Annotated in this window: 55 protein-coding genes; 31 read left to right on the forward strand and 24 right to left on the reverse strand. The window is 56.2% G+C overall.

Features of this window, described 5'->3' with window-relative positions; genetic code table 11:
* From VHE58_10685 to VHE58_10700, 4 genes are all read left to right on the forward strand, one after another.
* The coding region (locus tag VHE58_10685) for an IS3 family transposase (GenBank protein HVS27736.1) at positions 1–111 on the forward strand (111 nt) is incomplete at its 5' end.
* A 155-nt stretch (positions 112–266) separates the two neighbouring features.
* The gene (locus VHE58_10690; protein ID HVS27737.1) at positions 267–1553 is read left to right on the forward strand and encodes a cation:proton antiporter; all 1287 of its coding nucleotides are present in this window, start codon (positions 267–269) and stop codon (positions 1551–1553) included.
* 26 nt (positions 1554–1579) lie between these two features.
* A complete protein-coding gene (locus VHE58_10695; protein ID HVS27738.1) occupies positions 1580–1810 on the forward strand; it encodes a hypothetical protein in 231 nt (76 codons plus the stop codon).
* 65 nt (positions 1811–1875) lie between these two features.
* A complete protein-coding gene (locus VHE58_10700; GenBank protein ID HVS27739.1) occupies positions 1876–2148 on the forward strand; it encodes a hypothetical protein in 273 nt (90 codons plus the stop codon).
* A 51-nt stretch (positions 2149–2199) separates the two neighbouring features.
* On the opposite strand, the gene VHE58_10705 is transcribed toward VHE58_10700, so the two are convergent.
* Both VHE58_10705 and VHE58_10710 read right to left on the reverse strand, forming a co-directional pair.
* Positions 2200–3066, reverse strand: coding sequence for a secretin N-terminal domain-containing protein (locus tag VHE58_10705; protein ID HVS27740.1), 867 nt, complete (start codon positions 3064–3066; stop codon positions 2200–2202).
* 19 nt (positions 3067–3085) lie between these two features.
* Positions 3086–3976 (reverse strand): patatin-like phospholipase family protein, encoded by an 891-nt coding sequence (locus VHE58_10710; GenBank protein ID HVS27741.1) that lies wholly within the window; start codon positions 3974–3976, stop codon positions 3086–3088.
* 240 nt (positions 3977–4216) lie between these two features.
* Here VHE58_10710 and VHE58_10715 point away from each other — a divergent pair, with 240 nt between their 5' ends.
* Positions 4217–6133 (forward strand): cytochrome c/FTR1 family iron permease, encoded by a 1917-nt coding sequence (locus VHE58_10715; protein ID HVS27742.1) that lies wholly within the window; start codon positions 4217–4219, stop codon positions 6131–6133.
* An 8-nt stretch (positions 6134–6141) separates the two neighbouring features.
* On the opposite strand, the gene VHE58_10720 is transcribed toward VHE58_10715, so the two are convergent.
* The 3 genes from VHE58_10720 to VHE58_10730 form a co-directional block, all read right to left on the reverse strand.
* A complete protein-coding gene (locus VHE58_10720) occupies positions 6142–6681 on the reverse strand; it encodes a cytochrome b (protein HVS27743.1) in 540 nt (179 codons plus the stop codon).
* Between the two features lie 44 nt (positions 6682–6725).
* A complete protein-coding gene (locus VHE58_10725; GenBank protein HVS27744.1) occupies positions 6726–7751 on the reverse strand; it encodes a beta-propeller fold lactonase family protein in 1026 nt (341 codons plus the stop codon).
* A gap of 385 nt (positions 7752–8136) precedes the next feature.
* On the reverse strand, positions 8137–9405 hold the full coding sequence (locus VHE58_10730) for a hypothetical protein (protein HVS27745.1): 1269 nt from the start codon (positions 9403–9405) through the stop codon (positions 8137–8139).
* 775 nt (positions 9406–10180) lie between these two features.
* Between VHE58_10730 and VHE58_10735 the strand changes: the two genes are divergently transcribed.
* The 3 genes from VHE58_10735 (at position 10181) to VHE58_10745 (ending at position 15921) form a co-directional block, all read left to right on the forward strand.
* A complete protein-coding gene (locus tag VHE58_10735) occupies positions 10181–11635 on the forward strand; it encodes an ATP-binding protein (GenBank protein HVS27746.1) in 1455 nt (484 codons plus the stop codon).
* Positions 11635–13065, forward strand: a complete 1431-nt coding sequence (locus VHE58_10740; protein HVS27747.1) for a sigma-54 dependent transcriptional regulator — start codon at positions 11635–11637, stop codon at positions 13063–13065. The genes VHE58_10735 and VHE58_10740 overlap by 1 nt, the downstream gene beginning before the upstream one ends.
* Before the next feature lie 564 nt (positions 13066–13629).
* A complete protein-coding gene (locus tag VHE58_10745) occupies positions 13630–15921 on the forward strand; it encodes a TonB-dependent receptor (protein HVS27748.1) in 2292 nt (763 codons plus the stop codon).
* Between the two features lie 282 nt (positions 15922–16203).
* Here the strand turns inward: VHE58_10745 and VHE58_10750 are convergent, their stop codons facing one another.
* Genes VHE58_10750 through VHE58_10770 form a run of 5 tightly spaced genes read right to left on the reverse strand, consistent with a single transcriptional unit; the run spans position 16204 to position 21184 of the window.
* Positions 16204–16851 carry a response regulator transcription factor gene (locus VHE58_10750; GenBank protein HVS27749.1) on the reverse strand — a complete coding sequence of 216 codons (648 nt, stop codon included), beginning with the start codon at positions 16849–16851 and terminating at the stop codon, positions 16204–16206.
* Complete coding sequence (locus VHE58_10755; protein ID HVS27750.1) at positions 16848–18569, reverse strand: PAS domain S-box protein; 1722 nt, start codon at positions 18567–18569, stop codon at positions 16848–16850. The genes VHE58_10750 and VHE58_10755 overlap by 4 nt, the downstream gene beginning before the upstream one ends.
* Complete coding sequence (pip, locus tag VHE58_10760) at positions 18566–19531, reverse strand: prolyl aminopeptidase (GenBank protein HVS27751.1); 966 nt, start codon at positions 19529–19531, stop codon at positions 18566–18568. The genes VHE58_10755 and pip overlap by 4 nt, the downstream gene beginning before the upstream one ends.
* Positions 19528–20433 carry an MBL fold metallo-hydrolase gene (locus VHE58_10765; protein HVS27752.1) on the reverse strand — a complete coding sequence of 302 codons (906 nt, stop codon included), beginning with the start codon at positions 20431–20433 and terminating at the stop codon, positions 19528–19530. Before VHE58_10765 ends, pip begins: the two co-directional genes overlap by 4 nt.
* Positions 20434–20479: 46 nt before the next feature.
* On the reverse strand, positions 20480–21184 hold the full coding sequence (locus tag VHE58_10770) for an energy transducer TonB (GenBank protein HVS27753.1): 705 nt from the start codon (positions 21182–21184) through the stop codon (positions 20480–20482).
* 938 nt (positions 21185–22122) lie between these two features.
* Here VHE58_10770 and pqqB point away from each other — a divergent pair.
* The 7 genes from pqqB to VHE58_10805 are packed head-to-tail and all read left to right on the forward strand — an operon-like array spanning position 22123 to position 27224.
* Positions 22123–23037 (forward strand): pyrroloquinoline quinone biosynthesis protein PqqB, encoded by a 915-nt coding sequence (pqqB, locus tag VHE58_10775; protein ID HVS27754.1) that lies wholly within the window; start codon positions 22123–22125, stop codon positions 23035–23037.
* 8 nt (positions 23038–23045) lie between these two features.
* Entirely contained in the window at positions 23046–23762 is a 717-nt protein-coding gene (gene pqqC / locus VHE58_10780; GenBank protein HVS27755.1) for a pyrroloquinoline-quinone synthase PqqC, read from the forward strand.
* Entirely contained in the window at positions 23759–24052 is a 294-nt protein-coding gene (gene pqqD / locus VHE58_10785) for a pyrroloquinoline quinone biosynthesis peptide chaperone PqqD (GenBank protein ID HVS27756.1), read from the forward strand. Before pqqC ends, pqqD begins: the two co-directional genes overlap by 4 nt.
* A complete protein-coding gene (pqqE, locus tag VHE58_10790; protein HVS27757.1) occupies positions 24015–25175 on the forward strand; it encodes a pyrroloquinoline quinone biosynthesis protein PqqE in 1161 nt (386 codons plus the stop codon). The genes pqqD and pqqE overlap by 38 nt, the downstream gene beginning before the upstream one ends.
* Positions 25176–25182: 7 nt before the next feature.
* The gene (locus tag VHE58_10795; protein ID HVS27758.1) at positions 25183–26130 is read left to right on the forward strand and encodes an ABC transporter ATP-binding protein; all 948 of its coding nucleotides are present in this window, start codon (positions 25183–25185) and stop codon (positions 26128–26130) included.
* Complete coding sequence (locus VHE58_10800; protein ID HVS27759.1) at positions 26127–26936, forward strand: ABC transporter permease; 810 nt, start codon at positions 26127–26129, stop codon at positions 26934–26936. The genes VHE58_10795 and VHE58_10800 overlap by 4 nt, the downstream gene beginning before the upstream one ends.
* A gap of 27 nt (positions 26937–26963) precedes the next feature.
* Positions 26964–27224 (forward strand): hypothetical protein, encoded by a 261-nt coding sequence (locus VHE58_10805; protein HVS27760.1) that lies wholly within the window; start codon positions 26964–26966, stop codon positions 27222–27224.
* A 208-nt stretch (positions 27225–27432) separates the two neighbouring features.
* On the opposite strand, the gene mltB is transcribed toward VHE58_10805, so the two are convergent.
* From mltB to VHE58_10850, 9 genes are all read right to left on the reverse strand, one after another.
* Complete coding sequence (mltB, locus tag VHE58_10810) at positions 27433–28431, reverse strand: lytic murein transglycosylase B (GenBank protein ID HVS27761.1); 999 nt, start codon at positions 28429–28431, stop codon at positions 27433–27435.
* Positions 28428–29270, reverse strand: a complete 843-nt coding sequence (locus VHE58_10815; protein ID HVS27762.1) for a carbohydrate ABC transporter permease — start codon at positions 29268–29270, stop codon at positions 28428–28430. The genes mltB and VHE58_10815 overlap by 4 nt, the downstream gene beginning before the upstream one ends.
* Positions 29271–30182 carry a sugar ABC transporter permease gene (locus VHE58_10820; protein HVS27763.1) on the reverse strand — a complete coding sequence of 304 codons (912 nt, stop codon included), beginning with the start codon at positions 30180–30182 and terminating at the stop codon, positions 29271–29273.
* A gap of 7 nt (positions 30183–30189) precedes the next feature.
* Entirely contained in the window at positions 30190–31215 is a 1026-nt protein-coding gene (locus VHE58_10825; GenBank protein HVS27764.1) for an ABC transporter ATP-binding protein, read from the reverse strand.
* 70 nt (positions 31216–31285) lie between these two features.
* Positions 31286–32659 carry an extracellular solute-binding protein gene (locus VHE58_10830; protein ID HVS27765.1) on the reverse strand — a complete coding sequence of 458 codons (1374 nt, stop codon included), beginning with the start codon at positions 32657–32659 and terminating at the stop codon, positions 31286–31288.
* A 771-nt stretch (positions 32660–33430) separates the two neighbouring features.
* Entirely contained in the window at positions 33431–33874 is a 444-nt protein-coding gene (locus VHE58_10835) for a universal stress protein (protein HVS27766.1), read from the reverse strand.
* 733 nt (positions 33875–34607) lie between these two features.
* Entirely contained in the window at positions 34608–35087 is a 480-nt protein-coding gene (locus tag VHE58_10840) for a CHRD domain-containing protein (protein ID HVS27767.1), read from the reverse strand.
* Positions 35088–35616: 529 nt separating this feature from the next.
* Positions 35617–36258: a poly-gamma-glutamate hydrolase family protein gene (locus VHE58_10845; GenBank protein HVS27768.1), complete on the reverse strand. Its 642-nt coding sequence runs from the start codon at positions 36256–36258 to the stop codon at positions 35617–35619.
* 33 nt (positions 36259–36291) lie between these two features.
* Entirely contained in the window at positions 36292–36504 is a 213-nt protein-coding gene (locus tag VHE58_10850) for a hypothetical protein (protein ID HVS27769.1), read from the reverse strand.
* A gap of 211 nt (positions 36505–36715) precedes the next feature.
* Between VHE58_10850 and arfB the strand changes: the two genes are divergently transcribed.
* The 4 genes from arfB (at position 36716) to VHE58_10870 (ending at position 39706) form a co-directional block, all read left to right on the forward strand.
* Positions 36716–37138 (forward strand): alternative ribosome rescue aminoacyl-tRNA hydrolase ArfB, encoded by a 423-nt coding sequence (gene arfB, locus VHE58_10855; protein ID HVS27770.1) that lies wholly within the window; start codon positions 36716–36718, stop codon positions 37136–37138.
* Positions 37139–37464: 326 nt separating this feature from the next.
* Complete coding sequence (locus VHE58_10860) at positions 37465–37797, forward strand: DUF3301 domain-containing protein (GenBank protein ID HVS27771.1); 333 nt, start codon at positions 37465–37467, stop codon at positions 37795–37797.
* Positions 37798–38128: 331 nt separating this feature from the next.
* Positions 38129–39145: an AI-2E family transporter gene (locus tag VHE58_10865; protein HVS27772.1), complete on the forward strand. Its 1017-nt coding sequence runs from the start codon at positions 38129–38131 to the stop codon at positions 39143–39145.
* Between the two features lie 102 nt (positions 39146–39247).
* Entirely contained in the window at positions 39248–39706 is a 459-nt protein-coding gene (locus VHE58_10870) for a hypothetical protein (protein HVS27773.1), read from the forward strand.
* Between the two features lie 161 nt (positions 39707–39867).
* Here the strand turns inward: VHE58_10870 and VHE58_10875 are convergent, their stop codons facing one another.
* Positions 39868–40041, reverse strand: coding sequence for a hypothetical protein (locus VHE58_10875; protein ID HVS27774.1), 174 nt, complete (start codon positions 40039–40041; stop codon positions 39868–39870).
* Between the two features lie 260 nt (positions 40042–40301).
* Between VHE58_10875 and VHE58_10880 the strand changes: the two genes are divergently transcribed.
* The 7 genes from VHE58_10880 (at position 40302) to VHE58_10910 (ending at position 48030) form a co-directional block, all read left to right on the forward strand.
* Complete coding sequence (locus VHE58_10880) at positions 40302–40808, forward strand: DUF1993 family protein (protein ID HVS27775.1); 507 nt, start codon at positions 40302–40304, stop codon at positions 40806–40808.
* 685 nt (positions 40809–41493) lie between these two features.
* Positions 41494–41685 carry an SHOCT domain-containing protein gene (locus VHE58_10885; GenBank protein ID HVS27776.1) on the forward strand — a complete coding sequence of 64 codons (192 nt, stop codon included), beginning with the start codon at positions 41494–41496 and terminating at the stop codon, positions 41683–41685.
* Positions 41686–41693: 8 nt separating this feature from the next.
* A complete protein-coding gene (locus VHE58_10890; GenBank protein HVS27777.1) occupies positions 41694–42323 on the forward strand; it encodes a methyltransferase domain-containing protein in 630 nt (209 codons plus the stop codon).
* A gap of 180 nt (positions 42324–42503) precedes the next feature.
* Positions 42504–43544 (forward strand): hypothetical protein, encoded by a 1041-nt coding sequence (locus VHE58_10895; GenBank protein ID HVS27778.1) that lies wholly within the window; start codon positions 42504–42506, stop codon positions 43542–43544.
* A 373-nt stretch (positions 43545–43917) separates the two neighbouring features.
* The gene (locus VHE58_10900) at positions 43918–44352 is read left to right on the forward strand and encodes a hypothetical protein (GenBank protein HVS27779.1); all 435 of its coding nucleotides are present in this window, start codon (positions 43918–43920) and stop codon (positions 44350–44352) included.
* A 250-nt stretch (positions 44353–44602) separates the two neighbouring features.
* Positions 44603–45064, forward strand: coding sequence for a hypothetical protein (locus tag VHE58_10905; GenBank protein HVS27780.1), 462 nt, complete (start codon positions 44603–44605; stop codon positions 45062–45064).
* A gap of 128 nt (positions 45065–45192) precedes the next feature.
* A complete protein-coding gene (locus VHE58_10910; protein HVS27781.1) occupies positions 45193–48030 on the forward strand; it encodes an adenosylcobalamin-dependent ribonucleoside-diphosphate reductase in 2838 nt (945 codons plus the stop codon).
* 409 nt (positions 48031–48439) lie between these two features.
* Here VHE58_10910 and VHE58_10915 read toward each other — a convergent pair whose 3' ends face one another.
* From VHE58_10915 to VHE58_10925, 3 genes are all read right to left on the reverse strand, one after another.
* The gene (locus tag VHE58_10915) at positions 48440–48814 is read right to left on the reverse strand and encodes a hypothetical protein (protein HVS27782.1); all 375 of its coding nucleotides are present in this window, start codon (positions 48812–48814) and stop codon (positions 48440–48442) included.
* A 254-nt stretch (positions 48815–49068) separates the two neighbouring features.
* Entirely contained in the window at positions 49069–49428 is a 360-nt protein-coding gene (locus VHE58_10920; GenBank protein ID HVS27783.1) for a c-type cytochrome, read from the reverse strand.
* Between the two features lie 196 nt (positions 49429–49624).
* Complete coding sequence (locus VHE58_10925) at positions 49625–49780, reverse strand: hypothetical protein (protein ID HVS27784.1); 156 nt, start codon at positions 49778–49780, stop codon at positions 49625–49627.
* 167 nt (positions 49781–49947) lie between these two features.
* Between VHE58_10925 and VHE58_10930 the strand changes: the two genes are divergently transcribed.
* The 5 genes from VHE58_10930 (at position 49948) to VHE58_10950 (ending at position 55945) form a co-directional block, all read left to right on the forward strand.
* On the forward strand, positions 49948–51195 hold the full coding sequence (locus VHE58_10930) for a hypothetical protein (GenBank protein HVS27785.1): 1248 nt from the start codon (positions 49948–49950) through the stop codon (positions 51193–51195).
* 11 nt (positions 51196–51206) lie between these two features.
* The gene (locus tag VHE58_10935; GenBank protein ID HVS27786.1) at positions 51207–51500 is read left to right on the forward strand and encodes a hypothetical protein; all 294 of its coding nucleotides are present in this window, start codon (positions 51207–51209) and stop codon (positions 51498–51500) included.
* A gap of 368 nt (positions 51501–51868) precedes the next feature.
* Positions 51869–52636: a hypothetical protein gene (locus VHE58_10940; GenBank protein HVS27787.1), complete on the forward strand. Its 768-nt coding sequence runs from the start codon at positions 51869–51871 to the stop codon at positions 52634–52636.
* Between the two features lie 80 nt (positions 52637–52716).
* On the forward strand, positions 52717–53187 hold the full coding sequence (locus tag VHE58_10945; protein ID HVS27788.1) for a hypothetical protein: 471 nt from the start codon (positions 52717–52719) through the stop codon (positions 53185–53187).
* An 853-nt stretch (positions 53188–54040) separates the two neighbouring features.
* Positions 54041–55945 carry a radical SAM protein gene (locus VHE58_10950; GenBank protein ID HVS27789.1) on the forward strand — a complete coding sequence of 635 codons (1905 nt, stop codon included), beginning with the start codon at positions 54041–54043 and terminating at the stop codon, positions 55943–55945.
* Positions 55946–56198: 253 nt separating this feature from the next.
* Here VHE58_10950 and hemN read toward each other — a convergent pair whose 3' ends face one another.
* Complete coding sequence (gene hemN, locus VHE58_10955; protein HVS27790.1) at positions 56199–57614, reverse strand: oxygen-independent coproporphyrinogen III oxidase; 1416 nt, start codon at positions 57612–57614, stop codon at positions 56199–56201.
* Positions 57615–57671 lie beyond the last annotated feature (57 nt).

A 57671-nucleotide genomic window follows, 5' to 3' on the forward strand; every position in this document is an offset into this window, starting at 1 on the left:
AAGGCCGACGTATTTGATTATATTGAGCGCTTCTATAACCCGCGGCGCCGGCATTCGACGCTCGGATATGTGAGCCCGATGGAGTTCGAAAACCAGATGCAATTAGCTTAGGTGGGTGTCCACCGAACCGGGTGCAGCCCAATTGAGCGGTTTGTTGCTTAAGCTGTCACTAACTACATTAGGAGTCAGAATCACATTTTAATTATGAACGAGCACAAAATCAGAACGGATGCGTTGACGTTGCGACAACAAATTTGAACACTGATATGACTTCCGCCCAGCTCTCAATTGCCTTCTTTCTCCAGATATTTTTCATCCTCGCAGTTTGCCGGGGCGTTGGCTGGGTGGCGCGCCGCTGCGGGCAGCCGCAGGTCGTCGGCGAGATGATTGCCGGCGTGCTCATGGGGCCTTCCCTGTTCGGGTTGTTGTGGCCCGAGGCACAGCAGTTCCTGTTTCCACCTGAATCACTCAAGACGCTGTACGTCGCTGCGCAACTCGGTATCGGGCTCTACATGTTCCTCGTGGGCGTGGAGTTCAAGACGGAGCTTTTCCGCAGCCGCACGCGGAGCGCGATCTCGGTATCGCTTGCGGGCATGTTGGTGCCGTTCATCGTTGGCGCGGTGTTGGCGCTCTGGCTGGTGGAGGTGCCGGGGCTTTTCTCGGATAAGGCGCGCCCGTTCGAAGCGGTTCTTTTCCTCGGTGCGGCCATTGCCATCACAGCTTTTCCGATGCTGGCCCGCATCATCTACGAACGCGGTCTCACCGGTACGACGCTCGGCACGCTCGCGCTGGCAGCGGGCGCTGTTGACGATGCGGCCGCCTGGTGCGTTCTAGCCATCGTGCTCGCGACCTTCGGTGGCGGAGCCTTGGTAGCGGTGATAGCCATTGCAGGCGGAATCGGCTATGCGTTGGTCATGACACTATTTGGGCGCAAACTCCTCGCGCCGCTCGGCCGTCTGGCTGAACGTGAACGGACAGTCAGCCCCACCCTGCTCGGCGTGGTGCTTATGCTGCTCATGCTCGCTGCGTGGGGGACGGATGCAATCGGCATTCACGCTGTCTTCGGCGGCTTCCTGCTCGGCACAGCGATGCCGCGCGGTTTCTTTGCCAAGGAACTGCAACGGCAACTCCAGCCGTTCGTTGTGGTCTTTCTGCTCCCGCTGTTCTTCACTTTTTCGGGCCTGAACACACAGCTCGACATAGTGAACAGTCCTCAGCTTCTCTTGATCGCGCTCCTGGTGCTGATCGCCTCGATCGTGGGCAAAGGCGCGGCCTGCTGGGCCGCCGCGCGGCTCAACGGCGAGGACAATCGTACGGCGCTGGCCATAGGCACCCTGATGAACGCGCGCGGCCTGATGGAGCTGATCATTCTCAACATCGGCCTACAGAGAGGCATCATCCGGCCGGCACTCTTTTCGATCATGGTCTTGATGGCCATCGTCACCACGCTCATGGCCTCGCCGTTGTTCGAGTGGGTTTATGGGAAGAAAGCCCGCGCCAGTGGCGAACTGGGCACAGCACCCCCTAGGCGTGACGAAATAAATGTAACGTAGTAGGCTGACATCTTCTTACCTTCGCCATGCGTGATTACATCCGTTCAACTCTTGTACTGGTCGGTCTTGGGCTGCTTATCTTCGGCTCGGGCCCGCTTTTCGGCATCATCGCAGCCGAGCTCGGACTGTGGCCCGACCCCAATCCAAATCCGATTGGTCCGGGACTGCTGGTCTTTCTGACATTCTGGCCCGGCGTGATCTGTTTGGGTGTTGGGATTATACGGGTGCGGGTCCGCCGCCACCAAGATCCGTCCTGAGCCACGTTGGCAACTGAAAAGTCTGGATGTATAAATTAGGAACCAGAGTTACTTTTTACTTAGTCGTGGACGAGCGCAAAATCAGAACGGATTGGGAACGCCGCGGTTTCAGTTTCGGCATTTGGATAGATCCGCCAGGCCAAATCTGGGAAGATTACGTGCACGGCGTTGACGAGCTGTTGATGCTGGCCGAAGGTGAAATCGAGCTTTCTTTTCTCGGAAAAACTTTTTGCCCCGAAATCGGCGAGGAAATCCTGATTCCCGCCGGAGCCGGCCACACGGTTTGCAATATTGGAAAGACCACCAACCGCTGGTATTACGGCTACAAAAGGAAGTAACCTTGCAGCAGAAAAGATGAGCGGGCTTGGTATTTGCCGGCATTCACAGTGTCAGCGGATTTCTTCGACTTTGATATAGATTCTGCGCTGGTCGCTGTTGCGCTCCGAATCGCGCGAAGCAATCCCTGAGTTTTGCTGCGTGCGGCTCTGGACAATTCCGCCCAGCTCCATCCACTCGCCCAATCTCCCGGAAACCACGCTGGAAACGCTCTGGGTGTTGACGCTGCCGTCCGGTCCAAGGCTTTCGCGTTGCGGGCTGACTTCCAGCGTCACCTGCTCGCCGGAGACGCGCGGCCGGACATAAAAGCCGGTGGCGACATCGCGGAACTGCGTATTTTGTATAACCTGTGTGCCTTGCGGCGTTTGGATAATCGTCTCTTGCGGCACCGGCACCGATTGTCCCACGCGGATGAACGCTTCATTGCCTTCCAGCACTTGCAGCTGCTGCACATTATTCTCGTTCTCGCGCGACTCGTTGCTTTGCACTTGAGCGCGCACATTATTCCCGCTTCGCTGCCTCTCAACGATCAGCCCACGGCCATCACGGCCGGTGGGCGGAACGATGACCTGCGCCTTGCCGACTGCGGCATTGCCCGACAATTCAGCTGAGCGCTGGATTGCTGACAGGCCGGTGTCCTGCTTCACCGTCACCATCAGCCGGCGCGGAAGCGTATCAATGCTGGCGAGAATTTGCCTGACTTCGGCAAGGTTCGCGCGAGTGGTGCGCACGATGAGCCGGTTTTGCGTACCGGTAACCGTGCCGCCCGCCTGATTCACGAACGGCTGCACGATGGGTAGCACGTCCTGCGCAGTGCGGTACTTCAGCGTAATGACTTCCAGCTCAAGCGGTTCCGCCCAGAGCGGAAAGGACGAGCAAAAAATCAAAACGGCGGGAATCCACATAAGCGACTTTGTCATGGTTTTAATCATAGCAAACCTAACGTCCCGCTTCGGCCTTTTCCAGCCAGCGGGCTTCATACTGGCTGATTTTTTCACGTATTGCGGCAATCGCCACCTGCGCCGCTTTCTCTCCTTCCAGAATTGCGAAATGCTTTTGGTCGAAATCCGCCGGACCGATGTTCGCAACGTTGGGCCGGATTACCACATCGGCTTCTGCCAATTCGTAGGCGCTGATGGATTCGCTCATGATATTGAAGATTTGCAGAAGGATATCGATCATGTCTTCCACCTTGGTGGATTTGGGTTTGCTCGCCACATCTACCGCAATTACGATATCCGCATCCAGGCTTTTTGCCACTCGCACCGGAATCGGATGCACCAATCCGCCGTCCACATATTCCCGGCCATTGATATTCACCGGCTGAAACACTCCGGGAACGCTGCTTGAAGCGCGCACCGCAATGCCGGTGTTGCCGGTGCGAAAAACCACCGCCGCGCCGGAACGCAGATCAGTGGCGGTCACCGCAAAAGTTTTATTGAGCTTTTCAAGCGGACGGTTATTGAGTGCCTTGTTCACGAAGTTCTGCAGCGACTCGCCCTTGATGAAACCGCGGTCGGGAAAAATCCAGTCGCCCACGCTGGTTTCATCTACCTTTAGCGCGATTTTCTGCAATTCAAAGCCGCTGCAGCCTCCGGCGTAAAGCGCGCCCACCAGGCTGCCGGCGCTGGTGCCGACCACGATATCGGCGCTGATGCCGGAGGCTTCGAGCGTTTTGATTACCCCGACGTGAGCAAAGCCGCGCGCCGCGCCGCCCCCCAGCGCCAGCGCGATTTTCGGCGGCGGTTTCAGTACGGGCTTCGGCTCGGATGGGACAACTTCTGTCGGCTTGGTTTCATGTGGGGGCGCTGTTGCGGGGACCGGCTGCAACAGCGAGCAGCAGGATAAAAGAGCGTTGTTTGAAATGACTGCAGCCGGAATCCATGGCTGGATTTTAATAATAATGATTCTTATTAACTATTGCAATAATTATTGAAACAACGTTAGAAAAAGAACTAGAGCAATTTAAAATACAACTTATAAACATATATTTAACTAATTACCCGGGTTTGACACGATTAATGATTATAATTATCATTAACGTTGTTTACATTTCGATCGGTATCCGCCATGCGCAAGCTGTTTTCCGTTTTCTGGGTTCTTGCTCTCCTCTTCCCCGCGCCTGCAGCGAATGCGGAAATCAGCAACGATGAACAAGCCCAAAGCCTGCTCCACCTTCTGGACTATATCGGCGTTGAATATCCCCAATTCGTGCAAAACGGAAAGGTAATCAACACCAAGGAATATGCAGAACAACTGGAATTTTCTGGCCAGGTCAAAAATCAGATTGCAAAACTTCCAGCCAAACCGGGGCAGATGGCACTGATTGAGCAAGCGGGAGAACTCGCCGGGCTGATTCAGAAAAGAGCAAACGGCGAACAAGTGAGCGCGCTTGCCAGGCAGATCCGTGGGGGCTTAATAAAGGCCTACGACATCAGCACTGCGCCGAAACGCAGCCCGGATTTGCGCGCTGCTGCCACTCTTTACAGCAGCAACTGTGCGGCCTGCCATGGCGCCGAAGGACAAGGTAACGGTCCGCTGGCAGCTTCGCTTAATCCGCAACCCAGTAATTTTCATGATCGCGAGCGCCAGTCGCAACGCAGCGTCTTTGCTTTGTATAACACCATCGGCTTAGGCGTTAAGGGCACCGCCATGCCGACTTTCAAACAATTGAGCGAGGACGAGCGCTGGGTGCTGGCGTTTTATGTCAGCAACTTCTTCTCCAACGAAGAAGAAAAAGGGAAAGGGGCGCAATTCTGGCAAGAAGGAAATCGTTTCTTTTCGGACTTGAGCAAAATAGTCAATATCACGCCTGCCGAAGCCAAGCGCGAGAGCGACACTGCCTTTTATCAGCTCGCTTTTTTGCGCAGCCACCCTTCTGCTCTTGAAAGCGGGCAGCCCCCCTCGCCTCTGGTTTTTGCTCGGGAAACACTGCAACAAAGCCTGGACACATACCGCGGCGGCAAGCGCGAAACCGCCTATCAGCTTGCCGTCAAAGCTTATCTCGAGGGCTTTGAGCTGGCCGAAGCCAATATCGACGCCGTGGATCATGGTCTGCGCTCTCGGATTGAGGAAGAAATGTTGAAATACCGTGGCGCCATCCAATCCGGTGCGCCGGTTGAAAACCTTGAATCCCAATACCGCGAACTCGTGCGCCTGTTGGAACAAGCAAGAGAGAGTATCGAGAACCAGGCTGAATCCGCAAGTGCCAATTTCTTCAGTGCCCTCATCATCATATTGCGAGAGGGGCTGGAAGCGATTTTGGTGCTGGCGGGAATGGCGGCGTTCCTGCTTAAAACCGGAAAGCGCGAGGGCCTTGCCTATCTGCATGCCGGATGGATCGCCGCGCTGCTGCTCGGAATCGTCACCTGGATCATTTCTTCGAAAATTATCAGCATCAGCGGCTTGCAACGCGAGCTCACGGAGGGGGTTACCACCCTGCTTTCGGCTGCGGTGCTGCTTTATGTCGGCTTCTGGCTGCACCGTAAAACCTATGCCGCGCGCTGGAACGCTTTCATCAAGGAACAAGTCGCTGGCGCGCTCTCGAGCAGCACGCTGTGGGGCTTGGCGTTGGTTTCATTCCTCGCCGTCTACCGTGAAGTATTCGAAACCGTTTTGTTCTACCAGGCGCTGTGGATACAGACCGGCGCCACCGGCAAGGCCGCGGTGGTTTTTGGATTGGCGTCAGGCGCAGGCTGCCTGGTCGTGCTGGCTTGGATGATTTACCGCGCCAGCACAAAACTGCCGATTGGATTGTTTTTCGGGATAAGTTCTACGCTCGTGGCAGGCCTTGCCGTGGTGTTTTCCGGCAAAGGCGTGGCTGCGTTGCAAGCAGCGGGAAAATTACCTGTCGACCCGGCAAGCTTTCCGTCACTTCCGGCGCTCGGGATTTATCCCAACTGGCAGGGCTTGATTCTCCAGGCAGTACTGCTTTGCGTAGTAATCGCCGGGTTCATGTACTCGCACACCACCGCCTCGAGCAAGTAACTCCCGAGTCAGCGGAAAGGAAGCATGCGCTGGAAGACGCCGTCCTGGTCCAGTAACAGATGCTTGAGCGCTGCAAGCACGTGCAAAGCGATCAGCGCCGTGAAAAGATAAGAAGTGAATACGTGGATCCGGTTAAACAGCAGATAGATTGCCTTGTCTTCCCAGCCCAGAATTGGCAGCTGGCAGCCAAAGAACTTTATTCCATATTTGGTGAAATTCGACTCGATGAAACCGCTCAGCGTCATCACCACCAGGCAGACATAAAACAATACGTGACTGGTTTTGGTGGCCTTGATCTGCCACTGCGGCATGCTGGCGGGCAATGCCGGCACCTGATGCGCTGCACGCCAGCAAATGAGCCATACGATGGGAACCGCCGCAATCAGGCCGATGGATTTATGCAGGTTATAAAAATAGGTTACCGGCGGAGTGCCTTTGGGAATTCCCACCATGTACCAGCCTAGACCGTAAAGGATAAAGACCATCACGACAAGCAACCAGTGCAGGGCTATGGCGGACGGCGCATATCTGGATTGATTGGTATTCATCTGCCACATCAGCTCGGTACAAAAAAAGAGCCCGCCACGTCGGGTCAGGGCCGGTCCAGGCTTCCGACAGCCTTCGGATTCGTCACGACACCCCAAGGTGTATTCAGTCCAGAAATAGTCTTCACCAGCTCATAGGTATTCGCGTCGATAACATAAAGATTGTCCGATCGGCCGCACGCGACCAGAATCCTGGCATCATCGGGAGTAAAGCTGAAGTGCCAGCAACGGGCTCCCACCGGAATGTTCTTGATTAGCGTAAAATTTTGAGTGTCGAATACCTGCAGCTGCTTGGAGCGGGCGGCGGCCACAAAAAGCCGCTTGCCCTCACGGTCGAAAGCCAGCCCGTACGGAGCACCGCCTGTCGGCACTGTCTTGAGCACCTTTAACTGACGGTTGAGAAGGAGGAGTTTGTCTGAGAACTCCAAAGTGACGGCATACGTTTTCCCGTCTGGAGATACCTTGATGCCGCGGGGGCGGTTGCCATAGATCGTCGTATTGATAGTCTTGACCAGCTTCCCGGTCGAGAGATTGTAGACAGTAATGGTATTGTCTCCCTCATTCGTTACCAGCATCAACTTCCCGTCAGGCGCAAACTCGATACCTTCGGTTTCGGGCCCGCTAATCATGGTTCTGATGACAAGCCAGTGGTCAAGATCGACAACGGCGATTCCAGCAGGCATTTTCTTTTCCTTCTCCTCGGACTTGTCGCCCTGTTTGCCCGCCGGCTCACCTTCTCCGGCGCTCGGCTCATAGCTCACATAGGCGCGATTGCCATATACGCGGATGAACTCGGGGTTTTTGCCAATCGCTACATGCTTCGTGACCTTTAGGGTCGCCGTGTCTATCACCGATATATTGCCGCTGTCTTTATTGGCGGTGAGTACGTATTTTCCATCGCTGGTAATACCGATGCCGCGCGGCTCTTTCGCCTTAATATCGATTGTCGCGACAGGCGCGAGGGTATCGAGCCCAATCACGGTAACACCGTCTTTTTGATTCGAGACATAGGCAAAAGGCGCCGCGAAGGCGGGAGTAGCCATAAATGCGGCAAGGAAAATCAGTTTAATCATATCGTGTAACCTTTTTTGTTAACAAAGCGCACGCCCTGCGTTTGTGGTGATGCTTCGACAAGCCTGTCCTGAGCGAAGTCCCCGTTGTCCTTCGACAAGCTCAGGACGAACGGGGACGAAGACGAAGGGCTCAGCACTAAAGGTTGTCGAACGCTCTCCTGAGCGTAGACGAAGGACATGAACACCTTTGACAAGCTAAACCTATTGCAATCCGTTCACCCTTCGACTAGCTCAAGGCGAACGGCCCGAAAATTTAAGACGAAGGGGCATTTATAGAAAGTGTGTGCACCAATATTGATTGCGGAAAACAGGCAAAAGTTCCGGAGCACAAAAACAAAAGCGGCGCCTGGTGGGCGCCGCTTGAGTTATAGCAGTTTAGCTCTGGTTAGAAGAACAGGATCGCGCCCACGGAGTAGTCGTTTTGCATATCGACGTGCGCCGGGTGCCCCGGCGCCGCGTGGTCATTAGACCGGGTGTGGGCATATTCACCCACCAGGGTCAGCGATTTAGTCAGGCTGTAGTACAACCCTACGATTCCTGAACGGTTCCGAGCCACTATGCCGGTAGCCGCATCTGCGTCCGAAGTCGAATGGAGCCAGCTCCCGCCATAGCTGACGACGGGTCTCCACTTACCCATCTTGTAACCCACCTGCGCATAACCACCATTGGAATTGCGGCGGTGGCCCCCAAGGTCCACGCCGTCCAACAGTATCCCGGTGGTGCCTATGCCCCTGCCTTGATAGTAATACAGTACGCCATCCAAGCCGGCAATAGCGGCCTTGATACCCGCATCGGCTGCAATCGCTGTGACACCGAAGCTGCCGGGGCCACCGAGGTCGGCAGCGGTGGCTTGATTGCGCTGATAGAAGAAACTAGTCCAAACACGGCCGGTCACTCCGCCCAGATCATAGTCGTAAGTCAGCTTGCCTTGAAAACCGGGTAATTGATGACCGCTGATAGTGGCAGAGGGGCCGCCGGCTATGGGACCTGCAGCGTAAGGCTGGAAAATCCCTATCGTGCCCTGCAAACCACTGGCACTCGGGGAAATATAAGTGATTTGCTCTATCCAGTCGGCGTAAATATAGCCTAAACCGATGCGCCCCAAAGTCGTGTTGGTGGGAGTGGCCGGTAAAAGGGCAGTACCGACACTCAGCAGAGTCGCGTCGCTCAAGATGGCGTCGGAGCCAAAGATGCCCAAATCACGGCCAAACTTGAAGGTGCCCATCTCTTTGTCGCCAAACGTCAGGAATTGCTGGCGCATATTGATATCGGTAGACCCCAACTGCTGTCCTTGTGGTCCGACGGCACCATGGGCGTTGCTGCCGGGATACATACCTATAGTCACGCCGATGTCAAAACCTTCCTGAGTGGTCTTGGCGGAGAACACCAAGGCCGAAGGCAGAAGACCGTCGCGCACCTGCGAAGAGTTGAGGTGATTCGTCTTGCTGCAAGCAATAAGGCCGCCTACGAGTCCGAGTGTCTTTGAATCGTTAGTGCAGGTGCTGTAGATGTAGAAGGCGTTGACTTCACCGGCGAATGACAGGTCCCAGTCACCGACCCTGAGAGGTCCGACAGCGTTGGCGGCGGAAGTGCCAAACAGCGCGCAGGCGCCGACTACGGCCATGCTTAGTTTCTTATGCTTTTGCTTTATCATGCTTCCTCCTGTGTGGAAAAAATTAATCAAACAAAACTACATCTGAAATCTTAGGACGACACATCCTCCTATACGCGCAGCCAAGGTGTCAAGAAAAAAAACGACATACTCAGCGTGATGTTGTAAAAAAGACACATTTCTTCCAAATACTGCTTATGGCGCTATAGCTTAGCCAAATGTGCGGTAGCAACTGTTATGCCAATAACATCGCTTTGGCTCAATTTCCCCTATCTCTTTTGTAAACAGCGGCATGTATGCACAAAACAGGTTTACTTGGACAGTTGCGACCTGGCGCCTGAGGAAATGAGGTTCGAAAGCGTGACATTGTGTTCCGCAGAGGTTACATGCACCAGCGCCCCCTGGTTTTCTTCCCCTCGCTTACTCCCTTCCCTCATCTTTTCCCCATAAGCGGGGAGCACGAGCCCATTCGACTATGCTCAGGGTAAACTCTGCGAAGCGCGGGCAAGGGGGAAAGAATTTGTTAACAGGCTTTCCCGCCACTTCAATACTCAAGTAAGCTAATAAATCCCCTCATTTCAGGCGTTCGTGGTGATGCTTCGACAAGCTCAGCACTAAAGGTTGTCGAACGCTCTCCTGAGCATAGACGAAGGACATGAACGCCCTTCGACAAGCCTGTCCTGAGCGAAGTCCCCGTTGTCCTTCGACAAGCTCAGGACGAACGGGGATAAAGACGAAGGGCTCAGGACGAGCGGGAACGAAGACGAAGGACTCAGGCCTGTCCCGAGGATATCGAGGGGGCGAACGGTTATTTCTTATGTCTCAGCCAAAATCACTCAAGCACCTGATGCTGCTTTACGCACTAGGTTATCTCCTGCTGGTGCTGGCAAGCGGCGTGCTGGGCAGCGCCGCACTCTATTACTGGCAGGAGTCGTCGCGGGAATCGCTGCGCATCAATTCCATGGTGGAAGAAATCCAGGAAATGCGCGGCAATCTCTACCGTCAGGTAAAGGAAGTCTTCGATGCGGTTTTCTTAAGCGATACCGACGCGGCCAGGCAATACCAGGAATATCAGAAACGGATTGAGGAGCATTTGCTGAAACTGGACAGCATCGCCGCCAATAACGAGGAGCACGCAGCCATCAACCGCCTGCGCGAAGCCTACAATATCATCAAGACACAAGCCGCGGACATCACCCGCGCCCGTGCCGGCATGTCGCTCAAGCAAAAACGCAAAATTTTCGATACCGACCTCGAGCTGGCGGGTTTCGGCCGCTATGAAGAAGCGTTCAGCGCCATCGATCAACTGCTGCGGCTGCAGCAGTCGGAATTGCAGAAGCGGCTGGCGACGCTCACCCGTCTTGCGCCTTTGCTGCTCCTGCTGCCGATTTTTCTCGCCATCGTGTTGTTGCTGCTGTCACGCCTGTTCATGCAGCGCGCCATCGTGCAGCCCTTATCCGCGGTACAACAAGCCACTTCGCTGATCAGCCACGGCGATCTTTCTCACAAGGTTCCGGAGCGGGGAGCACTGGAGCTGGTGACGCTCGCCGAAGCGGTCAATCAAATGGCGGATGACCTCACCGCCAGCCGCGAGTCACTATTGCGCGCGGAAAAACAGGCCACTCTGGGCGCGCTGGTGCCGGTGATGGCGCACAATATCCGCAATCCCCTGGCCAGCATCCGCGCCACCGCCCAGATCATCAACGATCCGAATCTTCCCACCGAGTTGCGCGAAGGCCTGGCCGGCATCATCAACACGGCCGACCGGCTGGAGCGCTGGACGCACTCCTTGCTTTCCTATCTGCACCCGTTGCAAGCTCGGCGCTTGCCTTGCAAACTGCCCAGACTGGTGGACAATGTGCTGGAAATACTCAATTCCCGCCTGGCGGAAAAGGAAATCCGGGTGGAACGTCAGGGCTGGAACCAGGAAATTGAAATTGCGCTGGATATACAGCTCATGGAACAGGCACTGCATGGATTGCTGCTGAACGCGGCGGACGCTTCGCCGCAACGAGGCACGCTCGATCTTCGCCTTGACCAAACGGGAGAGCAAATCGTGCTTACGATTGCCGATCAGGGCTCCGGCATGCCGTTCACCCCGGAAGCCCGTGATTTGAGTCCCGGTCCCTCAACCAAGCGTTACGGTACCGGATTGGGCATACCGTTTGCGATGAAGGTGTGCGAAGCACATGGCGGTAAAATCGAGTATGAAGCTACCAATCCGCATGGTACCGCAGTACGGATCGTTCTGCCCAAAGTAGAGGAAGACTGATGGCCGAAAAAGCACTGGCTGCGACCGCTCCTCCCAAGGAAGCCCAGGGGCTGCCCAGGATTTTGCTCATCGAGGATGAAACCCTGTTTGGCCGGGCGGTGAAAAAAAGCCTGGAGAAAGCCGGTTACGAATGCATGCTCTCCTTCACACTGGCTGAAGGTCGTGAGCTTGCCCGGAACGCGCTTCCCGAACTGGTGCTGCTGGATTTGCGGCTGCCCGACGGCAATGGCCTCGATTTGCTTGCTGAAATCCGCTCCGCTGATGAAAACAAGTCGCCCGCCGTGATAGTGCTCACCGCTTACGGCGAAATCGGTGACGCCGTTCACGCCATGAAACTCGGCGCGGCCGATTACCTGAAAAAACCGGTGGACCTCGATGAGCTACTGCTGGCAGTGGACAAAGTGCTGCAAACCTCGCGGCTCAAAAACCGGCTCGATTATTCCCAGGCACGTGACAGCCACGCGGTGGAAGGCGTGCAGATGCTGGGCGAGAGCGCGTCAATGCAGCGCTTGCGCAAGCAAATCCGGCGCCTGGCGGAACTGGCAGGGGAAAGCGGCGAACCGCCACCCACCGTATTGATTCTGGGCGAAACCGGCAGCGGCAAAGATGTCGCGGCACGTCTGCTGCACCGCTTAAGCCCGCACTCCGCCCGCCCTTTTGTTCAAGTGGATTGCGCGTCGCTGCCGCGCGACCTGATAGAAGCGGAACTCTTCGGCCACGAAAAAGGCGCGTTCACCAACGCGCACGGCGCGCGCCCCGGGCTGATCGAAGCCGCGGAAGACGGCATGCTGTTTCTCGACGAAATCGGCGAACTGCCGCTGGAACTGCAAGCGAAGCTGCTGAATGTCATTGAGCGGCGCAAGACGCGGCGCCTCGGCTCGGTGCGCGAGCGCCACATTCCGGCGCGCATCATCGCCGGCACCAACCGCAAATTACCGGAGATGATTGCGCAAGGGCGGTTTCGCGCCGACCTCTATTACCGGCTCAATGTGGTGACGTTAAGCTTGCCGCCGCTGCGCGAGCGCGGTGAAGACATGGTCTTGCTGGCGCGCCATTTCGCGCTGCAAGTGAGCCGCCGCTATGGCCTGCCCGATTCTTCTTTCAGCGCGGAAGCGTTGAACGCCTTGCGCGCTTACTCCTGGCCGGGCAACGTGCGCGAGCTCAAGCACCTGGTGGAACGCGCCGTGCTGCTTTCCCGCGGCGGCGTGATGCATGTTTCCGATCTGGCGCTGTCGCCGCAAGATCCGCCTTCTTCAAGCGAAACCCTGCCGTTGCACGGACTGACACTAGAAGCCGCGGAACGCCTGCTGATCGAGCGCGCGCTCGAAGCCACCGGCGGCAACGTCTCCGAATCCGCGCGCCGCCTCGGGGTGAGCCGCATGACGCTACGCTATCGCATGGAAAAGTACGGGTTGAAGGGTCACAGCTAATTCGGCGGTGAGTCAGTTACTGAGCCGACCGGAAATAGTGCTTAGCTGCGTTGCTTCGGATTCCTCCCCCTTCAAGGGGGAGGACAGGAGGGGGATGGGAGTACGGTGGACAACCCATCCCCACCCTAACCCTCCCCTTCAAGGGGAGGGAACTTGGAGAGCATGCGGTTACACACAGTTTAGTGGCCTCATCAGCAAAAGCTGTTCCTCTTCGGCATACTCATGGCGAACGGCCTATTCTGAACAAACCTTCCCTCTTTTTCATCTTCCAGCACCTTTCTGGCATAAGACTTGCTCGTTTATCTCAGTAGCGTGCCGGTTAAGCGTCTTGCACGCTCATGGTTGTTCTCCAACTTCCTCTTCTTGCCGGGACTTAAAGTCCCGGCTTTTTTATGCCTGGCGCGGTTCTCGGGCAAGTCCGGTCAAGAAATCCGGAGACGGTGCTTGTGCTAACTTGGAAGACAAATGAATCAGGGCTGGTGTTTGAAATCAACCAAACTGGCTGCTTTCAACCGCCACAACCGAGATTGTTCTGCCAAAATAACAAAAGGGAGGAATAGCAGAATGAAAAAAAGCAGCACCTTCAAAAAAAACGCACTGATTGTTTTTTGGATTTTTTGGGGAGGGCCCGCTTTCGCGGATAACCGCGCGACGGAACTGGAAGCGCCCACAGTGGAAGTCATCGGCACCACACCCTTACCCGGCCTCGGGACACCGCTCAATCAGGTGCCGGCCAATGTGCAGACGGCAACCGGAAAGGATATCCAAAAACAGCAGACTCTTGACCTGTCTGACTTCGCGAATGCTAATCTGGGTTCAGTTAATATCAACGACACGCTGGTGAATCCATTCCAGCTGAACGTCAATTTCCGTGGTTTCACTGCTTCACCGCTACTCGGCACACCCCAAGGCATATCGGTTTTCCAGGACGGCGTGCGGGTCAATGAACCGTTCGGCGATTTGGTCAACTGGGACCTCATTCCGCAGTCGGCCATCTCCAGCATTAACCTCATCCCGGGATCAAACCCGCTGTTCGGCTTGAATACTTTAGGCGGGGCGCTGGCGATCCATACCAAGAGCGGTTTCGAGTACCCTGGGTTTGCAATTCAGAGTTATGGCGGTTCTTTCGGGCGCGGAGCCGTCGAGTTTGAAGCCGGCGGGCATGGCAAAAACGCCGATTATTTCGTCACGGCCAACGTGTTCAGAGAGAACGGCTTTCGCGAACATTCCAATAGCGACGTAAACCAGCTCTTCTCCAAATTCGGCTGGCAAGACGAGAAAACCGATTTGGATTTGAGTTTTACGGCAGCAAAAAACAAGCTTTTCGGCACACAACCGTTACCCGTAAGCTTTCTCGACAATCCGGCCCAAGCTTTTACCTTTCCGGATTTTAATGATAATAGACTCGTCTTTTTAAACCTGAAAGGCAGCCACTTCTTCAGCGATACGGTTCTTCTTGCTTCAAACGTTTATTACCGAGAAAGCAAAACCTTAGCCTTTAACAGCAACATTAGTAGCGACTTTGATAATACGATGCCGGTGGGGCCGGGCAATATGCCGGCGTCCAATGTCATCAGCGATAACGACCAGATAGGCTATGGCGGTGCGATACAGCTGACGCTTCTCGGGGGTCTGCTAAATCGCAAGAACCAGTTTACCGCGGGCGCCAGCATTGACCACGGGAGTACCGAGTTCACCCAAACGAGCCAGGAAGCAACCGTGACGGCGGATCGTGACACCATCGGCACCAGCCCGTTCGCGCTATTCACCGACGTCAAGGGTTTCAATACCTATTATGGGCTGTATGCGACCGACACTTTTTCCTTGACCGAGAAACTGCACTTTACCGCGTCCGGCAGATACAACATTGCGCAAGTCAAACTGCAAGACCAGCTGGGCACTGCCTTGAACGGGAATAATCAATTTACCCGCTTCAATCCGGCGGCTGGCCTGGCTTATAACCCCGTCAAGACGCTCACGCTCTATGGGAGCTATAACGAGGGCACACGTGCGCCCACGCCCGTGGAACTGACTTGTTCGAATCCAAGCGTCCCCTGTTCGTTGCCCAACGCATTCTTATCCGATCCGCCGCTCAAACAGGTCGTGGCTAAAACCTGGGAAGCTGGCTTGCGCGGCCAGTGGCAGCACTTGGCCTGGAGCGCCGCCTTGTTTCGAACCAAGTCGCAGGACGATATTCAGTTTGTAAGCAGCGGCGGGTTTGCAACCAGTGCAGGCTTTTTCCAAAACGTCGGCGAAACCCGCCGCCAGGGCATAGAGCTTGGCCTCCACGGGCAATTTAACAAGTTCAGCTTCCACACGAACTATACGTTGATCAATGCAACTTTTCAAACACCCTTCTCCGAGTTCAGCCCGAATAATTCCAGCACCGACAGCACAGGTTCCATTTTAGTATCGGCGGGGAACCGGATTCCGGGTATTCCGCGCCACAATTTCAAATTTAGGGGTGAGTATGAGTTCACTGAAGCATTTTCAGTCGGCGCAAACCTCCTGCTGGCTTCCAGCCAGTTTGCACGGAGCGACGAGAACAACCAAGATATACACGGCCAAGTGCCGGGCTATGCCAGAGTGAACCTGGACGCCCGTTACAGAATCTCCGGGCGCTGGAAGTTGTTCGCCAAGGTCAATAACTTGTTTGACAGAAAGTACTTCACTTTCGGGCAGCTTGGGGCCAACGCCTTTGTCGGGCCCGGAAATACCTTTGATCCGACAGTAAGCCCCGCCAACTGGCCGAAGGAACTGTTTCTTTCACCCGCGGCACCGCTGGCTTTTTTCATCGGCCTGAGGTACGAATTGGGCGGGCCAAAACGGGAACGGTTTAAGGGGGATTTGGATTAAATAGATCTTAAAAGAGGGGACAGTCAGGGCAATAAAAAAGGACTGCTTACTCAGCAGCCCTTTTTCGTTATTGCTTGTGCGTCTTAGCGGTTCAGAATGTACATCGTGACTTCGAAACCAAAACGCATATCGGTAAATTCGGGTTTGCTCCAGGCCATGGTGATCTCCGTAAAAAAGTTGTACAACGATTTAACCTACGCCGCCAGTATGCCTGTATTCAAGTCTACGCGGGAAGGCAGAAAACCTTGAATTCGGCCTAATGATTTTCATTAGATTTGGCCACTAACCCTCAATCAACCCGGCACGCATTGCTATAAGCGCGATTTCCGCCGAGTTTGAAGCATTAAGCTTTTGTTTAATATTGTATAAATGTGTGCCTACGGTGCGCGGGCTCAAATGCAGGGTGGCGGCGATTTCCACCACTGCCTTGCCTTGTGCCAAAAGCATGAAAACCTCGAATTCACGTGCACTTAGCACATCCACCGGGGTTTTGTCGCCGGATAGTTGCTGCATCGCCATCTGCTGGGCAATCCTCGATTCGAGAAAAGTCTTGCCCTGTGCCACTTGACGAATGGCCTGTATCAGCGCCTCCGCTGCGCTGCGCTTGCTGAGGTAACCCAAGGCGCCCGCTTTCAGCACCCGTTTCGGATGAATAATGTCTTCGTGGGCGGAGAGCACCAGAATCCGCGCTTGCGGGTTTCTGGCGATGATGCGGTTTACCGCTTCCAGTCCGCCGATGCCGGGCATGGAAATGTCCATCACCACCACGTCCGGTTTTGTATCCTGATACAGGCGGCAGGCGTCTTCGCCGTTCTCTGCTTCCGCCACAACTTTCATGTCCGGCGCACCTTCGAGCAGCAAACGAAAACCCATGCGCACGACCGCATGATCGTCAACCAGCATGACTTGGATCTGGGAAGTGCCCATCATTTTGTTCCTGGCAGCGGTATGGTCACTGTAACGCAAAATCCTTTGTTCGGAGCACTTTCAACGGCAAAGGTTCCGTTCAAGGCCTGCACCCGTTCGCGCATGCCGAGCAGGCCGAAGTGGCCGAGCGGCGCGATTTCAGCCGCCGCTCCCCTGCCATCATCACGCACACTGAGGCATACGGAATCCTGATTATTTGCCTGCTCCCGGGTCGTCGTGATTTCCACCTGCGCAGCCTGTGCATGCCGTATCGCATTGGTCAAACATTCCTGCACGATGCGGTAAAAGGTGATGTTGAGTGTTTCTCCCAAATCATCGAGCTTCCCCGAGAACTGCAGTTTGAAATTGATTTCGGGATGCCGCGACTGCCACGCCGCCACGCTATCCTGCAGAGTTTCGGTCAACCCCAGATTGTCCAGGGCGCTGGGGCGCAACCGGCTGATGATGCCGTGCATCGCGTCGTAAATGCGCGCCGCGACCTCTACAATGGTTTGCGCGCTCGCCCGCACTTCGGGCGCGCTCTCCAGTCGATTGGCGATGGACGCGCCGATGGTCTTGATCGCGGTGGCATATTGCCCCAGCTCATCGTGCAGTTCGCGCGCCAGGCTGCGACGTTCTTCCTCGACGTGGCTTTGAATCAGTTGCGTCAACCGGCGGTTCTCCTCCAGTTCGCGCGCCGCCTGCTCGGCGCGCTTTTTTTCGGTGATGTCGCGCATGCTGCAAATTTCGCCGATCACCTGCTCGTTGTGCGGATCAATCAGCGGCGCGACGGAAAGCGACACATCCACCCGCCTGCCGTCCTTGGCGAGCCTTTGCGTTTCCACATTTTCAACCAAGCCGCGGCGCGCCACGATTTCCAGGTTGTCCGCGATCTCACCTTTCCGGCCGGGCGGGGTCAGCAAGGTGGCGGAACACCCGGCGATTTCCTGCGCCGCATAGCCGAACAAACGCTCTGCCGCCGGATTCCAGAAGGAGATGTTGCCTTGCAAATCGTGAATCATGATGGCATCGCTGGATTGTTTGACTATCAGCGCAAGACGGCGATTCTCCGCCACGCTCTCCTGCAGCACGCCTGCCATGCGGTTGAAAGTTTGGCTGATGGAAGCAAGTTCGGGCAGCGCAAATTGCGGCAGGCGCGCGTCGAAATTACCTTTCTGCATCTGCGACAGTCCATTGAGAATTTGCTGCACTGGCTTGAGCGAACGGCCAATAAACCAGAAAACCAATACATTCACCACCACGAAGAAAATCAGCGCCAGCCACATCAGGTTTTGCAAATCGTCCCAGGCATCGAGGATCGAGCGCGAGGGATTGGGGGTAATCTCCAGCAGCCCACCTTGAATCCTCAGCGTCACCACTTCAAGTTTGGGGGAAACCAGGCGCGAAAACCATTCAGGCGCGGAGCGGCCCGCCTTGTAGCGCGAAGGAGGTGACTCGTAAACCGTGTTTCCCAGCCCGTCATAGAGCTTGATTTCGCTGGCACGCACCCGCCCCAGATTTTTCAGGAAATCGAGCAACACTTGCCGTTGCGTTGTGGCACCCGGAATAAACTGGCTGCTGTAAAGCGCGGTGGTCAGCAACTGCACCGTGACACGCGTGGTGCCTTCCATTTCCTCCTTTACCGACTTGCGCTTGTCATCCACGATAATGATGCCGGTGGCCACGATAAAAAGCAGCATCAGCACCGTAATCAGAAGATTGATGCGGAATCGCAGGCTCATCGCACGGCCGCTCCCGCCAAAATTTCCTTGAAGCGCTCGGTGGCCGCAACCAGCATGGAAGCCATTGCCGGGCTGGAAGATGAATGGCCGGCATTCTCCACGATTTTCAGTTCCGCCTCGGGCCAGGCGCGATGCAAGGAATAAGCGGCCAGTACCGGACAGACCAGATCGAAACGGCCGTGGACTATCGTGGCGGGGAGATGCCGGATTGCAGGCAGATGTGTCAGCAACATATTTTCGTGTAAAAAACAACGGTTCATTAAATAATGGGTCTGCACCCGCACCCGGCCCAGCAACGCCTCCTCCGGCAACGGGGGCTTCGCTTCCTGCTGCAACTCGCCCAGCATCATGAGTTCAGCTTCGTAATTGCTCCAGGCTTTTGCCGCCGCGAGTGCGGAACCCGGATCGGCCTGATGAATGGCTCCATGGTAGTACTGCAACAGTTCATTTCGCCGCTGTTTTGGTACCCAGCTGGAGAAGCGCTCCCATGCTTCCGGCGCAAACTGCTTGAGCCCGTAAAAATACCAGTCGAGCTCCTCTTCACTACAGAGAAAAATGCCGCGCAGGATCAAACCGAGAACCGCCTGTGGATGCTGCTGCGCGCAGGCCAGCGCCAGCGTCGAACCCCACGAGCCGCCAAACAAAAGCCAGCGCTCGATTTTGAGCGTCGCGCGCAACTGCTCCATGTCCGCAATCAGATGCGCGGTGGTATTGCCGCGAATCTCGCCAAACGGGAGACTTTTCCCGCAGCCGCGCTGATCGAACAGAATAATGCGGTAATGCTCGGGATCGAAGAAGCGCCGATGACCGGAATTGCATTGGCTTCCCGGTCCGCCGTGCAGAAATACCGCCGGCACCCCGTTACGATTGCCGCACTCTTCATAATAAATGCGGTGTCCGCCGGAAACCTCCAGCAAGCCTTGGGCATACGGCTCAATTTCCGGATAGAGAGAAACGCTCATTTCTCCAATTCTTCTTTTTCCAGCTCGCTATACACGTGCTGCACATTCAACGGGTGCTGTTCGGCGTATAACGCCCAGCCTCTGTACTCAGGCAAATCGGATTGCTTCAAAAGATCGAGCACACTCATGCCGGCATTGTATTGCTTCTCCACCAGCAGGAGCAGGCTTTGCAGATAATCCAGCGTCTCCTGCACTCGTTGCGGTTTGGAAACCGGACCGTTTCCCGGCACCAGTTTGTTGAAGGGTTCGTTGCGCAATTGCTCGAGGGCAAGAATCCAGCCGCGGATTTTCGCCTGGCTTAACACCGGAATGCAGTCGAGCGAAACCAAACCGCCGCTGAAGAGCACGCCGGATTTGCGGTCGAGCACGGCAAGATCGCCTTCGGTATGCCCCCAGCCGTAAAACAGCAGGCGCAAGCCGCGCCCCGCCACCGTCATGTCGCTGCTCTGGTCCACGGTGAGTCTCGGCAAGGCGATTTCAGTGCCGGCCATGATTTCTTTTCCCAAGGCCTTCAACACGTTTTCGCGGCACTTCTCGCAGCGCTCGCGCATCGCCTTTAGCGTTTCGCTGTGCGCGAGAATCGGCGCGCCCTGCTTCGCAAACACATCGTTACCCAGAACGTTCTCGGGATGGGGATGCGTGTCAATCACCAGCTTGACCGGTTTTGCGGTAATTTTGCCGATAGCCGACAGCATCCGCTCCGCGTGCTCCCGGTTCGGCCCCGGATCGATCACAATCACCCCGTCGTCGCCGACGATAAAGCCGCTATTGAGGATATTGCCGCGATTTTCCGGGGTGAGCGCCTGGGTTTCGCCGATAAAAGCATAAACATCCGGTGCGACTTGCTTGAGCGTAAGTTCATGCGCCTGCGCTGCCGGCAACAGTCCTAAAGCAAGAAGCAATGAGTAAAAAGCACGGCAGATTATTTTTTTTAACAGCAACAAGCGCTCAGTCGTTGAGCTTGAAGACGATCGGCACCGTTACTGTCACATTACGCCCGCGCAGCGCTTCCGGCGGCTGCGGGAAGGGGGCGGCCTGCTGCACCATCTCCAGCGCCTGGTTGTCGAGCACTTCAAAACCACTCGAACGCAACACGGCGGCGTTCAGCATTTTGCCGCTCCCGGAAAGGATAAGCTGCAATTGCGTCGTGCCTTGCCAGCCGCGCAGCAAGGCTACATGCGGGTAGCGCTGATAACGGGAGATCAGCGTGGAAAGCGTTCTGCCGTAACCGTCCAGCCACACGCTTTCTGGAACGGGGTTGGTTTTCTCGCTAACCGCAGGCTTCGCCGGCTCTAGAGCGGCAGACTTGCCTTCGCCCGATGTTTCCTTCACCGGCGCCGCCGGTTGTGGCAGTTCCTTGGGGGTTTCCGGCGTCTTGGGCACCACGAATTCGCTTGACGAACGTTCGACTGCAACAGGGTGCGGCGGAGGTTTTTCTCGCGCCTGTGGCTTTGGTTGCGGGACCGCCTGGGCGGGTTCCGGGCTGGCAATCGCGGGCAACTCGACACTCAGCACGACCTGGGGTTGCGAATGATGTATGCGCCACCCCGGCGCCAGCGCCACCAGCATGCCGTGCAGCAGCAGCGAAAAAACCAAGGCCGCGACGACGCGCGGCTGCCTGTACCATTCAACTTGGAAATACGAGTTAATCACTGGACTGCTTAGGCCAAAATCGGGGGATACTGCAAGGTTAGTGCAAACCGCGCGCTTACGCAATTCAGCCCCCTCAAACTCATGAAAATCATGAGCAGCGATTGGTGATTTTTCCGATGTAAAACAAGTCGCAGCAGGCCCAAAATAGCCTTGGAATCTTGGGATGAGTTAGGGAACCTCTGATTAAGTCCCACGCGGTTGCGACGGCGGCTTTCCGGGAGGGGATGCACGAAGCGAGGTGCGGCCAATGGCCATTTCCCTTGGCAAGCCGAGCGACAAAGCAGACCGCCCGGAAAGGCGCCCCGGACTCGGACTCGCGCAGCGTGGAGCGGGAAGGGGCGCGAGCTGCCGCAAGAGACAGCGTTAAACGGGGCGCTAATGCTGCCGCTCCCGCACCCCAAGCTTCGCTTACCGTGTCGCGGCAGCCTTCCCTCCGGGTTGCGGCAAAATGCGGCGTCTGCGTCGTGCTCGCCGGAGCGTGAAGCCTCGGTACGTGCGACCGCGAAGGCGAGCGCTGGCCCGCTCCGCTGCACAGCTTCGCAGGTGCGACGCTACGCGGGCCCTCCTCGGCATCGTAGTCCGGGCTACGACCTTCGTCGCGCGCCTCACATCCCTCCGCATTTTGCCAGCAACGCAATCCGTGGAGGACTTAATCAGAGGTTCCTTAGCCTCGGGATTCGGCCAGGTCAACGGCCTGGCAGCTTTAAACACTTTAGGAGACGACCATGCAATGGAGCAAACCTGAGTACAGCGATATGCGCTTCGGTTTCGAAGTGACGATGTACATCGCCAATCGATAATTCCCGCCGCACCCGGGGCGGCGGCGACGCGGTCCCAGTTTACCCGCGCCTAACTCGCAGCGTTTCCTTATAATCTGAGTTTCCTTAAGAAAAAGCGGGTGCGCCGCAGGCGCATGCGCCGAGAGTAAATACTAAAATATGAAAATCCGTGTCCTTGGAGCCTCCGCCGGCGGCGGATTCCCGCAATGGAATTGCAACTGCCCGAATTGCGACGGCGTGCGCAAAGGCAAGATCAAAGCCAGGTCGCGCACCCAGTCCTCGATTGCGGTAAGCGATAACAACGTTGACTGGATTCTATTCAATGCTTCGCCGGATGTTCTCTCTCAAATTAAAGCTTTTCCCGGCTTGCAGCCGGCGCGCTCAATCCGCGATACCGCCATCCGCGCCATCATTCTCATCGACAGTCAAATTGACCACACCACCGGGTTGTTGATGCTGCGCGAAGGCAAGCCGCTGGAAATCTACTGCACCGAAATGGCGCGAGAGGATTTGACCACCGGCAATCCCCTGTTTAACGTCCTCGGCCACTATTGCAGCGTCAACTGGCACAAACTGCCTATCGATAAAGGCAACAGCTTCAGTGTCATCGGAGCGCAGCATTTGCGTTTTACCACAGTGCCGTTGAAAAGCAAGGCGCCCCCCTATTCCCCGCACCGCAATAATCCGCACGAGGGCGACAACATCGGCATGCGCATCACGGACACGCGCAGCGGCAAGAACCTGTTCTACGCGCCGGGCCTGGGAGAAAACGAGCCGCACCTCAAGCCGTTTCTGGAAAACGCCGATTGCCTGCTGGTGGATGGCACCTGCTGGACTGATGATGAGTTGATCCGTCTCGGCATTTCCAGGCAGAGTTCGCGCGACATGGGACATCTGCCGCAATCGGGCGATGGCGGCATGATCAGCGTGCTGAAGCCGCTGCTGCGCCCGCGCAAGATTCTCATTCACATCAACAACACCAATCCCATCCTGAACGAAGAGTCGCGCGAACGCGCCGAGCTCACTGCCAATGGCATCGAAGTGGCGTATGATGAAATGGAAATAGAACTGTAGGAGAAACCGTGGGCGTAAACGAAAAACTACCGTGGAGCAGGGAAGAATTCGAGCGGCAGCTGCGGGCCAAGGGCGATCGCTATCATATTTATCACCCGTTCCAGGTGGCGATGAACACCGGCAAATTGAATCGCGGGCAAATTCAGGGCTGGGTGTACAACCGCTTCTATTACCAGATCAGTATTCCGCTCAAGGATGCGGCGATTCTCTCCAACTGCCCCGACCGCGACGTGCGGCGCGAATGGATCCAGCGCATCATCGACCACGACGGCACCAAAGGCGATGAAGGCGGTATCGAAGCGTGGCTGAGGCTGGGCGAAGCGGTGGGACTGAAGCGCGAAGACATCACTTCGCTTAAATATGTTTTGCCGGGCGTGCGCTTTGCAGTGGACGCGTATATCAACTTTGCCCGCACCCGTCCCTGGCAGGAAGCGGTGACTTCTTCCCTCACCGAACTCTTCGCCCCGGAAATTCACAAGAACCGGCTTGCCAACTGGCCGCAGCACTATCCATGGATCGACCAGGAAGGCTACCAGTATTTCCGCAACCGTCTGGCGCAGGCGCGGCGCGACGTGGAATTCGCGCTGGGCTTCACCCTGGATCACTACCAGACCCGCGAGCAGCAGGAGCGCGCGCTTGACATCCTGCAGTTCAAGCTCGACGTGCTGTGGAGCATGCTGGATGCAATGCAGATCAACTATTGCAAGACGGAAATCAAATCATGAGCGGGGAAGCGCGGCTGGACCTCGATGATGTCGTGGAAATCGGCAGGCAGTTCCGCTTGCAGTGGGAGCAGGCGCAGCAGGCTTACGTGCTGCTCTATCCCGAAGGCATGGTCAAGCTCTCGCAGAGCGCGGGCGAAATACTGAAATGCATCGACGGCAAACTCTCCATCGCTGCCGTTGTCAAAAATCTGGAGCAGGTGTTTCCCGGCGCCGATTTGCGCCAGGACGTCATGAATTTTATGGAGGTGGCTTATGAACGCGGCTGGATCCGCCCCAAAAACGCAGTCTAAGCCCCCCGGCAATCCGCTGTGGCTGCTGGCTGAAATTACCTACAAGTGCCCGCTGCACTGCGTGTATTGCTCCAACCCCATTGATTACACGCGCTACGGCGCGGAGCTCTCAACCGATGACTGGCTGCGCGTGCTGCGGGAATCACGCGAGCTGGGCGCAACCCAACTGGGCTTTTCCGGCGGCGAGCCTCTGGTGCGCAATGATTTGGAAATCCTGGTTGCGGAAGCCAGAAAGCTCGGCTACTACAGCAATCTGATTACTTCCGGCATCGGCATGAATGAAAAGCGCATCGCCGCCTTTAAGGAAGGCGGGCTTGATCACATCCAACTCTCGTTCCAGGATTCGACGCGCGAGCTTAACGATTTTCTGGGCAGCACCCGCACCTTCGACATCAAGATGAAAGTAGCGAAGCTCATCAAGCAATACGAATATCCGATGGTGCTGAACGTGGTGCTGCACCGGCAGAACATCGAGCATATCCAGCAAATCCTCGACATGGCGGAACAGTTCGGCGTGGAATATCTGGAGCTCGCCAACACTCAGTATTACGGCTGGGCCATGCTTAACCGCGATCATCTTTTGCCCTCGCGCGAGCAACTGGAGCGAGCCGAGGCCATTGTGAACCGCTTCCGCGAAAAGATCGGCGACAAGATGCGCATCTACTTCGTGGTGCCCGACTATTACGAGAACCGCCCCAAGGCATGCATGAACGGCTGGGGCTCGGTGTTCATCACCATCACCGCCGACGGCGTGGTGCTGCCCTGCCATGAAGCACGCATGTTGCCGGGGCTTACCTTCCCCAACGTGCGCGAAGCAAACATGAAATGGATCTGGTACGACTCGCCGGCGTTCAATAGCTACCGCGGCGATGAATGGATGAAAGAGCCGTGCCGCAGCTGTCCGGAAAAAACCAAGGACTTCGGCGGCTGCCGCTGCCAGGCTTACATGCTCACCGGGGACGCACGTAACGCCGATCCAGTGTGCGATTTATCGCCGCGGCATCATGTGGTCACGGACGCAGTGGCCAAGGCGCAGCAGGTGCAAGCCAAAACCGTCGCGGTGCGGCCGATCATGTTCCGCGACGATCACAACTCCCGCAATTTGAGCAAGAGCGCCGCCTGATAGTCCAATGATGCGCGACGCCGTTTCCGCAACGCACGCAGTCAAGGCACAAGGACTTACCAAGCGTTACGGTCAGACGCTCGCGGTTGATGGATTAAATCTCGAAATTCCCACCGGCGGATTCTTCGGCCTGCTCGGTCCCAATGGCTCGGGGAAAACCAGCACCATCCACATGCTCTCCACGCTCATCCGCCCGACAACGGGCGAGGCCTGGGTGGCGGGGCATGATGTGAGAAGCGACGGCCTCAAGGTGCGCGCGGCGATCGGCGTGGTGTTTCAGGAATCCGCCCTGGACCGCACCTTGTCAGTCGCGGAAAACCTGCGTTTCGCCGGACTGCTGCACAACCTTTCCATTGCTCAAATCAAAGAGCGCAGCAGCGAGTTGCTGGAACTTTTCGGCCTGGAGGATAAACGCCATCAGCCGGTGGGCGAGTTATCCGGGGGCCAGCGCCGCGCGCTAGATATCGCGCGCGGCGTGATCCACCGCCCGCAAATCCTGTTTCTTGATGAACCCACCATCGGGCTGGACGTCCCCAACCGCCGCAACATCTGGCGCTTCATCCAACGCCTGCGCGCAGAACTCAACGTGACGGTGTTTCTCACCACCCACTATCTTGAAGAAGCAGTGGATTGCGACGAAGTGGCGTTCATCAAAAAAGGGCACATCGTCAAAAACGGCCCGCCGCACGATTTGATTGACGGTCTCGGCGCCTACATCATCGAAATCGAAGCCGAGAACCTGAAGGAGCTGGCGCAAAGCCTGAGTTCCCGCCTGGGGCCGAGCTACATGGATGGCGACAAGGCCTGCTTCCGCTTTACCGGCCGCGACCTGGCGGCGCTGATGCTGCTGCAAACTGAACTGGGCGACAGGGTGACCGGCATGCGTTGGCGTAAACCCAATCTCAACGATGTGTTTTTGTGGGTGAATGAAACCGAACACTGGGATCGGCCATGATATTGCGCCCGGTATACGCCGTGATTGAACGCGAAGTGCTGAAGCTCTTTCGCCAGCGCTCGCGCCTGCTTTCCGCCATGGTGCGGCCGATGATCTGGCTGCTGGTGATCGGCGCCGGATTCGACGCCATGCTGGGGCGTTCGGGCAACACCAGCTATCAATATTTCCTCGTGCCCGGCGTGCTTGGCATGTCCATGCTCTTCGGCGCCATGCTCGCCGCGCTTTCCACCGTCTACGACAAGGAATCGGGCGTGATGCGCATGCTGGTAATCGCGCCGTTCGAGCATTACTGGATTGTGATTGCCAAGACCTTGAGCGCGGCGCTTGCCGCCATCATTCAGGCCATACTGGTGCTGATATTGCTCGCGCTCATTGGCTATCTCAAAAACGGCGTGGCGCCGCTGCTGTTGATTCTCGGTATCCTCGCCACTTCGCTCACCTGCGCCAGCATGGGCATGCTGATTGCCGCGTGGACTCGCACGCTCGACAACTTCGCGGTGATGATGAACCTAGTGATTTTCCCGGTGTTCTTTCTCTCCGGCTCGCTTTACCCAGTGCAGCACCTGCCGAGCGCGCTGCGCTTCGTCGCCAGCCTCAACCCTTATACCTATGGCGTGGATTTGCTCAAGCACGCCGTGTTGGGGATTAACGGCGCGTCATTCAACACGGATTTCAGCGTGGCGGTTGATCTGGCGGTGTTGTTCGGCTTCACCCTGCTGGCCACGATGGTTGCATGTTTGCGCTTTTCGCGCGACACCGCCTACGAGCCGCTGATACATCTGCTCGCCCGCAAGCGTTCAGACTAGGGAACCTCTGATTAAGTCCTCCGCGGATTGCGTTGCTGGCAAAATGCGGATGGATGCAAGGCGCGCGACGAAGGTCGTAGCCCGGACTACGATGCCGAGGAGGGCCCGCGCAGCGTCGCACCTGCGAAGCTGTGCAGTGAAGCGGGCCAGCGCTCGCCTTCGCGGTCGCACGTGCCGAGGCTCCACGCTCCGGTGAGCACGACGCAGACGCCGCATTTTGCCGCAACCCGGAGGGAAGGCTGCCGCGACACGGTGAGCGAAGCTTGGGGTGCGGGAGCGGCAGCATGAGCGCCCCGTTTAACAGTGATTCTTGCGGCAGCTCGCGCCCCTGCCCGCACCACGCTCCGCGAGACCGAGTCCGGGGCGCCTTTCCGGGCAGTCTGCTTTGTCGCTCAGCTTGCCAAGGGGGCATTGCCATTGGCTGCGCCTCGCTTCGCACATCCCCTCCCGGAAAGCCGCCGTCGCAACCGCGCGGGACTTAATCAGAGGTTCCCTATTATTCATCGTCTATCTGCGTTCCCCTTGCGGCGCGAATCTCGCGGCTCAGTTCATACACCGCCATCGCGTAATAGACGCTGCGGTTGTAGCGGGTAATCACATAAAAATTGTTGAGCGCGAGCCAGTACTGCGTTTCATCACCCTCCACTAAGGCAAACAGGCTCGCCAGATTGTCTCCCGAAATTTCCTGCTCGGGGGTGACGCCCATGTTCTGCAATTCGGCCACCGGCGTGTGCGGCTCGATGTCCCGTGACAGCAAGGGCAGGAATTCATCTCCGCTCACCCTCGCGCCCACCGCAATCGGCTCATCCTCCTGCCAGCCGTAAGCCTGGTAATAATTGGCGATGCTGCCGACGGCATCGGCAGCACTGGTCCAGAGATTGGCTTTGCCGTCGCCGTCAAAATCCACTGCATAGCTCCGATAAGCGCTGGGAATGAATTGCGGCATGCCCATCGCCCCGGCGTAAGAGCCCTTGAGGCTCAACGGATCGATGTGACTGTCCCGTGTAAACAGCAGGTATTGTTCGAGTTCATCCCTGAAAAAATCTACGCGCGGCGGGAAATCAAACGCCAGCGTGGTGAGCGCATCCATCACTCGGTACCTGCCGGTGTTCCTGCCGTAACGCGTTTCCACGCCGAGGGTGGCGACGATGATTTCTTCCGGCACGCCGTATTTCTGCCTGGCACGCGTGAGTGCTCTTTCGTGCTCGTCCCAGAATTTGACTCCGTCGCTGATGCGCGCCGGGTTGATCAACAACGCGCGGTATTCATTCCAGGGCAGCGACGTTACGGGAGTGGAAATCGCCTTGAGCACCTCGGGCTGGAGTTTGACCTGGCTGAAGATTCGGCGCAGCTCCCGCGAATTGAAATGATGTTTTTCCGCCATCTCACGGATGAAGGCTTCGATTTCCGGATTTAGCGGGGCAGCGTGACTGTTGCCTGGGAAAAGCAGCGCTATGCAAAGCAGAAAAGCATAACGTTTTGCGCTTGCGATTATTTAACGGCTCCCACGGTAAAGCCCGCCACAAAGCGGTCGACGAAGAAATTATACAGTATGGCGATGGGAATGCTCACAATTAGGCACGCGCCCATGAGCGAGCCCCAGAAATACACGTCGCCGCGCACCAGGAAAGTCGGCACGCCGATGCTGACCGTGAGCTGCGAGGAGGACGTGATGAAGGTAAGCGCGTACACGAATTCCTGCATCACCAGCGTCAGCGTGAAGATGATGACGGTAAGAATTCCCGCCGAGGAAATCGGTACCACCACCTTGAGAAAAGCGCCGAAACGGCTGAGGCCATCTATCATCGCCGCCTCCTCGATGTCCTTGGGCACGGTCTTGAAGAAACCCATCATCAACCAGGTGCAAAACGGCACGGTGAAGCTGGGATAGACCAGCACCAGCGACCACAGCGAATCCTGCAAACCTAAATCGGCGACAATCCGCGAAAACGGAATGAACAATATCGTGGGCGGAACCAGGTAAGTCAGAAAAATGCCGATTGCGAGTTGCTGGCCCCAGCGGCCCGAGAGCCGTGCCAGACTGTAGCCCGCGGGAACCGCAAGCAGCAAAGTGATAATGACAACCGCCACGCCCACCACCAGCGTATTGAAAATCCACAGGCCGTATTGGGTATCCACGAACAGCACCCGCAAATGCTCCAGGGTGGGTGGACTGTTGAACAAGAACGGGTTGTTTTTGATGTTGATGAGATCATTGGTTTGCTTGAAGGTGGTGATCAACATCCAGTAAAACGGAAACGCGGTGAACGCGGTAAACGCGGCGATGATTCCGAAATGGCCTATCCGCGCGCCGATGTTTTTGAGCCGTTGCATTCAGGTCACCTCGGTACGCTTGGCGAGCGTCAGCAAAAATATGGCGGCTGCAACCAGGAGCGGAAACAGGAACAGCGAAATCGCCGCGCCCTCGGCGAGGTCGCCGCCCTGGATGCCGGTGAAATAGGCGAGGCTGGCAATCACTTGCGTCGTGTCATACGGCCCGCCGCGGGTCAGCACGAAAATCACAATCATGTCGGTAAAGGTAAACACGATGCCGAACAGGAGCGCGACCAGCATGATCGGCATCAGCAGCGGGATGTTGATGTAAGTGAGATGCCGCCAGAAACTCGCGCCGTCCACCTCCGCCGCATCGTGGATGTCCTGCGGAATCGAGCATAAGCCGGCGAGGATGATGACCGTGGCCAACGGCAGCAAGCGCCATACGTCCACCATGATAACCGAGGCCATCGCCAGATTCGGCTGGCCGAGCCAGATCGGCCAGGTAGTGGGGCCGAAGAGGCCGCTCGCCCGCCCCGCCCAATTGATGATGCTGTATACGGGATCGAAAATCCACAGCCAGCCGATGCTGCCGAGCGAAATCGGAGCGACCCACGGCAGAAGAATCAGAAAGCGCACCAGCCATTTGCCACGGAAATCCTTGTACAAAGCCATCGCCAGTACCTTGCCGAGAATCACCACCAGCAGTTGCGAGACAAAGGTGAACACCAGGGCATTGCGCAGCGAAGTCCAAAAGGTACTGTTTTCGAGGATGCGCTGGAAATTCCTGAAGCCCACGAAATGCAGCGTTTGGCTTCCCACCGTGGCGTCGCTCAGGCTGTAATAAATGGCAAGCAGGAACGGAAAACCCACCAGTGCGGCGATGTAAATGACTGCGGGAGCGAGCATCAAGCGCCCGAGCCACGCTTCCTGTTCCAGTTTGTCGCTTTGCAGAACCGTGCTTTGGCTCATAGTATTTCTACCCGCCTGATATCTTCAAGCCGCTCTTGGGGTCAAAATGCTTTAGATCGTGGGCGCGCACCACAAATTCGTAACGCCTACCTTTCTCGATCGGGAGCGCCACCGTGGACGGCAGCCGGGAAATTACTTTCGCGGAGGGTAATGGTGATTCCAGAACGCCATACACCAGCCTGTCCGAACCCAGATGTTCAACACGCGTCACACGGAACGGAAATACAGTGGCGCCACCGCTAGCCCCATACACCTCTCTGGGCAGGAAGTGCTCGGGACGGAAGCCGGTGATGGTCTGGTCCTGCTCGATGAGGTTCATTGGCGGCGAGCCGATGAAGGTGGCGACGAAGGTGTCAGCCGGATCGTCGTAAACTTCAAGTGGCATGCCGAGCTGATGCAGCTTGCCGTGATTGAGCACCGCGATGCGGTCACCCAACCCCATCGCTTCAATCTGGTCGTGGGTGACGTAAACGGTGGTGGTGGCGAGGCGGCGCTGGAATTGCTGCAGCTCATCGCGCGCGGAAGTCCGTAGTTGCGCATCCAAATTGGAAAGCGGTTCATCGAGCAGGAACGCCACCGGCTCGCGCACCACCGCGCGCGCCAGCGCCACGCGCTGGCGCTCACCGCCGGAGAGCTGACGCGGCTTGCGTTGCAACAAACGCTGGATGCCAAACATCAAGGCCGCCTGTTCAACTTTTTTGCGGGTCTCCTCTTTTGCCAACCCCATGTTTTCGAGCGGAAACGCAATGTTCTTGAACACCGAGAGATGGGGATAAAGCGCGTAGCTCTGGAACACCATGGCAATGTTGCGCGCCTTGGGCGGAAGCAGCGTGACAATCTTGTCGCCGATGAGAATATCGCCGGCGGTCGGAATTTCCAGGCCGGCAATCATGCGCAGCAGGGTGCTTTTGCCCGAGCCGGAAGGCCCGAGCAAAACCAGGAATTCGCCTTCCTTCACCCGCAAGTTGATGCCGTCTACCGCGTTGCTGCCGTCAAAATTTTTGGTGATGGAGCGTGCTTCAACTGTGGCCATGTTAGTTATTTTTAATTCGACAGCGCATCCGCCGGGTGCGGCGGATGGGGCGTTGCGATGGAAGGGCGGATCAGACCAGCCCTTTTTCGCGCCACTTGGCGAAGATGCGCTTGCACTGCTCTTCCGCCTGCTTGATGGCGTTTTCCGGTGTCTCGGTGTCAGTCGCCGCCTTGGCGAACATGGTATTGATCACCCAGGTGTTGAAAATCTCGTCCTCCGCCGCATTGGCATAGCCGGGGTAGCCGACATTGGTCGCCCAATCGAGCACGTCAGCGAGCACTTTGTATTTATCGCTCGGCTTCGCCTTGGAGTCATTGGCAAGCAGTTTGTTGATGTCGGGAACGGTGCTGGGAAAGCACGGGAAGTTGTAAAACTCGCTGGCCAGGAAGCCCAGGCGAAAGTTGTCAATGTAGTCAATAAGGAATTTCTTCGCACCCTCGATGTTATCGGCGAATTTCCAGATGACGTAGCAGTCCATCACGTGCTCGAGGCCGATGCGGCGCACCGGTCCGGCCAAGGCTTTGGCTAGCCAGATGTTGTCGGTGCCCGGTATGTTCTTGTTCTCGCCTTCGCGGGTAATCGAAATGGCGTTGAGCGCCACTGAAATCTTGCCGGCCAGCATGGCGCGGTTATTCGACGACGGATCCCAGGCCAGCACCTCAGGGGTCATGGTTTCCTGATACAAGGCTTTAACAAACTTGACCGCCTCCACCGTGTTCTTCGAGTTCAACACCACATTTGCTTTCTCGTCCTGAATCGAGCCGCCAAAAGAATAGAGCACGGCGCGCATCGCCATCGCCGTGTCGAGCTCGGCCGAAAGACCGATGCCGACGGGAATGTTGAACTTCTCCTTGATCTTGCGCCCGGTGACGCGCACGTCGTCCCAGGTGCTGGGCGCGGCAGCGCCCACGGCGTCATACAAATCCTTGCGCCAGTTCACGGGATCGGGTACGTAGCTATCGGAGAATGCGAAATACTTCTTGGTCTTGGGGTTGTAGGTGCTGCGAACGGCAAGCGGCACCGGTTTGCCGTGCTTGCGCTCGCATTCCTGATAAATTTCCTTGTGGTCTATCACCTGGTCTTCATAAGCCGGCGGCGGGGACAGAAACATGAACAAGTCGTGGCCTTTCTGCGCCCCTACTTCAGCCGCGGCCCGGGGACTGAGCGCCGGTATCCCGACGTGATCAACGATCACTTCGGTGTCGTTTTTCGCGCCCCACTCCTTGATGTATACGTTGTCAAACCATTTGTCGTAACCGGGAACGAAGTGATTCCACTGTACTATCTTCAAGGTCTTTTTGGCAGCGCGCGCCGGCCGCACGCTGATGAACGGGGCGACGCTAGCGGCAAGCCCAGCCGCACCGGTGGCCTTGATAAAGCGGCGGCGGGTTACGCCCCGTTGTGCCGGAGTTTCTCCGGTGAGCTGATTGCGTTTGTCTTTCATGTTGCCTCCTCGATTGATAGTGCCTACTATCCAAGCCATTTGAGAGCCTGAAGTTGGGCGTTCTAAGGAATTGCCTCAATGCACATATAGTTTATGCTTTATTTTGACGGGGTATTGCGGGAATCAAGAGTCGGTACTGTATGTGTTAAATGTTGGTTAGCGGTTCAATGTCGCCCGTAATCGCCTTGTCTAGCGTGGTAAAAGGATGAAATGCAAAATGAACTGGACGCCTTACAGACTAGAAAAAGTGAGGGCTATCAACACCTAATGCAGACGGAATTTGCCTTAGAGAATATTTATTTATATATCTGCCTCTCAATATGGGGGTTCCGTTGTTAAAAATAGCTTATAACCCGGACCTTTTACAATTTTCTTGCGCTCGTCGCCGTAAGGAAAATGTAAGGGAGGGGCCGTAGGTAAGCTGCGGGTGATACCGTTCCGCCGCTACAGGGAAAAACTGCATTGCCAACGTTTCTACAAGGATGCATTTCCCTTGAAAGTGCCGGTCCTGCGCCGCTTCCAAACCCTATCCAGCATTTAGCGCATTGTTGAGAGCAGGGAATTAACAGGGAATCCGGGAAGCAACGTTCTTGCTAATACCCTCCTCTACAAATCAACCTAGCTGTTTCCAGCTGGATCAGGATATCAACAGCAGATCATTGGTCGCCTCCTCTCTCGTTCTGGTTGGCACGAGAAAATCAGGGCAGGTCAACTAATCAGACCCTGAATAATTGCTCCGACTTTTATGACGGGTCGTGGGGCCTGTCGCTGCTATCCACGGACAATCAGGATAGGTGCGTTCGCAACCCGAATGAACTCTTCCGCTACGCTTCCCATCAACAAGTACTCGAAACCGACCCTCCCGTGTGTGCCCATGACTACCAAGTCGGCTTGCCACCTTGCCGCTTCTTCACCAAGGACGGCTGCTACGCGGTCTTTTTTCGCATCGAGCAGTCCTGTTTCCGGTTCCACGCCGGCCCGGCGGGCTGTCTCCGCTACCTTATCCAGCAAGGTTTGGCCCAAATGGCGCAGCTTCTGAGTAAGTTCGCCGACATCAATAATGTTTTCGAGGTCATCATCGATTGGCAGGCCCACCTTCACCACGTGCACTATGCGTAACTTTGACCTCATTTCCGAAGCCAGTTTAATCGACTCAGCCAAAGCCCGTGCCGATATGCTGCTGCTGTCAATGGGCAGTAGTATCCTCTTATACATTCGATGTCTCTTTAAAGGAAAAAGATGTAGCAGCGGTTCCGACCAGTTAGCCCGCTGACATTCATCACACCGTGTCTGCTGCACGCCCCGAGCACATTATCCCCGCCTCAATTTATCAATCGCAAGTTAGCCTGTCAATGAACACTAATCAAGCTTCATCGAAGCATCCTTTAGGTCAAAGTGCATGAGGCGTGGTCGAGTATGCACGCGACAAAACTCTTGAGCCGCAAAACAATACGACGGTTCTGGTGCTTTTGCGGGGTGACAAAACGGACGAATGCCTATCAAGGTATAGCTATCGCTGGGTCTGTTGCCACTCCTCACGTCAGAGCCTCTGCCCAAGTGGTGCTGACCTGCTCCCCAATAATTGCTCCAACTTATATCATTAGGCTGGCAATATCTTACAAGAAGGCATTTGGCGGTGCTAGCAGTCTAGCGCGAACCCTTCTCCACATCAAAATTCCCTATAACTGGGAAAGATACAGGGAAAAATCGCATTTCTGACGGTACAACTCACGCTCTTTCCCACAGGAATCCCCGTCCAAAGCCGATCTCCAGCCATTACTCCTGTTTTGGGCACGAATCGGAACAGGGAATTAACAGGGACGTATCAGGGAAATAACAGGGAATCGCCACGTGAATGAATCCGAACGATACCAGCGTCCTGGCAATTCGCAAGCCTGCCCCGCCCTACCTGCTCCGTGTCATGATCTTGTAATTCGCCAGGGACAGGTTACGGCTTGATCTGGCCGCGGATTTCTCCGCCCTTATACGCGGCGCTGTGTACGTTCACGTAGAGCAGACCCGCCTTGAACGCGGCCATTTGCGCTTGGTTCAGCTTGGCGCCGGCCGGAACGGACCAGACGTTATCGGACGTCTTGGTGAGCGGCACGATGATCCCGCCGTTCATCGTGCGGCGCTCGGCCATGTGAATGTGCGCGGCGAACGCCGCGACGCCCGAGGTGGTGATGCTGCCGCTGATCGACCCGTCATCCTTGACCGTGATGGTGCCGCTGCCCTTGGCCGAGGTCGTAACGGGCGGAACTTCCTCGCTTCCGCTGAGCGTCACCTTCACCCCGCTCGAAAACACCCCGCCCACCCATCCGGTCATCCCGTCATACCACCCGGTGACCGTGGCACATCCTGAAAGCAGAATGGCCGCGCCAATGCCCACCCATAAAGACCGTCCGATTCTTCGCTGACTTGCGTTCATACGTCCTCCTCCGTTTTGATTGACCGCACAATAAGGATACACTTTTCTTCGTGCCTGCGGGCACTCGGTTCTGGTGCAACAACTTTACGCCTCTACGACGGCTAGTGGTTGAAAGGTTCCATAAATCACAACGGACGGTGGATCCGAATCAACTTTGCACCAGAACCTCGATTCCCGACCGACAGCCCTTGTGCTTTCACTTCTTCTCTGTGGCTTTTGAAGCTGTCACTTTCTTCTCGTTCGAAGTTTGATCTGTCTTGTCTTCCTTGTAATCTCCAATGATTCCCTTTACGGGACACACTCGGAACACGAGGCATTTTTTGCATCCTACTGCGATAGCAACCGGACATAAAATCATTTTTGTTTACCTCAGGTAAGTTGGACTGTAGTTTATGCCCATCTTCATTCCAAACACATCGCGGGCGCGGGCTACCTTTTCCGGGCTCTGGTGCAACAAATTCACGACCCTACGACGGCCAGTGGTTGAAAGGTTCCCTAAATCACAACGGATGGTGGACCCGAATCAACTTTACACCAGAACCCTTCTTAGAGCCTCAGTGAATTGCGCGAACCGAACAGTGCGGGACTCCCGACCCGTGGCGTTTAATGACTGAAACATCATGCGTCGTAGTCCGACTGCAATCTCAAGCTGTACACCCGCGACAGAAGTACCACGGTTACAAATGTTGGTTGGGCTTAGGCCTTGTAGCGTGGGATCGTCGTGGTGACTGGTTTTGATTCCCACTCGCTCAAGGGCCGCGGCGATCCTTCTGCCGAGCGCAGAATTAAGTCCACCGACAAAAACCACCTGATCCTCCACGTCGCGTCCGTGGACAGTAATAATTGTCCTTGCCCGAGCGACTAACGAGAGACATCGACACTCGTCGAATCGCGTACTAGTGATATGAAGGTCGCTGTTACCGTCAGGTTTAAGGCCCTCGAAAGCATAAAAGGAAAAATCTTCACCGGCGATCGCGTCAGCAATTTCCGAAGTGCCCGGCTCAATGCCACCACCGGGCGGCGCCACAATGGCAAATGACGACGCGTTGTCACGGAAGGCAATCCCGAAATCGGTTCCCTCCCGTTCATGGGAAGCAAGGTCGTGAAAATTTCGGTACTTATCCGCCACGAACAGGACGGTACCCGTAGTGTCCAAAACTGGATCGACCATCGTTAAGCGGCAAACCGATAGCCATGGGATTTCCTAATTTAGTAATTCGCCATGCACAGGTATGCCGCGGCCACTCGAGGCCGCCTTCTCCAGGCGCTTGCGGTAATCGGCGAAGCGCTCGATCAAGCCGCTGATAAGGTTGTGCAGGCCCGTGTTGGGAATGTCCCGCACCGCCCGCGACACATCGACCACGGCGTCTCCCTTGAGGACTCCCAGCTTGAAGTCGTCGAAATACAGAAGTCTCATTTTTGCCTTCCATCGTTGGATTGAATGGCTGCGGTTCCGGGCCGATCTTCCTGTCGAGCGAATACGGCCGGCCGCCGCGCCGCCGGATCGCGGACGACACGAGCCCGTTTCAGGTTAGTGGACGAAGCCGGCAAGCGTCAAGCCGCCGCCCGCGCCGCTCGCTCTCCAGATTTTCGCCCGTAGTGGACCGGCGCGAGGCAGAATGAGAGCCATGCCGAAGATCTCCCCCACGATCACGATCTCCGACAGCGACGTCGAGATCAGCGCGATTCGCGCGCAGGGAGCGGGAGGCCAGAACGTCAACAAGGTCTCCTCGGCGGTGCACCTGCGCTTCGACATCCGCGCCTCGTCGCTCCCCGGCCCCTGCAAGGAACGGCTCCTGAGCCTGAGGGATTCGCGCATTTCCAGGGAAGGAGTGCTCGTCATCAAGGCCCAGCAGCATCGCAGCCTGGAAAAGAACAGGGAAGACGCGCTGAAGCGGCTGCAAGATCTGGTCGCGAGTGTGGCCGTGACCCCGCGAAAACGCAAACCCACCCGTCCGACCCGCAGCTCCCGGAGAAGGCGCCTGGAAAGCAAGATCCGGCGAGGACAAGTCAAGAAGATGCGGGGAAAGGTCGGCTCAATCGCGGATTGAGCGTGTGCATGGCGAATTGCCAATTAAGGCGGTGATGGGGGTCTGAACGAGCCCATGGTAGTATGACCGCCGATTGACAATACTGCCCTGACCTCACGCTCTATCTCATGATTTTGTAATTCGCCAAGAACAGGGTTAGCGCGAGTAACCTGACCGACTCTTTTTGGTTCTGGTGCAAAGTTGATTCGGGTCCACCATCCGTTGTGATTTATGGAACCTTTCAACCACTAGCCATCATAGGGTCGTGAAGTTGTTGCACCAGACCCGTGTAGCATAGTTTAAAATGCCTCAACGCTATTCTTCCGCGAGTGTTTCAGGAAACTGCCATGCCCGGCCCGGAAATCGTCATCATCCTCATATTGGGAGGGTTCGCCTGGCTCTGGTTCGACAGCCTGAAGGCCCGCGAAGCCGCAATCCGCGCCGCCCGCGCCGCCTGCGCAGCCGAGGGGCTGATGCTGCTCGATTACACCGTGGCAATCGCAGGCCTGAAACTCGCGCGCGATGAGGACGGCCGCCTCAAGCTGCAGCGCGCTTATGATTTTGAATACAGCGACAACGGCGATAACCGCCTCAAAGGCAGTGTCGTCCTGCTGGGCCACCGGGTGGTGATACTCAATATCGGATTAAGTATTGCACCGACAGTGAGGACCCTACACTAACTTTTTAAAAAGCTGTGCATGGCGAATTACTAAATTAGGAAATCCCCATGGCTATCGGCTTGCTGCTTAACGATGGTCGATCCAGTTTTTGGACACTGGTTCTGGTGCAACAACATCAAGGAGCATTGGGAGCGTAAACTGATCGGGTTTGTCCTCGGAGCCGGCTATGACTTCCTCGAGCAGCCTCAATACCCTTTTCAAGTATCGGCACTTTAACCGGCTCTGGTGCAAAGTTAATTCGGATCCACTATTTATTGTACGCAAAAGTCCGCGTGAACTACTAGCCGTCGTAGGGTTATAAAGACTTTGCACCAGAGCCCCCATGCATCCAATGCCAGACACGAAGCGTCCGCTTACTGCTCCTGAAATCGCCTCGTGGTGTCTGACCGCCGCGGCGCTGACGTTGGTGTTGTGGCTACACTTGTTGTCGGCATTGCTGGCCGGACTGCTGGTCTACGAGTTGGTCCGCGTGATCGCGCCGCTGTTACAGCGCCGCCTGTCCGGCAAGCGTTCGCGGCTAGTGGCGATAGTAGTCCTGGCGTCGCTGATCGTGGGCCTCTTGACGTCCGCTATTATCGGCGCGGTCGCGTTTTTTCGTAGCGACATCGGCAGCCTGCCCGTTCTATTGCAGAAAATGGCGGACATCATCGAGGCCGCTCGGGATACGCTCCCGCCCTGGGTGGTGGAGTCCTTGCCAGCCGGCGCCGATGCGCTGCGCGTAGCGCTGGCGGGCTGGCTGCGCGAGCATGCGCCCGAGCTCCGGCTCGCCGGCACGGAAGCCGGCCGCGCGTTCGCCCACGTTCTGATTGGCATGGTGATAGGCGCCATAGTGTCGCTGCGCCAGGCGACGCCGGCCCGAACGGAACAGCCGCTTGCCCGCGCGCTCATCGAGCGCACCGGCCGGCTGGGCAATGCATTCCGGCGCGTGGTGTTCGCGCAGGTGCGTATTTCGGCGCTCAACACGATTTTCACGGGCATTTATCTGGCCGTGCTGCTGCCTGCGTTCGGAGTGCATTTGCCGCTCACCAAGACGCTCGTCGCCGTCACCTTCGTTGCGGGCCTCCTGCCGATCATTGGTAACCTGATCTCCAATACGGTGATCGTCATTGTCAGCCTGGCCGATTCGCCGTACGTGGCGCTTGCCTCGCTTGTCTACTTGATCGTGATCCACAAGCTGGAGTATTTCTTGAACGCCCGCATCATCGGCTCGCAAATCCAGGCGCATGCGTGGGAGCTGCTGCTCGCGATGCTGGCAATGGAGGCGGCGTTCGGCCTGCCCGGCGTGGTGGCCGCGCCAATCTACTACGCTTATCTCAAGCAGGAACTGGCGGACCGCAGGCTGGTGTAGAAGCTGTCTGTAAGCTTCCATGTTTTGTAGACAGGCGAAAAGTAGAACGTTCTGGCCGAATTCTCTCTCAGCCTCTGGACCTAAACAGGCAACAGCTCACTCATGCATCCGCCTAGCCGCCGCTACATCAGCCGTCTAAATGGTCCCTCCGCACGGGGCTGGTGGGTGCGGGTGCCAACAATCGAAGGAACCGTAGCCTCGAAGCTGTTCTCCGATTCACGCTTTGGGGGAGCTGGCGCCGCGTTGCAGGCCGCCCGCGCCTGGCGCGACCGTGCTTGGCGGCGGCATTTTCCCGGGCGCCGCCCACAGCCCCGATACGTCAAGCGTAATCCGCAGCGCAATAACCAGACAGGCGTGTTGGGTGTCTATGAGCAAATCCGCCTGGTGCGCTATCGTGGGATCCGGGCAAAGTCTATCTATCGGCGCCGCTCCATAGTGGCGAGCTGGATACGCCCCGACGGCCGCATTGGGCGCAAGAGCTACTCGGTAAATAAGTACGGCCGGGCGCGGGCCCTCAGATTGGCGGCGGCTCTGCGCAAGCGCATGATCCAAGGGCGCTGAAGAGGCGCATGCCTACGACGGGTTCAGGTGCAAAGTCTTCACGACCCTCCGACGTTAGCGTAGCAATACTCTCAACAACCAGAGCAGTGCCCAGTTTTGCCCTCTACGGGGAGCCATCGCTATGGGGCTAGGAACAGGCTGGGGTTCTGGGCGCATCCGCGTCAAGGTGCAGTCCAGCCGGCAATAAATGCGACTCCGTAAGCGATGGCTGCTGCCAAGCAAAATATCACGAGACTGCGTGTCATGCTTTTCGGTATGCCCATGTCGTCCAGATAGCGTTGGATGAAGTAGCTCGCAACAAAAAAGGCTACCGTCGACAGCACAAGGTTCAGCATCTAATGTCTCCAAAGGGATTTAACAAGCTAATAACCCGTCTGGCAACCCCTTGAGAAGCCGCGCTCGCAACACGACCCACAAAATACCCCAAGCCCTGACACCAGAACTGGAACATGTTAATGGGGGCAGGTCACCTGTGAGTATGGTTGTTATCGGAAGTTGGAACCTTCTGGGCCGTAGGCCAATAGCAGAGTAAACTATTCCGAATGCCGGTATCGTGCTTAAAACCCACAAGTGACCTGTTCATGGAGACATACTCATAACGATTTCAATGTACGAAGCCTCAGTTCCGGTGTTTATTCGCATGTTGAAAAATCTCGGGGCGATTCTTGCAAAGGGTGCAACATACGCCGAAGCAAAGAAAATCGACCCTACAGTGTTGATCAATAGCCGTCTTTACCCTGACATGTTTTCCTTGGCGCGGCAAATTCAAATTGCCTCGGACGCCGCCAAGGGATGTGGAGCCCGCCTGGCGGGGCTGGAACCGCTCAAATTTGAGGATAATGAGGCCACCTTTCCGGAGCTCATAGCCCGTATCGACAAGACGGTGGCTTACCTCGAGACGTTGAAGTCCGAGCAAATTGACAATTCGGAGCAAAGGACCATTACGTTGCAAATACGTAATAAAACGGTGACCTTTTTGGGCAGGCCCTATCTCTTAAATTTCGCGCTGCCTAACTTCTACTTCCACGTTACCACAGCCTATGACATTCTCAGGCATTGCGGGGTCGAGATCGGCAAGCAAGACTTTATCGGGACACTTTAATGTCGTGCATCTTGTCGCCAGGCGGCTCGATTATTCTAAGCTGCTTGGATCGCTTTCGACCGAGTCGAGGGATTTCCATTAGCAGCTAAGCTTGGCCGACACTAAAATCCGACTTCTAAGGAAAACTCGCATTCCTGTCGAATTAGATTCCTGTTAGTCTGACTTTCGCTAAGGTTACATATCGGAAGTTAGGATCTGCGGAGAGCGACTGACACTTAATCTGCGTGTCCCTGGTTCGAGTCCTGGTTGGGGAGCCGGCACTCAACGTCGGCTTTCGACCCAAAGCGGACATTCCCGCTGACTGCTAATCCGCAGGTCGTAGGTCCGAGCCCTGATCGGGAAGCCACGCTGCACAGAAGACACAGCAATAACTGAAGAAAGAGTGGCCACACTCTAACCCTTAAGTGTTTTCCCAAAATTAAGAGATCCTTCATGGGATCCTCTTTTTGCAGATGAGATATCGACTCAACCATTTCATTTATTAATTCAGTAAACAATTGTTAGTTTGACCTAGATCAAACAATACTCAACGCCAAGTGATATAGTTTTTTGAATTGCAGTAGTGATATCGACTGCTACGGGTATATCAATACGCAGATCTCCCGGGAGCAGAAACAAACTAATATTATTCGATGGAGTAACTTCTATCATGTGGTGGGATGGTCCCTGGTACGGGTTTCATTGGATGTGGATATTTCCTCTGATTTTTCTCGTCGTGCTCGTACTGTTCCTTTTCCGGGGACCGGGCTGGCCGATATGCGGCGGACACAGGTCGCAAGATCGGGAAGAAAACGCCCGTGAGATTCTCGACCGGCGTTATGCCCGAGGAGAAATCAGCCGAGAAGAATATCACAGGATGCGGAAGGACTTGAAGTAGCCACGTCCATGATCATTGAGGAACGCATATTTCCAGGAACCGCAATGCCGGGTCAGGATTGGTGGCACGCCCTGTGGCCTGACCCCGACGCGGTAGTAGAGGTTTTAGGAATTGGCCCGGGAATGACCGTGGTTGATCTTTGCTGTGGGGATGGCTACTTTACTGCCGCTATCGCCCGGCACGTGGGTTCGGGGCGAGTCATCGGGTTTGACCTCGACCCTGACATGCTGGAACAGGCTAAAGCAGCCTGCGACGGAATGAAAAACTGCACGTGGCTGCTCGGTGACGCGATGGAGTTGAGTAAACTGATCACTGTTGCGGTCGACTACGTCCTTATCGCAAACACTTTTCACGGCGTACCGGACAAGATGGAACTTGCGCGCGAGGTTGCCAAGGTATTAAAGCCGGATGGCCATTTCGCCATTGTGAACTGGCATGCTCTCCCGCGCGAAAAGACCCCGGTGTTAGGCCAACCGCGAGGGCCGCGCACCGAATCACGCATGTCCCCGGAACAGGTCTCCTCTATAAGTTATACCGGTGGGATTCCAGCAAGACCGTTTCGTGGAATTGCCTCCCTACCACTACGGAGCAATTTTCAGAAAAGCATAGACCAGCGATCGAGAAGCGTGTTTTTTTGAAGGAGATTAAACGCTTCTGGTGCAAAGTTGATTCGGGCCCGCCATCCGTTGCGATTTAGAGAGACTTTCAACCACTAGCCATCGTAGGGTCGTGAAGTTGTTGCACCAGAACCCGAACCGTTTTGCCACTAAAACACGAGGAGAAGGTTTTTGATGCGCACTACTTACAAGATTCTAATCATGGGCGCCTCTTACGGTTCGCTATTGGCATCCAAGCTACTGCTCGCGGGGCATACAGTGAAATTGGTGTGCCTCCCACCCGAGGCGGAGTTGATCAACAAGGAAGGCATCCGAGTACGTATGCCAGTCAAAGGCAGGGACGGACTTGTTGAGATCGATTCGCGGCAACTGCCGGGTAAATTGTCCGCTGACGTTCCGCAGGTGGTTAACCCGTCTGACTTTGATCTTGTTGCATTGGCCATGCAGGAGCCCCAGTATCGTTCACCAGACGTGCGCGAGCTGCTGGACGCGGTGGCCAAAGCCAAAGTTCCCTGCATGTCGATCATGAACATGCCGCCGCTGCCTTACCTGGCTCGCATTCCAGGCCTCTCTGCTGATGCATGTAGAAGCTGCTATACAGATCCCACCGTCTGGGACAGCTTTGATCCTGCGTTGATGACGCTGTGCAGTCCCGACCCGCAGGCGTTCCGCCCGCCGGAGGAAAAGGTCAATGTGCTGCAAGTCAGCCTGCCGACCAACTTCAAAGCAGCCCGGTTTGACTCAGACGCTCACACCGCCATGCTTCGCCAGTTGGAGTCGGATATCGAAACGATCCGGTTCGACACCGGTTCCGGCAAGATCGAGTTGCCCGTCAAGCTCAAGGTGCACAACTCCGTCTTTGTGCCGCTGGCGAAGTGGCCCATGTTGATCGCCGGCAACTATCGCTGCGTAACGAAAGAGGGAATGCGGTCCATCAAGGACGCCGTGCATACCGACATCGAAGCATCGCGGTCGGTTTACAACTGGGTGGTCAAGTTGTGCAAGTCTTTGGGTGCGTCGGAGAAAGACCTGGTGCCGTTTGAAAAATACGCCAACGCGGCACTATCGCTTGGCAGCCCGTCCGCTGCCGCGCGGGCCTTGTTTGGTGGCGCCCCTAATATCGAAAGGGTGGATCGCCTGATGAAGGCCATAGCGCCGCAGAAGGGCATGCAATCCGATGTAGTTGATGAGGTAGTCGCTTTGGTCGATGCCCGGCTGGAGGTCAATCGGCGGGCAGCTTGACCCCCTTCCCGGTGGTCTTGAATGGCCGGTTTTGGCCGGTTCGCGACATGACGGAAACCGACCCGAACCGGACATTCACGGTCAGTCGATCGCGAAGTTCCAGGCTTGCGGCTGGCTGGCACTGCGCTGGACCGGCGAGTTGTCCTATGTCTTCGTCGCGCTGAGCGCGGGGCTTGTAGCCTTTGGCCTGATTAACGCTGTTGCCGTCGCGAGAGGCGCTTGGTTCGGCCCGGGTCGGCTGGACACAACCCGAACCTGAAATTCTTTGCGTAGGAGAATCTTAAAATGACCGAGCGATATCTTGAAGACTATGCAGTGGCACAGACCTTCGGCTCCGGACGGCTGCGCGTTGACAAGGAGCGGATCAAGACTTTTGCGACATGACCATACAACAGTTGTTATTCCTCTCGGTGGAAATCAACTAGCTCGTGGAGATGTTGATCAAGAGCTCGCTGAACTGAAGCGCCTTGCTCCAAAAGTCTATGCCATTGTAGACAGTGAGCGATCTTCCGCAAGCGAACTCCCTTTGGAAGAGCGAAGGCGGTTCAAGACAGCGTGCGACGAAGCAGAAATCCCGGCCCATATTACGGAGCGTCGAGCAACGGAAAACTACCTATCGGAGCGGGCAATAAAAGCGTGTTTTGGGCCAACTCAGCGAGCCTTCATGCCCTTCGAGACTAGGGATGTAGTGAAGCCGTCTTGGGGAAAAGAAGATAACTGGAGAATCGCGAGCCTAATGAGCTGGGAAGAAATTAGCGATACGGATGTGGGAAAGTTTTTGGCGACTTACTTTCCGCCGAACGGTTGATCATTTATGGGTGATACTCGGAACACCAGGGTCAGAAACGAATTATTTTTGAAGCGATTAAAATTCTACTCCCGGCATTTAGCGTTCCGCAGAAAAATGCGACCCTGACTCCTTAGAATCTATACTAAACACTAAGAGTCAGAGACGATTTTCATAATTTCATAACCGCCAGTTGGGTACACAAAGATTTACTTTCTTTTGACATTCTCTACCGATCGCGGCAAAAAACAACTCATGGTGGAGTGTAACCATGGGTGATCTCGCCGTCGCTCGTGTCTTGCACGTGCTATGCGTGGTGCTCTGGATCGGCGGCGTCGCGATGGTCACGCTGGTCCTTGTCCCGGGCGTGACCGGCGAGCCGAACGGATTCAAGCGATTCGAATCAATCGAGCGGCGCTTCGCCACCCAGTCAAAAATTACGGTACTGCTCGCCGGATTGTCGGGGTTTTATATAGTTTGGCGGCTTGACCTGTGGGCGCGCTTTGCCGAGCTGCGGTTCTGGTGGATGCACGCCATGGTTGCCGTTTGGGTGATATTTGCCGCTGTCCTGTTCGTTCTTGAGCCGCTTCTGCTTCATGACTGGTTCCGTTCTCGCGCGTCACGCAATCCATACAAAACTATGTTGCTGATTCAGCGGCTGCACTGGGTTCTTCTGGCCCTGAGCTTGATCACGGTCGCCGGCGCCGTTGCCGGAAGCCATGGCGGATTCTGATTCATGGAATTCTCTTGAATTGGTAAAGCTTTTTGATCTAGATCAACGCTCATATCAATTTAGAGCTTGTAGTGTGCTAGTTATCTTGGCACTATCAACGAGAGACAGTGCTTATCGGTAACGACGCTATGACCCAACAACTGGAACAAAAATCCGTACTCCGCGAGCAGGAAGTCTGCCGCCAAGTCCTGCTCGAAAAATATGCCAAGGGCGGCGAACAATCAATCAAGGAAGTGCGCTGGCGGGTCGCCAAGGCGCTCGCCGCGGCGGAGCCTGAAGAAAAGCGCGCTCACTGGGAGAAACGCTTCCTTGAAGCAATGGAAGCCGGTTTCGTTCCCGCCGGGCGCATCAACTCCGCCGCCGGTATCCAATTGCAGGCGACGCTCATCAACTGTTTCGTGCAGCCGGTGGGTGATTCGATCTCCAAAGTCGTAGACGGCAAGCCGGGCATCTATGTTGCCTTACTCGAATCAGCCGAAACGATGCGCCGCGGCGGCGGCGTCGGATATGATTTTTCGGCGATCCGCCCCAAGGGCGCGGAAGTGAAGGGCACGCACTCACGCGCGAGCGGCCCGGTGTCGTACATGCGCGTGTTTGACCGCTCATGTGAGACAGTCGAGTCGGCCGGCGCGCGGCGCGGCGCGCAGATGGGCGTATTGCGTTGCGATCATCCCGACATCGAGGAATTCATCCACGCCAAGGATGCCGGCGACCTGGCCAACTTCAACATTTCTATTGGCGTTACCGACGCCTTCATGCATGCGGTTGAAAGCGATTCCGAGATCGAACTGGTCCATAAGGCGCAGCCCTATAGCGATCTGGTTGCTTCGGGCGCCTATCAACGAGATGACGGACTGTGGGTGTACCGCAAAGTCTTGGCGCGCGAGCTGTGGGATCAGATCATGCGCTCGACCTACGACCATGCCGAACCTGGGATCCTGTTCCTCGATCGCATCAACCGCGACAACAACCTCTATTACTGCGAGACGGTCGAGGCAACCAACCCCTGTGCGGAGCAGCCGCTTCCGCCCTACGGCTGCTGCTGTCTTGGTTCGATCAACCTGACGAACTTCGTGCGTCTGCCATTCAGCGAAGAAGCGCGCTTTGATTTCGATGCGTTCGTGAAAGTAGTGAAGGTCGCAGTGCGGATGCTCGATAACGTGCTCGACGTCACAACCTGGCCGCTTGAGGCGCAACACCGGGAGGCCATGAGCAAGCGCCGCGTGGGACTCGGCTTCCTCGGTCTCGGCGATGCGCTCATTATGCTGCGGCTGCGCTATGATTCCGTGGAAGCGCGCGCCATGGCTGCGAAAATTTCCGAGCACCTGCGCGACGCAGCCTACCGCGCTTCATCCGAACTTGCACGCGAGCGCGGTTCCTTCCCGCTGTTTAACGCCGACATGTATCTCTCGGGCGCAAGCTTTGCATCGCGCCTGCCGCAGGAGATCAAGGAGATGATTCGCAGGCACGGCCTGCGCAACAGCCACCTATTATCGATTGCTCCGACCGGTACCATCAGCCTCGCCTTTGCTGACAATGCCGCGAACGGGATTGAGCCGCCGTTTGCCTGGGCCTACACGCGGAAAAAACGCATGGCGGATGGCACGATGAAGGAGTTTCCGGTTGAGGATTACGCCTACCGTCAGTACCGTCATGCGGGTGGTGACAGGGAGAATCTGCCCGGGTATTTCGTCACGGCGCTTGATCTCTCGGCGGCAGCGCACAAGGAAATGGTCGCCGTGGTTGCGCCGTATATTGACTCGAGCATTTCCAAGACCGTCAACATTCCCGAGACCTATCCCTACGACGACTTCCAGGATCTCTACTTTGACGCTTGGAAGTCAGGGTTGAAGGGGCTGGCTACCTACCGGCCTAATACCGTGATTGGCTCGGTGCTGGCGCTGGACAAGCCCGCAAAGATTGGACCGCAGGATTTCGCCTCGAACGACGTCAATCGTCGAATTGAGATCAAGGCAGTGCCGGTTCCGGTGCTCGCGTCCCTGCGCTGGCCGGGCCGGCCAACCCTCACGGGGGGAAACCCCGCCTGGACCTATATGATCGAACATACCCACGGAACATTTGCGCTGTTTGTGGGCCATGTCGAGAACGAAGGTCGGGCCTTTCCCTTCGAGGTCTGGGTCAATGGCATTGAGCAGCCGCGCGGGCTCGGAGCGCTAGCCAAGACACTCTCGATGGACATGCGCGCGAACGACCCGGCTTGGCTCAAGCTCAAGCTTGAGACCCTGGCCAAGACCGCAAGCGACGATGCCTTCGACATGCCGTTTCCGCCGCACGGCGAGAAAAAGCGTATGCCGAGCGTAGTTTCGGCGCTTGCGCAGGTAGTGCGCTATCGTGTTGAGCAGCTCGGTGCGCTGGATGGCCGAAAGACCGGCCCAGTGCTCGACGCCATGTTCAGCCTCAAGGAGCCCAAGACCGGCGCCGATGGCACCATGTCCTGGACTGTGGACGTGCTGAATCCGCACACGGGAGACGATTTCGTGCTTGGCCTCAAGGAGATTACCCTTCCAGACGGCGTCACACGGCCCTATTCGATGTGGCTCTCAGGCGATTATCCGCGTTCTCTGGATGGGCTGTGCAAGATTCTGTCTCTCGACATGCGCGTGATTGATCCGGCCTGGATCGGCATGAAGCTGCGAAAGCTGCTGCATTTTCCCGAGCCGCTCGGCGATTTCATGGCCTTCGTACCGGGCAGCCGGCGTCAGAAAAACTGGCCCTCGACTATTTCCTATGTCGCAGCGCTGATGATCCACCGCTACGTTATGCTTGGTATCCTCAACGAAGAGGGTATACCGTTGCAGCAGATGGGTATCTTGGAAGCTCCGCAGCGCGGCGCGGCGTCGGCGATGAAAGGTGGACGATGCAGCGAGTGCGGTAACTATGCCGTGATTAAGAAGGACGGCTGCGACTTCTGCACGGCCTGTGGGGCGGTTGGACTCTGCGGATAACTATTACCCGTTTGCAGCTACACGCGTTTCACACGGACGGTTTAGTTAAACATGCTGGCGCCCGAAAGCGACCGTGCGGAGTAGCGGTGAAAAGGAGAAGGACGCCAGCGTCACAATGTCCAGTTTTCGTTGGGTTGGCGCGCGACCTCTATGCCGCTGACCAGCGTCAAGAAACTGTAGCGCACGACCCACAGCACCTCTGCTGGCCACCCCGCACAGACCGGCAAGTAAGAGTAGTTTGATCGAAACAGGCGTTTCTTTGCGGTTCAGATTCATTTTCATTCCAAGCCTATGTCCATTGCCCAGATAAAATCTTCCTTTGGACAACAGGAACCGCCCCAGTCCGGGCAACCATCATCCGCATTGCGAACCGCGAGCGGATATTTAGTTATTTACCCGCTCCCACCGCCTATTGCTGCGCTTTCGCAGCTAACTCGCGATGCAACTTCGCCAGCGCCAGGTTGTCCCGGGCAGCGTCCTTATACTTTTCGACAAGACGGTCGCAATGTTGAACTAAATTGTGCTTTTCCTGTAAGACGCCGATCTTGCCGTACGCCTTGCCCATTTGCTTGTGTTCCTCTGCCTTTGCCTGAAGCGTTTTCGCTTCCTGCTCGTAAAATGCGGCCAAGGCTTCATGGTCCGCCCTGGTTTTTGCGCTCTCGATTTTCTGCGCCTGCGACGACAGCTCCTGACCTGCACTCAACGCGTATTCACCCAACGATAAGCTAAGCGCGAGTAAAGCAGCGCAAGCACCCAGCGTGAGACAAGATGACTTTCTGTTCATAGCCGATCTCCTTTTTTCATCAATATTTACGCCAAGAACCGGGGTTATTTGCATATTTCCCACTTAAAACATTTTAGAGTTTGAGTATATTCGTCAAATAGGCTGTTGTTTTGATATAGATCAACTTCCGTGCACTTCGTATCCTGTTCTGCAATATTTGGCAGAAGATAAGGCCGAGCACCACACCGAATTAGGCGAAAATCAGAAGCGAAGGCTGACGCAGCCTCGCGTATGAGCAATGGCGCGATGTTAGCCTACAAGGATTCTAAGTACGCGGCAAGCGCCTTCATTTCTTTCTCGGAGAGCTGCTCCACAATCCCGTGCATAATCGGCGAATTGCGCAGATTTTGCTGAATCACAGTAAGCTGCCGCACCAGATATTCGGCGTGCTGTCCGGCCAAACGAGGGAATATCGACGCACCTTCGGCGTTTTCCCCATGGCAGGATGCGCAAGCCGGGATTTTCTTGGAAGGAATGCCGTTTTTGAAAAGCGCCTTGCCTTCCTCGATGAGTGCAGTGGGACCTTTCTTGCCGCGCATGGGAGGCTGCTTCGCGTAATACTCGGCCAGACCGCTAATTATGGAATCATCCAGTGTTCCGGCGATGCTCCACATAAAATCATGCGCCTCGGGACTCCGGACGCAGGCGGATATAGGAGCCGTCGTTCAACCAAAGCCTTGCTCGGGGCTTGAGAGTTTCCCTCGGCAACGTCCTTCAGGATCACCTTCTCCAGCGACAGGTCCGCCACCTGCTTCTTCAACCATGCGTTCTCGCGCTAGGCTTCCTTGAGGCGCTTCGCCTGATCTGCCTTCAACCCCCATACTCCCGGCGGCAGCGGCAGTAAGTCACGTCTGCAATCCCGGCATCTTTGCAGGCCTGCTGCACCGATTTACCCTCGCCCATCAGCACTTCGATCCGGCGCAGCTTCGCAACCACCTGCTCCGGGCTGTATCCCTTCTTCGCCATTCTCCGGCTGCTTGCTACAAGTTAAATATTACAACTTTCAGCCCGGCACAGAAAAAGCCGGTCACCTCACCGACGAACCGAAAGATTGATTTGATTTGATCTAGATCAAATTGATTTATAGGCAGCAGTTGCATACTAAAGCCTTGGAAAAGTAATGCCAGGAGGCGATGATGAACACGACACGATTACGGTTGAGTGTAATTGCTGCGGCGATTGCAGCATCGTTCCCGGTCGCGGCACTAGGTGCCGATGACACTACGACTCTGAAACAGGAAATCGAGCAATTGAAACAGGAGTTGTCGAATCTACGTGATTTAGTCCAGAAACAAAACCAGGAAGCCGCGAGCAAGGAAGAGGTGAAAGCCGTCCAAACCCAGATTTCTAAGGTCGCTGAGGAGCAGTCGAAATTCACCGAAGTAAATTCGGCCGTACACCTCGCTGGCTACGGCCATGTGGACTTTACCGACCGCAAAAAAGCCAACAGCTCATTTAGCCAAGTCGGCTTCAATCCCATCTTCCATTATCAGTACAAGGACCTGATCCTGTTCGAAACCGAGCTGGAGATTATGGCCAACGAAAAGGGGGAGGCGGACGTTGGACTCGAATACGCGAACCTGAACTTGTTTGTAAACGATTACATCACAGTGTTCGGCGGCAAGTTTCTCTCCCCAGTAGGCTACTTCATCCAAAATATCCATCCGGCCTGGATCAACAAATTCCCCTCCAAGCCACCTGGATTTGAAGAGGAAGGCGGTGCGGCACCTATCACCGATATCGGGTTGGGCGTAAGAGGCGGGTTCCCGTTCGGCTCGACTGCAAAGGCGAATTACGCGTTGTATGTCGGAAATGGCCCAAGACTCGCTCTTAATGGGGCGGGGAACGGAATCGAATCCATCGTGGCCAAAGGCGGAACGACGAACCCCTCAAATAGGAAGTTTTTCGGCGGGCGCCTCGGCATTTTGCCCATTCCCGGCTTGGAGTTCGGCGTTTCCGGGGGAACCTCGAGGGTGGCGGTCGAACCTGGGGGTGGCGCACCGGTCGAGGCCAACAGAAGTTACGACGTGCTTGGAGGGGACTTCGCTTACAAGTGGAAGGGTCTCGATTTACGCGGCGAATATATCGAGCAGAGTGTCGGTGACCTGGCCACAAGCGTGGCACCGCAAGGCGGGACGTGGAAGACCTGGTATGCGCAGGCGGCCTACAGGATCCCGTCCACGAACTGGGAGCCGGTTGTACGCTACGGCAAATTCACGTCGCCGAACGCGGACCAGAGCCTGAGGCAATGGGGACTGGGCCTCAATTACTGGTTTGCACCCAGCGCCGTTGGCAAGGTCGCCTACGAGTTTAACCACGGTCTTGCTGATACGATAAACGATAACAACCGGCTGCTACTGCAGTTCGCCTTTGGTTTCTGAAGGAGCGACACATGAAAACATTACAGCTTAAAGTTGCACTCATTGTATCTGCTTTTACTCTTGGCCTCGGTGTTATAATGCCTTGGAGCACCGCGGTTGCGGCAGAAGAAAAATTCGATCCTTCGGCGTTTTCGCGTGGTGCTCAGGCTTGGGCCAACAACTGCGCCCGTTGCCACAATATGCGAGATCCAAAAGATTTCCGGGATGACGAGTGGAAAGTAATCATGAGTCACATGCGCATACGTGCCGGACTGACGGGCCAGGAAGCACGCGACATACTGCAATTCTTGCAGAGGAGCAACTGATATATGGAAAATGCCAGGTTACTTTTACTTGCAACCCTGTTCCTGGCAAATCAAGTCCCAGCCGCCGAACTAACCGGTAAGGCAGTTTACGAAGGTACTTGCATTGCTTGCCACGGACGAGACGGGAAAGGCGCGTTTCCAGGAGTACCCGACTTCAATGCGCCAAACGGTCCCTCGACCAAATCAAATGACACCTTGAAAAAACACATACTACAAGGGTTCCAGAGCCCGGGGTCCCCAATGGCAATGCCACCAAAAGGTGGGAACCCTACTTTAACGGATAGGGATATCGACGAGGTGTTGCGCTATATGCGGGACACATTCCGGCGTTAGCTCAAGGTGTCAACTATTTCGTGGGAAGATTATCTGTGGAACGCCCTGCCGAGTCGATGTCGAGCCATTCCCTGAGCACGCTTCCGACGCCCGTACGCGTCCTGTTCACCTGTTTTCTCCTTACCATCGGGATTGGATATATCACAGCGTTGATTTATCTTTATTTCGTTGACGTCGCTCCGCACTTGAAGATGGGCATGAACATCATCCAGGGGATCGCCATGAAGTACCACGGCACGCCAGGTGGTAGCCGTCTCGAGGCGGCCCTGCGCGGACCCATGGCCGACCGGGCGAGCCCCGCGGAAAAGCAGGCGATCATCGGTTGGATCCGAAGCGGTTCACCCGCGGAGGGATTCGCGTCGATCAGGCACACATTCGAGAACAACTGCATGGCATGCCACAGTCCGAAGTCGGGGCTCCCGGTTCCTCCGCTGACGACCTTCGAAGAAGTGAGAAAGTTTACCGAAGTGGATACCGGAACAAGCGTCAGTCAGTTGGCGCGGGTATCTCATATTCATCTGTTCGGCATCAGCATCATTTTTCTCCTCACCGGGTCGATCTTCGCGCTCAGCGAAATTTCCCCAAACCTGAGAATTCTGATTATCGTGGTTCCCTACCTCGCTATATGGGCTGACATTGGTGCGTGGTGGGTCACGAAATACGAACCGTTCTTCGCTTGGGCCGTGCTCATCGGCGGCTTGTTAATGGGGCTGGCGTTGGCCACGCAGATACTGATCTCGCTGTGGGCGATGTGGTTAAGGACCCCGGCAGCTGTCGGGCCAGTCGTGCGCGCCACAGGCTGAAGGCGCCAGCCGGATTCGAGAAGTGGAGCCTGACCGGCTGATGCCCGTTCCGAAATAACCGGTCTATCGAAGGAGACTTTATGTTTGCGCGCGATTTTCTGCATTTGTTGCTCGCCGGCTTGCTGGCAGTTTTGGGCGTCGTCTCGGGACCCGCGGCGGCGGACATGGACCGGCAGAGCAAGGTCGTCGGCGGCATGACGATCTACGTCGGCATTGTACCCGCGGAAATTGTCCGCGGTTATCCCAAGGAGCACGTCGAGGGTTCAATGCATGGCGGGGCTCCCTCCGGCTCCGGCCAATACCATCTGGTCGTTGCACTGTTTGACAGCAAGACCGGAGAGCGTGTCTCCGACGCGGAGGTCAGGGCGAGAGTCGAAGAACTCGGACTGGGCGGGGAGGAGAAGAGACTCGAGCCCATGTTGATTGACAACACCGTTACTTATGGCAACTTTTTCAGGATGCCCAATACCGGTCCATATCGCATCGTTGTGCAGGTACGGCGGCCCGGGTCATCACGCGTCGAAGCGGTGTTCGAGCATCGGCACCGGTGAATCCGTCGGGCCGAGGTTAATCGGGCACTGACCGTTTTCGACAAGGTTCAACGCGGGCGTTAGATAGAACCACATTGAGGAGAAGACCGTGAGATTTGCATTCATCGAATTGATGACCACGCTAGCGCTGGTCGCGAGTGCAAAAGCTGTAGCCGACGGGAAAGACGTGTACACCAAAGCCTGTGCCATCTGCCATGCTTCGTTGCCACCCAAACTGGGCGATAAGGCGGCGTGGGCACCCCCGCATCAAGCAAGGGACGGATGCGATGGTAGCCGCCGTCCTGAAAGGAAAAGGGGCGTTTCCAGGAGCTCCTGACTTAACTGCGCCAGACGGTCCCTTGACCAAACCAAATGACACCTTGAAAAAACACATACTGGAAGGGTTCCGGAGCCCGAAGTCCCCAATGGCAATGCCGCCAAAAGGTGGGAACCCTACCCTAACGGATAGGGATGTCGATGAGGTGTTGCGCTATATGCGGGACACATTCCGGCGTTAGCCCGGTATCGGAATTACGGGATCAGGTGTTTCGAAGAATTGGAATGCTTGTTCCCTGTGATGTAGCCGGCTTTTGCGTAGCCTTGAGGCGAGGTGTCTGCGTCGAGACGTCGGCGGGCTTGGGATGTGCCCAGCGGGCAAACGACGTGTGCATGGCGAGCTGCTAAGTCAGGCGGCAATGGGGGTCTGAATGAGCCCACGGCAGTTGACTGCCAAGAAAAGTGATGGAGATCAGCTCGCGTCGGAGACGCACGACCAGCTTGCTCAAAAGGTGTCAACGCAATATTCACCGCAATCGAACCGTGACGGCGGCAACGCTGCGGTCTTAAGCATTCCTTGTCCACGAGGCGCGAAACCATGACCGTGCAACTGCTGCTCATTAATCCCAAATTCGGCGAAAGCTTTTGGAGTTTCAAGTGGGCAATCGAGGAAATCGTTCCCAACAAGCGCGCGGTCAATCCACCGCTGGGACTCGCCACTCTTGCTGCATTGTGTCCACCCGACTGGAAAATCGAGATCATCGACGAGAATATCGAGCCCGTCCCGCTGCAACCGCTTGCCGATATCATCGGCGTATGCGGCATGGGCGTGCAGTTCAAACGCCAGACCGAACTGCTTAACTATTACCGCAAGCGCGGCTATTTCGTGGTGGCGGGCGGCAGCTATGCTTCACTGTGTCCGGAACTGTTTGAGCCGGTTGCCGACACCGTCGTTAGTGGCGAGGTGGAGTATATATGGCCCCGGTTCTGCGGCGATTTCGAACGGGGTTCGCCGCTTGCGCTCTACCGTGAAACCGGCACCGTCACGCTTTCCGATTCGCCGACGCCGCGATTCGACCTGCTCAAACTCGAGAAATACACGACGGCCACGCTGCAGTTCACCCGCGGCTGCCCGTTCCGTTGCGAATTCTGCGACATCATCGTCATGTTCGGGCGCCGGCCGCGCTGGAAGACCCTGGAACAGGTGGGGCGGGAGCTTGACGCGCTGCGCGTTCGCAAGGTGCGCAACGTGTTCTTCGTCGATGACAATCTGATAGGCAACAAGGCTGTCGCAAAGGATCTGCTGCGTTTCCTGCGGGCTTATCAGGAATCCCACGGCTACCGCTTCCGATTCGGCACCGAGGCGTCGCTCAATCTCGCGCAAGACGCGGAGCTGCTGAACCTGTTCCGAGAAGCGAATTTCATCTGGCTTTTCGTCGGCATCGAATCGCCCGATCCGCAAACTCTCAAGGAAATCCGGAAGATCCAGAACACCCACGAAGACGTCTTGACCTCGGTCCGGCGTATTTACTCTTACGGCATCGACGTGCTGGCCGGGTTTATCATCGGATTCGACAACGACACCCTGGCGACCTTCGAACTCCAATATCGTTTCATTCGCGATTCCGGAATCCAGGTCGCGATGATCGGCCTGCTTACGGCGCTGCCGAAAACACCGCTTTACGAGCGGCTGCAGAAGGAAGGCCGTCTGATTGCCGATGCCGAAAACACCGACAACACCAAGCTCGGCACCAACTTCATGCCCAAGCGGATGGGCTACGATGAAATGATCGAAGGCTACACCCTCCTGTACCGGCGCCTGTTCAGCGATCGGGGCATAGCCGACCGCGTCCGCAACAAGATGAAGTATCTCGGCGAGCCCGTGTATCACGGTGAGTATTCCCCGCGTGAGCAGTTTGGCATTCTCGCCAAACTGCTCACCAAGGGCGTACTGGCGGGCGGCTGGTCGCGGCTGTTTCATTTCGTGCGCAGCCTGCCGTGGTCAGCCCCCGGGAAGCTGCCTCTCGCGATCGTTGACTGGATCGGTGGGCTCGCCATGCGCGATTATGTCGACCGTCATTTCGTGCAGCCCGGTGTCCGCGACAGCGCAGCCGCGAAGAGATGGTTCGCTTCGATCGAGCGTGCGGTTAAAACCTACCTGTCACAGGGAAAAGCAAGCATCGAACTATGTCTGTCTGCCGGCGCTGCGCCACGACTCCAGATCAGATTGTTGGGTTCGCTCGACCGCATCTTTTTTTCGCGGTGCGCGCGCCGGATCGAACGGCTGCTCAAGCAAACATGCTCAACCGTGACGCTAATCATCGACGAAACTCAGCGTCCGCAGCTGCATGAGCTGAACCGCCTGCTGCAACGCCTTGCGCGGTATGGCGATCGCATCTTCATCGGGATCAGCGAACGACTGCGGGACGCCCTGGTCATCGACTCGTCGGTGTTCAATCTGATGCTTGAATACCCCCAGCACAATATCGGGACATCCCTATAGAGTGATCCGGCCCGTTTGGGCTAGCACCTTTCACGAGGGCAAGCATTTAGGGCATATATTGTCATAACAGCGTCAACGCTGCTATCCGTAGGGTTATATTCGTCTGGCATTGTTAAGCTAATTTTCGCCGCTACCACATCTGATGTTCGGACGACATGCCGAACCGCACGAAGTTGTGGGCCGAGCCTCGATTTTCAACTTAATGGACAATATCCAACAAAAGCGGCAGCCAGCGCGATCTCGAGTAATGCGTTCATATCACTCTCGAATAGTGCCGTCGCTCGCGGTCCTGGCGAAGATAGCGGTCGAATACCATGCAGATATTGCGCACCAGCAGCCGCCCTTTCGGTGTAATTCTAATTTCAGCGTCGCCGAGTTTAACCAGGCCCAGTTGCTCGAACTCGCGTAGCTCGTTGAGCTCGGATTCAAAATACCTGTTGAAGTCGACCAAATAGGAAATCGCGAAAGACTGCTTGGTCAACACAAAGTGGCACATCAGCGCGTCGATCACCGCGCGCCGCAGCAAATCATCGGCTGATAGCTCGAGACCGCGCATGATCGGCAGCGTGTTGCGGTCGAGCGCGTCGTAGTAATCCTGGAGCGCACGGAAATTCTGGCTGTAAGTCGGGCCGACGTTGCCGATCGCGCTCACGCCGAGCGCAAGCAGATCGCAATCGGCGTGCGTCGAGTAACCCTGGAAGTTTCGATGCAGCCGCCCCTGGCGTTGCGCCACCGCCAGTGAGTCGTCGGCCTTGGCAAAATGATCCATGCCGATGTACTGGTAGCCCGCGGCGGTCAAACAGCGAATCGCCAGCGCCAGCAGCTTGAGCCGCACGTCAGAAGCGGGCAAATCGGACTCGCGGATGCGGCGTTGCGGCTTGAACAACGTTGGAATATGAGCGTAGTTATACACTGCAATGCGGTCGGGTTCGGCGGCGATCACGCGCTCGAGCGTGCGCTCGAAACTCACCAGCGTCTGTTTCGGCAGACCGTAGATCAGGTCGATATTGACCGAGCGGAAACCGTTATCCCGCGCCGCGGCAATGACCTCGAGCGTTTGCGCTTCGCTCTGAATTCGGTGTACCGCGCGCTGTACATCCGGATCGAAATCCTGGACTCCGAGGCTGACACGGTTGAATCCGAACTCGCGCAGGCCGGTGACGTAGCCAGCGTCGGCCGAGCGCGGGTCGAGCTCGATTGAATATTCGCCTTCGATATCGAAATCGAAGTGGTCACGCAACTGTTCGCTCAATTCGGCGACCTGGTCGAGTGTGAAGAAATTGGGCGTGCCGCCGCCCCAGTGCATTTGTGCAACCTCAACACGATCGCCAAGCGCGCTCGCCTGCAGCGCGATTTCCTGTGTCAGGTATTTAAGGTAGGTGACGCCCTTGCTGCGGTCGCGGGTTACGATCTTGTTGCAGCCGCAGTAGTAGCACAGCGTGCTGCAGAACGGCAGATGAACGTAGAGTGCAAGCGGACGTGAGATACCGCCTACATTGCGGCGCGCAAGCCAAGACTCGTATGCGTCAGCCCCGAACGCTTCGACGAAGCGGTCGGCGGTCGGATACGAGGTATAGCGCGGGCCGAGCTGGTCGAAGCGCCGGATCAACTCGAGATCGATCTCAACCGCCGGTATGATAGTCGGCGCAGATTTGGCTGGTTCAAGCATGGTAGTTTCGTAAATATATTAGTGGGAGCCCTAATAACCTGTTTGATCCAGATCAAG

This window comes from Burkholderiales bacterium (assembly GCA_035543335.1).
In the GTDB taxonomy this organism is placed as follows: domain Bacteria; phylum Pseudomonadota; class Gammaproteobacteria; order Burkholderiales; family JAHFRG01; genus JAHFRG01.

Coding starts and splice junctions, on each gene's coding strand:
- VHE58_10745 (HVS27748.1), top strand. CDS start 13,630: ATGAAAAAAAGCAGCACCTTCAAAAAAAACGCACTGATTGTTTTTTGG.
- VHE58_10915 (HVS27782.1), bottom strand. CDS start 48,814: ATGAACAGAAAGTCATCTTGTCTCACGCTGGGTGCTTGCGCTGCTTTA.
- VHE58_10825 (HVS27764.1), bottom strand. CDS start 31,215: ATGGCCACAGTTGAAGCACGCTCCATCACCAAAAATTTTGACGGCAGC.
- VHE58_10920 (HVS27783.1), bottom strand. CDS start 49,428: ATGTGGAGCATCGCCGGAACACTGGATGATTCCATAATTAGCGGTCTG.
- VHE58_10895 (HVS27778.1), top strand. CDS start 42,504: ATGGGCGCCTCTTACGGTTCGCTATTGGCATCCAAGCTACTGCTCGCG.
- VHE58_10690 (HVS27737.1), top strand. CDS start 267: ATGACTTCCGCCCAGCTCTCAATTGCCTTCTTTCTCCAGATATTTTTC.
- VHE58_10950 (HVS27789.1), top strand. CDS start 54,041: ATGACCGTGCAACTGCTGCTCATTAATCCCAAATTCGGCGAAAGCTTT.
- VHE58_10870 (HVS27773.1), top strand. CDS start 39,248: ATGCATCCGCCTAGCCGCCGCTACATCAGCCGTCTAAATGGTCCCTCC.
- VHE58_10705 (HVS27740.1), bottom strand. CDS start 3,066: ATGACAAAGTCGCTTATGTGGATTCCCGCCGTTTTGATTTTTTGCTCG.
- pqqD (HVS27756.1), top strand. CDS start 23,759: ATGAGCGGGGAAGCGCGGCTGGACCTCGATGATGTCGTGGAAATCGGC.
- VHE58_10725 (HVS27744.1), bottom strand. CDS start 7,751: ATGATTAAACTGATTTTCCTTGCCGCATTTATGGCTACTCCCGCCTTC.
- VHE58_10860 (HVS27771.1), top strand. CDS start 37,465: ATGCCCGGCCCGGAAATCGTCATCATCCTCATATTGGGAGGGTTCGCC.
- VHE58_10930 (HVS27785.1), top strand. CDS start 49,948: ATGATGAACACGACACGATTACGGTTGAGTGTAATTGCTGCGGCGATT.
- VHE58_10750 (HVS27749.1), bottom strand. CDS start 16,851: ATGATGGGCACTTCCCAGATCCAAGTCATGCTGGTTGACGATCATGCG.
- VHE58_10890 (HVS27777.1), top strand. CDS start 41,694: ATGATCATTGAGGAACGCATATTTCCAGGAACCGCAATGCCGGGTCAG.
- VHE58_10945 (HVS27788.1), top strand. CDS start 52,717: ATGTTTGCGCGCGATTTTCTGCATTTGTTGCTCGCCGGCTTGCTGGCA.
- VHE58_10875 (HVS27774.1), bottom strand. CDS start 40,041: ATGCTGAACCTTGTGCTGTCGACGGTAGCCTTTTTTGTTGCGAGCTAC.
- VHE58_10795 (HVS27758.1), top strand. CDS start 25,183: ATGATGCGCGACGCCGTTTCCGCAACGCACGCAGTCAAGGCACAAGGA.
- VHE58_10835 (HVS27766.1), bottom strand. CDS start 33,874: ATGTATAAGAGGATACTACTGCCCATTGACAGCAGCAGCATATCGGCA.
- VHE58_10740 (HVS27747.1), top strand. CDS start 11,635: ATGGCCGAAAAAGCACTGGCTGCGACCGCTCCTCCCAAGGAAGCCCAG.
- VHE58_10935 (HVS27786.1), top strand. CDS start 51,207: ATGAAAACATTACAGCTTAAAGTTGCACTCATTGTATCTGCTTTTACT.
- pqqE (HVS27757.1), top strand. CDS start 24,015: ATGAACGCGGCTGGATCCGCCCCAAAAACGCAGTCTAAGCCCCCCGGC.
- VHE58_10865 (HVS27772.1), top strand. CDS start 38,129: ATGCCAGACACGAAGCGTCCGCTTACTGCTCCTGAAATCGCCTCGTGG.
- VHE58_10905 (HVS27780.1), top strand. CDS start 44,603: ATGGGTGATCTCGCCGTCGCTCGTGTCTTGCACGTGCTATGCGTGGTG.
- arfB (HVS27770.1), top strand. CDS start 36,716: ATGCCGAAGATCTCCCCCACGATCACGATCTCCGACAGCGACGTCGAG.
- VHE58_10815 (HVS27762.1), bottom strand. CDS start 29,270: ATGCAACGGCTCAAAAACATCGGCGCGCGGATAGGCCATTTCGGAATC.
- hemN (HVS27790.1), bottom strand. CDS start 57,614: ATGCTTGAACCAGCCAAATCTGCGCCGACTATCATACCGGCGGTTGAG.
- VHE58_10695 (HVS27738.1), top strand. CDS start 1,580: ATGCGTGATTACATCCGTTCAACTCTTGTACTGGTCGGTCTTGGGCTG.
- VHE58_10755 (HVS27750.1), bottom strand. CDS start 18,569: ATGAGCCTGCGATTCCGCATCAATCTTCTGATTACGGTGCTGATGCTG.
- VHE58_10925 (HVS27784.1), bottom strand. CDS start 49,780: ATGGCGAAGAAGGGATACAGCCCGGAGCAGGTGGTTGCGAAGCTGCGC.
- VHE58_10845 (HVS27768.1), bottom strand. CDS start 36,258: ATGGTCGATCCAGTTTTGGACACTACGGGTACCGTCCTGTTCGTGGCG.
- VHE58_10850 (HVS27769.1), bottom strand. CDS start 36,504: ATGAGACTTCTGTATTTCGACGACTTCAAGCTGGGAGTCCTCAAGGGA.
- VHE58_10735 (HVS27746.1), top strand. CDS start 10,181: ATGTCTCAGCCAAAATCACTCAAGCACCTGATGCTGCTTTACGCACTA.
- VHE58_10820 (HVS27763.1), bottom strand. CDS start 30,182: ATGAGCCAAAGCACGGTTCTGCAAAGCGACAAACTGGAACAGGAAGCG.
- VHE58_10800 (HVS27759.1), top strand. CDS start 26,127: ATGATATTGCGCCCGGTATACGCCGTGATTGAACGCGAAGTGCTGAAG.
- VHE58_10840 (HVS27767.1), bottom strand. CDS start 35,087: ATGAACGCAAGTCAGCGAAGAATCGGACGGTCTTTATGGGTGGGCATT.
- VHE58_10715 (HVS27742.1), top strand. CDS start 4,217: ATGCGCAAGCTGTTTTCCGTTTTCTGGGTTCTTGCTCTCCTCTTCCCC.
- VHE58_10885 (HVS27776.1), top strand. CDS start 41,494: ATGTGGATATTTCCTCTGATTTTTCTCGTCGTGCTCGTACTGTTCCTT.
- VHE58_10830 (HVS27765.1), bottom strand. CDS start 32,659: ATGAAAGACAAACGCAATCAGCTCACCGGAGAAACTCCGGCACAACGG.
- VHE58_10910 (HVS27781.1), top strand. CDS start 45,193: ATGACCCAACAACTGGAACAAAAATCCGTACTCCGCGAGCAGGAAGTC.
- pqqB (HVS27754.1), top strand. CDS start 22,123: ATGAAAATCCGTGTCCTTGGAGCCTCCGCCGGCGGCGGATTCCCGCAA.
- VHE58_10720 (HVS27743.1), bottom strand. CDS start 6,681: ATGAATACCAATCAATCCAGATATGCGCCGTCCGCCATAGCCCTGCAC.
- VHE58_10730 (HVS27745.1), bottom strand. CDS start 9,405: ATGATAAAGCAAAAGCATAAGAAACTAAGCATGGCCGTAGTCGGCGCC.
- pip (HVS27751.1), bottom strand. CDS start 19,531: ATGAGCGTTTCTCTCTATCCGGAAATTGAGCCGTATGCCCAAGGCTTG.